This window comes from Nocardia cyriacigeorgica, from assembly GCF_010858045.1.
GTDB classification, from domain to species: Bacteria; Actinomycetota; Actinomycetes; order Mycobacteriales; family Mycobacteriaceae; genus Nocardia; species Nocardia cyriacigeorgica_E.
Window position 1 is genome coordinate 1 of record NZ_JAAGVC010000045.1, and the last position, 41,592, is coordinate 41,592.

Consider the following 41,592-nt stretch of genomic DNA (forward strand, 5'->3'; position numbering starts at 1 on the left):
GTGCAGGACCCGGCGGTGCGGGCGTGTCTCATGCCGTGCGGGCACGCAACCAGGTTTGCCAGGCGGTGATCAGGTCTGCGCCTACCTCGCCGACACTCACGACGACGCCCGCCTCGTCGCCCTCTATCGCCGCCTCGCCACCGGCCCGCAGACCCCCGTCACCGAAGACGCGGCAATGCGCGAGATCCTCGGCGTCGGCCGCGCAGAACTGATCACCGCCTGGCAAACCTGGTTGCGTGCCCGCACGGCATGAGACACGCCCGCACCGCCGGGTCCTGCACCGAGCACCGACGCCAGTCGCGGAGTCCGCCAGCGTCACCGGCTGCACAACGGCGACGCGTGGTCGCCCGCGCTGCTGGACGCAGCGCCGAACAAACACAGTAGGTTGTTGGGTATGGCTCGAACTCTGCTGGTTACCAATGATTTCCCGCCGCGTCCCGGGGGTATCCAGTCGTATCTGCAGGCATTGGCCGGGCAGCTGCCGCCGGATGATCTGGTGGTCTATGCGCCGCGGTGGCGGGGCGATAGTCATGTGAAGTTCGATGCCGAGCAGAAATTCCAGGTGGTGCGCCATCCGACCACGTTGATGCTGCCCACCCCGCTGGTGATGCGGCGCGCGGCGAAACTGTTGCGCAGCGAGAACTGTGACACCGTCTGGTTCGGGGCGGCGGCGCCGCTGGCGTTGATGTCGCCGGTGCTGCGCAAGGCGGGTGCCGAACGCATTCTGGCCAGCACGCACGGGCATGAGGTCGGCTGGTCGATGCTGCCCGCGGCCAGGCAGGCGTTGCGGGTGATCGGTGAGCAGACCGATGTGGTCACCTACGTCAGCAAGTACACCCGGGCCCGGTTCTCGGCGGCGTTCGGCCCGAATGCGGCGCTGGAGTATCTGCCGCCGGGTGTCGACCCGGATGTGTTCCGTCCCGATCCGGCCGCGCGCGCCGAGTTGCGGCAGCGCTACGGGCTCGGTGATCGGCCGACGATCCTGTGCCTGTCGCGGCTGGTGCCACGCAAGGGCCAGGACGCGCTGATCGTGGCGATGCTCCAGATTCGGGAACGGGTGGACGATGCGGTGCTCGTCATCGCGGGTGGTGGCCCGTACGAGGAGAAGCTGCGCGCGCTCGCCGAGGCGCTCGGCGTCGCCGATTCGGTCGTGTTCACCGGACGGGTGCGTTCGGACGAGCTGGCCGCCCACCACACCCTGGCCGATGTGTTCGCCATGCCCGCCCGCACCCGCGGCGCCGGCCTGGACGTGGAGGGCCTCGGCATCGTCTATCTCGAGGCATCGGCCTCCGGTGTCCCCGTCGTGGCCGGACGTTCCGGCGGCGCACCGGAAACCGTCATCGAAGGCAAGACCGGCCGCGTGGTCGACGGCCGCAAGATCGACCAGATCGTCGATGCCCTCGTCGGCATCCTCGCCGATCCCGAGGCCGCGGCCCGCATGGGTGCGGCCGGCCGCCAATGGGTCGAACAGCAATGGCGTTGGGACACCCTCGGCGCACGCCTGCGCCAACTGCTGAGCTAGCGGTCCGCGGCGCGCTGTACGCTCAGGCGCGTGAGCAGTATCCAGGTCGCAGATCAGACGTTCGTCGCCGCCTCCGGCGCGGCGGTCGGTGAGTTGCTCTCGGCGCCGGGCAGATGGCGGCGCTGGTGGCCGGATCTGACGTTGGACGTGCGAGAAGACCGTGGCGACAAGGGAATCCGCTGGACCGTCGGCGGCGCGCTGACCGGCAGCATGGAGGTGTGGCTGGAACCCTCGCTGGACGGGGTGATCCTGCACTATTTCCTGCATGCCGAGCCGACGCGCCCGATCGAACCGCGCAAACTGGCCGCGGCCAACCATGCGCGCCGGGTCGCGGGTAAGAAGATGTCGTTCGAGGTGAAGTCCCGGTTGGAGGCCGATCGCCCGGCCGGGGTCGCCCCGCAGCTCACGTCCTGACGTTTCACCGCCAGCATCGTCGCCGGAAAGGAACCGTTCACCGTCATGGCCGACCGGACCCAGAGATCGATCGTCATCGCGGCCCCGTCGCAGCAGGTGATGTCCGTCATCGCCGATCTGGCCTCCTACCCGGAGTGGGTGTCGGCGGCGAAGTCGGTGGAGGTGCTCGAATCCGGTCCCGACGGTCGCGCCCGCACCGCGCGCTTCGTGCTCGACGCCGGCGTCGTCAAGGACACCTACGTGCTGTCCTACACCTGGCGGCCGGACGGTAAGGCCGTCACCTGGACCCTGCTCAGCGGTGACCTGCAGAAAGCCCAGGACGGCAGCTACGAATTGGTCGATCTGCCCGACGGCGGCACCGAGGTGATCTATCAGCTCACGGTGGACCTGAACATCCCGATGATCGGCATGTTCAAACGCAAAGCCGAGAAGGTGATCACCGATACCGCGTTGAAGGAGCTGAAGAAACGGGTCGAAGGCTGACCGGGCACGGCGCCGGCCGGGGCGGAGGCCACCGCACTCGCGTCGAGCTGTTCATCGGCAAGGGCGGCGTCGGCAAGACCACGCTGGCCTGTGCTACCGCGATGTCCTACGCGCGGGCGGGCGCGCGGGTGCTGGTCGCATCGCTGGATCAGGCCCATTCGCTCGGCGACGCCCTGGGTTTCCGTTTCCCGCACGATCCGGGCACCGTCGCGGGCATCACCACGGTGGTGCCCGGTCTCGAGGTGATCGAGATCGATTCGCTGGCTCTGCTCGAGGACCGGTTCCGTGAGATCACCCGGCTGTTGTCGGCCGATACCGGCCACGATCACGGCATCGATCTCGGTGCGCTGGATCCGGCCGAACTCACCGGATTGCCCGGCGTGCAGGAACTGCTGATGCTGGTGGAGATCACCGAGTACGCCGGCGAGCACGAGTGGGACGTCATCGTGGTGGACTGCCCGCCCTCGGCCGACATGCTCCGCATCGTCACCGCGCCCGACACCCTGCTCGGCTATCTGGACCGGGTGTGGCCACCGCACGCGCGGGCCATGAGCAGTATCGGCACCGATCTGCGGCGGGTGGTGCTGGCGACGACCGTGCAGCGCATCGTCGCGGCGGTGACCGAGGTGCGTGATCTGCTGGCCGATCACGAGCGCACCGGCGCACGCCTGATCACCGTCGCCGAGCGGGTGGCGGTGGCCGAATCGGCGCGGGTGCGTTCGGCGGCGGCGCTGCTGGGCTTGCGCCTGGATGCCGTGGTGGTGAACAAGGTGCTGCCCGCGGTGCCCGAACCGAGCGGCCCGGCCGACGCCGCGCATCCCGCGGTGCACTGGTATCAGAACCGGCGCGCCGAGCAGCACGATGTGATCGCCGGGCTGCGCCGGGCGATGCCCGAGGTCCCGGTGCTGGTGGCCGCGCACACCGGGCCGGAACCGGTGGGTGTCGGTTCGCTGGCGGCGCTGTCGTACGCGGTGGATGCGGCCGCGCCGGCCGCCGCCCCCACCGGCGGCGCGGCGCGCGGCGAGGCCGCGGAACTCGACACGGGCCCGGTCCTGGGCAACAATCCGGCGGAGGGCGGCACACGGTCGGGCGAACCGATGGTTCGGTTGGAATCGGGGGCCGGGCTGCATTCGGTGTACGCGATGCGGATGCATCTGCCGGTCGCCGACCCGGCGACGTTGCGGCTGGGACGAGTGGAGGACGATTTGATCGTGGGAGCGGACGGGGTCAGGCGCCGGGTGCGGCTGGCGCCGGTGTTGCGGCGGTGCACGGTCGCCGCCGCCGAACTCGACGGCGGATATCTCATCGTCCGCTTCCAGCCCGACCCGGAGGTGTGGCCGCTGTGACCGCCACCGCCGAACCCGACGGTCTCGCCGAATTCGCCGCCGAACTCAAACTGCTCGCCGAAGCCGTCCTGGAACGGGTCGAACCGGTACTGCGCCGGGCCGCGGCCGACGGCAAACCCGAATGGGACAACTGCAGCTGGTGCCCGGTGTGCGCGGCGGCGGCCCTGGTGCGCGGCGAACAGCACGATGTGCTCTCGGCCATCGCCGATCACGGCACCGCGATCGTCACGGTGTTGCGGGAGGCGCTGGCGGGTGTGCCGGTGGAGCCGGTGATGCCCGACGGCACGGAACCCGGTGTGCGGCATCGTCATCACGCCGATGCCGTCCGCGACGACATCCGCAGCGGCGGAACGCCCGCGGGCAGTGCACCGAGCACACCCGCCGGCGCCGACGAGACCGGCGGCACCAGCGGCCGTTCCGGCGCACCACAGCCCGCGACCGGTCCGAGTTCTGCCGTATCCGGGTCCGACGCCGATCAGCGCGCGAGCACAGCGGACGCGGGCGGGGGCAAGCGCACTCGATCCCGCTACGTCGGCATCCCAGTGACGATCAAGACATGACCGGACCGGCGGCGGGTTCGCACCCACTGACCGTCGGAATCGACGTCGGCGGCACCAATATTCGTGCCTCGGTGGTCGACAGCGAGGGTTCGGTGCTCGACACCGTGCAGGCCCCCACCCCGCATTCGGCGCGCGCGCTCGAGGAGGCGATCGACCGCGCGGTGCGGGAACTCGCCGGCCGCCATCGCATCGACGCGGTGGGCCTCGCGGTGGCCGGATTCGTCAACGGCGATCACACCACCGTCCGGTTCGCGCCGCATCTGCCCTGGCAGGACGCGCCCGTCGCGCAGCGGCTCACCGACCGGCTCGGTCTGCCGGTGCTGCTGGAGCACGACGCCAATGCCGCGATGTGGGCCGAATACCGGTTCGGTGCGGCGGCGGGCGGACACAACGTGGTGCTCGTCGCGATCGGCACCGGCATCGGCGCCGCTCTGCTGATCGACGGCAAGCTCTATCGCGGGACGCACGGCATCGCGCCCGAACTCGGGCATCTGCAGGTGGTTCCGGCCGGCCGCGCCTGCGCGTGCGGCAAACGCGGCTGCTGGGAGCGCTACTGCAGCGGGACGGCGCTGGCCGATACCGCGATCGAATTGCTCGCCACCGATCCGGGCCCGTCGTTGCTGGCCAGAGAGGTGCTGCGGGATCCGGGTTCGCTCACCGGCCGTCGGGTCGCGGGCGCGGCCCAGGACGGTGATCCGCTCGCACTGCGCGCCATGACCGATTTCGCCCGCTGGCTCGGACTCGGTCTGGCCTTCGTCGCCGACATCTTCGACCCGGACCTGATCGTCATCGCGGGCGGGGTGAGCAGTTCGGCGCCGCTGTTCCTCGACGACGCCCGTGAGGAGTACGCCGCCACGCTCACCGGCCGCGGGCACCGGCCACTCGCCCGTATCCGCACCACCCAGCTCGGGGAAGCCGCGGGCATGATCGGCGTCGCGGAGATGGCTCGCGCCGCCCTCGCCGCACCCGGCGGGGACATCTCCTCGGTCGCGCACATCAGCCGCTGAGCATTCGCCGAGCACCGCGGCGGGCACACCCGCAGCAAACCGCGTCGGTGGCTCCCCGCGCGCACCGCCGGACTCGGCCCGGTGTCACGGAAGGCCCGTCAGCACCCTGCACCAGGCCGCACCGCGCCGACGCGGTGTGGTGAGATTCGCCTCTGCGCTTGGATGTGATCTGCGTCCAGCGGTAAAGTCGGCAACCGAGAGGTGCCCGCCTACGATCCCGCTCCCGGGGGTAAGGACGTCATGTTCTACTGGCTGCTGAAGTACGTGCTGATCGGCCCGCTCATCCACATCTACAACCGGCCAACGGTAGAAGGCGTGGAGAACATTCCCGCCGACGGCGCAGCCATCCTCGCCGGTAACCACCTCTCCTTCGCGGACTGGTTGTTCGCGCCGCTGATGAGCCCGCGCCGGATCAACTACCTGGCCAAGGCCGAATACTTCAACACCCCCGGATTCAAGGGCAGGCTGCAGAAGTTCTTCTTCAGCGGCACCGGCCAGTACCCGATCGACCGCAGCGGGGCCAGCGCCGCCGAGGACGCTCTCAACGCCGCCCGCAAACTCATCGATCAGGGTCGGCTGGTCGGCCTCTACCCGGAGGGCACCCGCTCCCCCGACGGCCGCCTCTACAAGGGCAAGACCGGTATGGCGCGCCTGGCGCTGGAGACCGGTGTCCCCGTCATCCCGGTCGCGGTGATCGGCACCGACGAGGTGAGCCCGCCCGGACCGTTCCGCTGGCGCCGCCGCAAGGTCACCGTCAAGTTCGGTGCCCCCATCGATTTCTCCCGCTACGAAGGCATGGGCGGCAACCGCTTCGTCGAACGCGCCGTCACCGACGAGGTCATGTACGAACTCATGCGGCTGAGCGGCCAGGAGTACGTCGACGTCTACGCCGCCAGCCTGAAGAAGGGCGTCCCGTCCGGCTCGGCGCCCGAAGCCACCCGCATCCCCGAAACCGCCGCGAGCTGAGTCCAACCCGCTACCCCTCGGTGTCGTGCTAGCGCCGAAAAGGCCGACGTGCCCGGCCTTTTCGCCGAATGAGCTCGGTCACAGCCCAGCCGCAGGAACGGCATCGACGTCGTGCTCGAAGCCGATGAACGCGGCAACTTCCATGCGGCCGCCGGGCACCGGCTGAATACGCTTCGCCTTGCGCGGAAGTCGTTGACCCAGCCGACGACGCGCGTTCACATTGCGTTGCCCCGGCTGCGTCATGGTCGACGCCATGGTTGTTCTCCGCCCTGGCAACGGATTCCCTCGGCGCGCACTGCTGCGCACCTCCGCGCTCGGCCTGGTCGCCGCACCGGCGCTGGCGGCCTGTTCGAACGACGCGGGGCCAGGGCTGGTCCGGCAGCGGCCGACGCTCACTCATGGCGTCGCCGTCGGTGATCCGCGCAGCGACGGCGCCCTGATCTGGGCACGGTCGGACCGCCCGGCGACGCTGATCGTGGAAACGGCCGCCACCGAATCGTTCACCGACGCCAGACGATTCACCGGACCGCTGCTCACCCCCGACTCCGACGGCACCGGCCGCCTGCGCGTCTCCGGACTGCCCGCAGGCGAACTCGTGCACTACCGCGTCACCCTGGAAGGCGAGGACGGCGCCACCTCCGAACCACTCACCGGCGTCTTTCGCACCGCCCCGCTCGCACCTGCCGATATCCGGCTGCACTGGTCCGGTGACGTCGCGGGCCAGGGCTACGGCATCAACCCCGATCTCGGCGGCATGCGGATCTTCTCGACCATGGCCGCCCGCGACCCACACCTGTTCCTGCATTCCGGCGACGTCGTCTACGCCGACGGGCCGTTGCAGGAAACCGTGGCCCTGCCCGACGGCCGGACCTGGAAGAACATCGTCACCGAGGCCAAGAGCGCGGTCGCGGAAACGCTCGATCAATTCCGCGGCCAGTACGCCTACAACCTCTCCGACGACAACGTCCGCCGCTTCAACTCCTCGGTCGCCCAACTGGTCCAATGGGACGACCACGAAACCACCAACAACTGGTCACCCGGCGGCACGGTCGCCGCCGACAAGGGTTACACCGATCGCGATATGAACACCCTCGCCGCCCGCGCCTGGCAGGCCTTCCACGAGTGGAACCCGCTCGACCCGCACGAGGCCGCCGACGGCAGGCTCTACCGCTCGATCTCCTACGGCCCACTGCTGGACGTGTTCGTGCTCGATATGCGCACCTACAAAGACGCCAACGGCGCCAACACCGCTCCCGACGGCCGCATCTTCGGCCCGCAACAGACCCGCTGGCTCATCGACGGCCTGCGCGCCTCCACCGCCACCTGGAAGATCATCGCCAACGATCTGCCGCTCGGGGTCGTGGTGCCCGATGGCAAGACCGCGTTCGAAGGCCCGGCCAACGGTAAACCGGGCGCACCCGCCGGGCGCGAATCCGAGATCGCCCAGGTGCTCTCAGCGATCAAACGCGATCGGGTGACCGGCGTGGTGTGGCTGACCGCCGACGTCCACTACACCGCCGCCCACCACTACTCGCCAGACCGGGCGGCGTTCACCGATTTCGACGAGTTCTGGGAATTCGTCTCCGGACCCCTCAACGCGGGTGCGTTCGGACCCAACACCCTCGACCCGACCTTCGGCCCGGAAGCGGTGTTCGTGCACGCCCCGCCGCAGCCCAACACCTCCCCGCTCGACGGCGCCTACCAGCATTTCGGCGAGGTGCTGATCGACGGCCGGTCAAGGGAACTGACGGTGAATTTGTGCGATGCGAGCGGATCGGTGCTGTTCAGTCGGCGGCTGCCGGCGCCGGGCCGATGAAGGGGGTGGATCGGGCGCGCACGAGGGGACGCGCTGTGGTTAGCTTGCGTGCCATGAGCACGCCGCACACTGTCGCCGCCGAAGAACATCTCCCTCGTGACACCGCGGATGTCGTTCGCACCGTGCGCGATTCGCGTCAGCGCGCCGAGCCGCTCACCGTTTGCGGTGGTGAGCTGGCCGATGACGGCGTGTCGGTGCCCGATCAGCGTGCCGTGGTGTCGATGCGCCGGATGAACTCGGTGCTCGATATCAACCTCGGCCGCGGCACGGTCCGGGTGCAGGCCGGTGCCCGCCTGTCCGAGATCGACCGGCGCCTGGGTGCGCACGGACTCGGCCTGCCGATCGTCGGCGACCACCGCGATATCACCGCGGGCGGATTCGCCTCGGTCGGCGGGGTGAGCACGGCCTCGCACAAGTACGGCATGTTCATCGATCAGATCGTCGACCTCGAGTACGTCGACCCGGACGGGCGCATCGGCACCTGCGGGCGCGACCATCACACCGAGCGTTTCCACCGCATCCTGGGCGCAGGCGGGCGCGCGGGCATCATCACCGCGCTGACCCTCGACACCGTCGAGGTCGACAAGGACCACAGCTGGCTCAGCACCACCGCACACCGCTTCCTGGATTTCGATTCCTTCGTCGAGTACGCCCACGGTCAGGTCGCGCGGCCCGGTGAGGCGGTGTTGCAGGTGGGCCGCTGGGTCGATACCGCGCCGCTGAAGGTGTCGCGGCCGGTGGGCACCGGGCACGTGCAGTTGGGCACCGTGCGGTTCGGGCAGTGGTCGAGCCTCTACCCCACCGCCCCCACTCGTTCGCTGCGCGCACGCCGCGAGGTGGGCACCAGGGCCCGCAAATCGCTCGGTGTGATCGCCTCGGCCGCCGGCGGGCGCGCGGGCATGCCGGTGCGCAACGCCGCCGCAGGCGCGGTCATGCTCACCCCGAAGGTGCTCACCCTGCGTGACGCCGAATACCTCGCCGACACCGTCATCAGCTCCTCCGAACGCGGCCCCGCCTACCGGGTCGGCGTGTTCGCCCCGCTGTCGAGCTACACCTCGGTCTTCTACCGCCTGCACGACCTGTTCGCCGGCCACCGTGAACGCACCGGCTGCTTCACCGTCATCTCCGCCATGACCTACGGCGTGCGCTCGGCGTTCCTGCGCGCCGAATCGGCCGCCCGCGGCCTGTCTCCCGAAGACCACGGCCTCATCACCTTCACCTGCCGGCTGCGCCCCGCGTCCCTGCCCTCCGAACAACTCCGCGACATCCTCACCACCATCGACGAAATCTGCCGCTCCGAACACGCGTTGCGCTACGAATCGGCGGAGTAGCCCGGACGACCTCGCGGCGACAGCCGAGACGGTCCCGCCCCGGATATGCCTATCGTGGCGGGGTGGATGTGTTCGACGAACTGCTGCGCAATGTCCGGGGTAACGGGTCGGTGTTCGGACAGCCACAGGTGGCGCCGATGGGGTCGTTGCGGCTGGGGGAATCGGCGTACCTGACGTTGTGCGCGCCGATGCGTGGCAGCGGGGTGCTGGACGCCGGTGCGGGGCAGCCGCGGCGAATCGTGGCCGGGCAGACGGCGATCGTGTGCGGGCCCGAACCGTTCACCTTCACCGACGCACCCGAACCCGGCGCGGACAGCTCCGAGCCGACCGTGCTGATGGTCGGCTCCTACGACATCCGGGCCGAGGTGCCGCACCGGCTGTTGCGGGTGCTGCCGCGGGTCGCCGTCGTCACCGACGCCGAGGACTGTGGGCCACTACGCGACTACCTGCAGGCGCAGCTGTCGCTGTCGGGGCCGGGCAGGCAGATCGTGCTCGACCGCCTGCTGGACTGGCTGCTGGTGTGCACCTTGCGCGACTGGTTCGACCGGCCGGAGGCCGAGCCGCCCAGCTGGTACCGGGCGCTCGGCGACGCTGTGGTCGGCCCCGCGCTGGCCGCGATGCACGCCGACCCGGCGCGAGCCTGGTCGACCGCCGAACTCGCGGCGACGGCGGGCGTCGCGCGAACCACGTTCACCTCCCGCTTCACCGCCGCGGTGGGCCAGAGCCCGGCCGCCTACCTCACCGAATGGCGGCTCACGCTGGCCGCCGACCTGCTCGCGCACACCGAGTTGACGGTGGCCGCGATCGCCCGCCGGGTGGGATACGCGGACGCGTTCGGGTTCTCCAGCGCGTTCAAGCGGGTGCGCGGGATCAGCCCGAGCGCCTATCGGCGCAGCACGAGCGGCGCGTCCGATATCCCGGTCGCCCCAGGCGATTACCCGCGCCAGGCGTCGGCCTCCGCCGCGGCGAACGCGGCGAAGGTCCGCGGGTCACGCCCGAGCGCGCGGCGTACACCGTCGGCGACCACCGCGTCCGAGCTGGTGCGAATCGAGCTCAACGCACCCGACCAGAGTTCGATCTCCGCCGCGGAGACGCCCTGCCCGGCCAATTCCCGCTCGAAATCGGCGACCTCCACCGGGAGATAGTTCGCACGCCGCCCCGAGGCGGTCGCGATCTGAGCGAGGGCCTCCTCGATGCTCAGCGGCGCGGGCCCGGTCAGGTCGTAAACCTGACCGTCATGCCCGGTCCCGGTGAGCGCGGCCACGGCGACGTCGGCGATATCGGCGGCATCGACGAAGGCGGACTTCCCGTCGGCCACGGGCAGGGCGAGCTCGCCCGAGAGCACGCCGCCGAGGAATGCCCCCTCGGAGAAGTTCTGCATGAACCAGCTCGGCCGCAGCACCGTCCAGGCCAGGCCGGACTCGCGCAGCGCCTGCTCCCCCTCCAGATGGGACCGCCCACCCGCGTAGTCGGCGCCGAAATATCCGGGTGTGTCGACGCCACGGGCAGACAACAGCACCATCCGTTCGACTCCCGCGGCGGCGGCGGCACGCACGAGCGACGGTGTCGGCGAGGGCGACACATCCAGCGGCACCACGAACACCGCCCGTACCCCGTCGAGCGCGGCTTCCCAGGTCTGCGGATCGGTCCAGTCGAAGCGGGTCGCACCGGATCGGGAGGCGACGCGGACGTCGTCTCCGCGCGCCCGCAGCCGCGCCGCGACGCGCCGCCCCACTTTGCCGGTTCCACCGATGACGAGCACTGTGCTGTTTTCCATGCCCTGATCCTCACCCGCCCCGAGGGACGCGGGCCATGTCCGAGGCGCCGGAACAGATAGGCGCGTGACCGCGATCGACATTCCCCGGAAATGGCGAACGCCCCACCGGCCGGAACCTGGTGGGGCGTTCGCTACGAGGCAGTGTCAGTGCTTCTCGGGACCCATGTGGTACTCGAACACCAGCCCGCCCGCGGCGATGAGGATGCAGACGACGCCGATGCCGATCAGCCAGAACTGGAAGAAGGCCAGTCCGAGGGCGGTGATGGAGCCCGCGGCCGCCAGGGTGATGGGCCAGAAGCTGCCGGGCGAGAAGAAGCCGAGGTCGCCGGCGCCGTCGACGATCTCGGCGTCCTCGTAGTCCTCCGGGCGCAGGTCGAGGCGCCGGGCGACGAAGCGGAAGTAGGTGCCGATGATCAGCGACAGACCCGCGGTCAGCACGATGGCGGTGGTGCCCGCCCATTCGACGCCGGTGCGCGACTGTGCCGTGAAGAAGCCGTAGACGATACCGACGATGACGAAGAACACCGTCAGCAGTTCGAAAATCCGCGCTTCGATCTTCATGTCAGATCAGTCCTCAGTTGCTCTCGGCCGCGCTCTTGACGGTGCGGTCGGTGTTGAACGGCCGGGTGGAGGTGGCCACCGGCGATTCACCGATGGACTCGAGCGCTTGGGCGTTGGTCATGCCCTTGTCGCGCGCTTCGATGTAGGCCTGGAACTTCTCCGGCGAGACCGCGCGGACCTCGAAGTTCATCATCGAGTGGTAGGTACCGCACATCTCGGCGCAGCGGCCGACGAACGCGCCTTCCTTCTCGATCTCGGTGATCTGGAAGACGTTGTCGGAGTGGTTTTCCTTCGGGTTCGGCATCACGTCGCGCTTGAACAGGAACTCCGGCACCCAGAAGGCGTGGATGACGTCGGCGGCGGCGAGCTGGAACTCGATAGTCTTGCCGGTCGGCAGCACGAGCACCGGGATCTCGTTGCTGGAGCCGATGGTCTCGATCTTGTCGTAGTGCAGGTAGGACAGGATGTCGTTCTCGGGCTTACCGTGCACCGGGCCCGGCTGCGGGTGGCCGTGCTCGGGGTCGATGCGCTCCTCGTAGGCCTTCAGCTGCTCCTCGTTGAGGGCCTCACGCTCGGTGTCGATGCCGTTGTAGGTGAAACCGTTCTTCAGATCCACGGTGCGGTAGCCGAACTTCCAGTTCCACTGGAAGGCGGTCACGTCCACGACGACGTCGGGGTTGTCGACCTTCTCGTGCACGTAGTTCTGCACGACGACGGTGAAGTAGAACAGCACCGCGATGATGACGAACGGGATCGCCGTGTAGGTCAGCTCCAGCGGCACGTTGTAGCCGGTCTGGCGCGGGAACTCCGGCGAGTCCTTCTTCTTGCGGTGGAAGGCGATGGTCCAGAAGGTCAGGCCCCACACCAGCACACCCATCAGCAGGGCGGCGACGACCGACCAGGTCCACAGCTCGCGCATGCGGGTGGCCTGCGGCGTGATGCCCGATGGCCAGCCGAACCGCAGCCAGACATTGTCGATCGAGCAGCCCGAGACGAGCATCGCGGTGATCCCCAAGGACACCGCCAGCCCGGCCCGCCGAAGGACACGGCCCTGCCGCCCCCGGGCGGGGTGTGCCCCGATCTCGTCGCTCGCCTTGTGCGCCACGCTCACGCCTTCCTGGTCGCCACACATTCCGACACTGCACCGTCCGCTGGGGACGGCACGTCAACAGCTTGTCCGAACCTCACCGCGGATACCGGCGCTTTCGCGCACGGAGCACCACGGGACGGCCCGAGTACTACGCAGCGTAGACCAAACCTGGTCTTGGTTCCGCGTCGGGTCGGCTTCGACACTCCGTGGTGCGGTGCGCATCCGCGCCCGTACGCGCATCTGCCCAGCACGCGGGCGTTCGGCGACACCGCGACCCGTTGCGCACCCGCCACATCGCCGTGTTCGTCACCGGCGACATCACCGGACGCGCCGCCGGTCCGGCGCCGGAGTCGCACCGCGGCGCGGCGGCCGATTCCCGGGGTCGGCGCCGTCCGCGTCCGAGCCCTGAACAACGCGATCGGCGGCCGAGTGGGGCATACTCGGTCACTAGATTTTCGCCAGGGAATCCCCCGCCGCGCGCGAACCGAATCGGCGCGGTCCCGACCACAGGAAAGAGGTTGCCGGCACCGTGTGTGGACTGCTCGGATTTCTGACGTCTGACAAAGCAGCGCCCGACACGGTGGAGCAGGTGTACGACGCCCTGCACTGCGGCCGCCACCGCGGCCCGGACGAGCGCGGGACCTGGCACGACGAGCACGTGATCTTCGGTTTCAACCGGCTGTCGATCATCGATATCGAGCATTCGCATCAGCCGCTGCGCTGGGGCCCGGCCGACAACCCGCAGCGTTATGCCCTCACCTTCAACGGTGAGATCTACAACTACCTGGAGTTGCGCGAGGAGCTGGCGCGCGAGCACGCCGCCGAGTTCCCCGACGGCGCCATGTTCGCCACCGAGGGCGACAGCGAATCCATCGTCGCGGCCTTCCACTATTGGGGCCCGGACGCGGTGCGCAGGCTGCGCGGCATGTTCGCGTTCGCGATCTGGGATACCGAGACCGAGCAGCTGTTCCTGGCCCGCGACCCGTTCGGCATCAAGCCGCTGTTCCTGGCCACCGGCCCCGGCGGCACCGCGTTCAGCAGCGAGAAGAAGAGCCTGCTGGAGCTGCTGCCTGCGATCGGCGCGGGCGATGAGCTGGATCCGCGCGCGCTCGAGCACTACACGGTGCTGCAATACGTGCCCGAGCCGGAGACGCTGCACGCGGCCGTCCGCAGGCTGGAGTCCGGTAGTTACGCGATGGTCCAGCCCGGCGAGGAGCCGAAGACGGTCCGCTACTTCGAGCCGAAGTTCCGGGTGAAGCCGTTCGCGGCCGGCTCCGAGCAAGCGCGGTACCGGGAGATCGCCGCGGCGCTGGAGGACTCGGTCGCCAAGCACATGCGTGCCGACGTGACCGTCGGTTCGTTCCTGTCCGGCGGCATCGACTCCACCGCCATCGCCGCGCTGGCCATGCGGCACAACCCGAATCTGATCACCTTCACCACCGGGTTCGAGCGGGAGGGCTATTCGGAGGTCGATGTCGCCGCCGAGAGCGCCGCAGCGATCGGGGCCCGCCATATCGTCAAGGTGGTCTCCCCCGCCGAGTTCGCCGCCGCCATCCCCGAGATCGTCTGGTATCTCGACGATCCGGTGGCCGACCCAGCGCTGGTGCCGCTGTATTTCGTGGCCAAGGAGGCCCGCAAGCACGTCAAGGTGGTGCTCTCCGGCGAGGGCGCCGACGAGCTGTTCGGCGGCTACACCATCTACCGGGAACCGTTGTCGCTGAAGCCGTTCGAGCGACTGCCGCGCGGGCTGCGCAAGCTCGCCGGCAAGCTGTCGGACCGGATTCCGGAAGGCACCCGCGGCAAGAGCCTGCTGCACCGCGGATCGCTGACGCTGGAAGAGCGCTACTACGGCAATGCCCGCAGCTTCAACGACGCCCAATTGCGTGCGGTGCTGCGCGAGTTCCGGCCCGAATGGACCCATCAGGACGTCACCGCGCCGATCTACGCGAAATCGCGCGGCTGGGATCCGGTGGCCCGGATGCAGCATCTGGACCTGTTCACCTGGCTGCGCGGCGACATCCTGGTCAAGGCCGACAAGATGACGATGGCGAACTCGCTGGAGCTGCGCGTGCCGTTCCTGGATTCGGAGGTCTTCGCGGTCGCCGAGCGGATTCCGTTCGAGCAGAAGATCACCAAGGACACCACCAAGTACGCGCTGCGCCAGGCCCTCGAAGGCATCGTGCCCGCGCACGTGCTGCACCGCGCGAAGCTGGGTTTCCCTGTGCCACTGCGGCATTGGCTGCGCGGCACCGAACTCTACGACTGGGCCCAGCAGCAGATCGCCGAATCGCAGACCGATCACCTGCTGGACAAGGCCGCGATCACGAAGATGCTCGAGGCGCACCGGGCAGGCACCTCCGACCACAGCCGCAGGCTCTGGACGCTGCTGGTGTTCATGGTGTGGCACGGGATCTTCGTCGAGGACCGGATCAAGCCGGAGATCCAGGAGCCGACGTATCCGGTGTCGTTGTAGTCGCCGACCGCTGAAATCGCCGAATGCCCCGCTCTGTTCGAGCGGGGCATTCGTGTGTCAGAAGTTCCGGTGGGACCGAATCCCGCCGCCACAGCGGGGCGATTTCGATCCCTCGATCGCGCCGACGCGGCGATCGCGCGAACCGCGTTGCGAGCTGGTGCGGACATCCACGACACGCTCATGCGAGAGTCGGCGTCTCGAGCTGGCGTGGCGGGAGCCGTCTCTCAGCGCAGCAGCGGTTCCAGTTCGGCGGCCGATTCGGGGCCGTAGGCCTGGGTCAGGCGCTTGAGGGCGTCATCGGGGTCGAGGCTCCATTCCTGGGTGCCGACGGTCTCCAGCACCAGGACCGCCACCAGCGAGCCCAGCTGGGCGGCGCGTTCCAGGCTCAGGCCTGCGGTGTGGCCGGTCAGGAAGCCGGCGCGGAAGGCGTCACCGACGCCGGTCGGGTCGACCTTGGCGTTCTCCGGCACCACACCGACACGAACCTCGGTGCCGTCGCGGTCGACCACGAGCACCCCGTTCTTGCCGAGGGTGGTGACCCGGATGCCGACGCGCGCGGCCACTTCCTCCTCGGTGAGCCCGGACTTCTGCTTCAGCAGACCCCACTCGTATTCGTTGGTGAACAGGTAGGCGGCGCCGTCGATGAGCTGAACGGTCTGATCGCCGTCGAGGCGGGCCAGCTGCTGGGAGGGGTCCGCGGCGAAGGGAATGTCGAGCTCACGGCATTCGGCGGTGTGCCGCAGCATCGCCTCGGGGTCGTTCGCGCCGACCAGCACCAGGTCGAGGGTGCGGTCCTCGACCAGACCCGCGATGGAGATGTCCCGGGCCTCGCTCATCGCGCCCGGGTAGAAGGAGGCGATCTGGGCCATGTCCTCGTCGGTGGTGCAGACGAAGCGCGCGGTGTGCGCGGAATCGGAGATGCGCACGGCCGAGCAGTCGACACCGTGGGATTCCAGCCACTGCCGGTACTCGCTGAAATCGGCACCGACGGCGCCGAGCAGCAGCGGGTTCCGGCCGAGCAGGCCCATGGCATAGGCGATGTTGCCGCCGACCCCGCCGCGACGGATCACCAGATCGTCGACGAGGAAGCTCAGCGACACATGGTCGAGCTGATCGGCCAGCAGGACGTCGGCGAACCGCCCGGGAAAGCGCATGAGATGGTCGGTCGCAATGGACGCGGATACGGCAATGGACACGTAGCTGAACCCCTCTGGAGGCGGCAAAAGGCGAAGACCTGGACCGGAGTCCGGGTCTTCACCGTATCAACTACGTGTCCGTTGAAGGAACAACTGAGATCAGTTGAACGAATCGCCGCAGGCGCAGGAACCGGTGGCGTTGGGGTTGTCGATGGTGAAACCCTGCTTCTCGATGGTGTCGACGAAGTCGATCGAGGCACCCTGCACGTACGGGGCACTCATCCGGTCGACCGCGAGGGTGACGCCACCGAAATCGACGGTCAGATCGCCGTCGAGCGAACGGTCGTCGAAGAACAGCTGGTAGCGCAGGCCCGCGCAACCACCCGGCTGCACGGCGATCCGCAGTGCCAGGTCGTCACGACCCTCCTGGTCCAGCAGCGCCTTCGCCTTCGCGGCGGCTGCGTCGGTGAGCGTCACACCGTGGACTTCGGTCTCGTTCTGCACTGTCATGAACTCTCCTAAGGACAGCTGTGGTCATCCCGTGAACAGCGCACGGCTCGTCGGGAGTCAACACCACCGGGCGGGCTGCTATTCCCATCTTGCCACCTTCTCCGCCTGCGCTGGACCCGACCCGGGTGACCCCGCCCACGTGTGTCGAGCAGACCGCATTTCCGGCCGTGGCATATATCGAATAGCCTGGTTGCTGTGAAATTGTTCCGCCGCGGCGACTCCAGCACCACCGACGAGCCCGCCGACCGCACGACCGCGGACGGCGATCCCGCCGCGAGTTCCGCGCGGCAGGCCGCCACCGCCACCGCGGGTAAGGGCCGTCCCACCCCGAAACGTCGTGATGCCGAAGGCAGGCGTCGCGGCCCGGTCGCACCCGCCCCGCTCACCGCGAAAGAGGCCCGTGCCCGGCGCAAAGCCACCAGGGGCAACAAGGCCGAGCGCAAAACGGCCGCCGCCGAGCGCCGCGCCGCCGCCCAGGACCGGCGCGCCCGCATGCTGGCCGGCGAGGACAAGTACCTGCTGCCGCGCGATCAGGGCCCGGTGCGCGCGTTCGTCCGCGATATCGTCGACGCCCGCCGCAACCTCGTCGGCCTGTTCATGCCGATGGCGCTGGTGCTGATCCTGTCGATGTTCGCCGCACCTGCGCTGCAATCGATCGTGACCTTGGCCATGCTGGTCATGATGCTGTTCATGGCCATCGAGGGCGTGATGCTCGGCCGTATCGTCAACAACCGGGTCCGCGAGCGGTTCCCCGATTCCACCGACACCGGGTTCCGGCTCGGGTGGTACGCGTTCGTGCGCGCCTCACAGATCCGCAAGATGCGGGCACCGAAGCCGCGGGTGGGTCCGGGCGACGCGGTCTGAGGATTCGCCATACCGTCAGCGGTGCGGCGCTCGTGATCGCATTGCCGCGAGTTCCTCGCGTGCCCGTTGGACGTCGCGATCGATGACGTCCGTCGAGCCCACTCGCCCGAAGCCGAGCCATCCGATCGCCGCTACGAACGCTGCCAATGCCACCAGGGTTATCACCAATCCAGCCATGGCAGTAATTGTTCGCCCGCCGATATACGGCCGAAAGTGGCAGTACTGACATCCTTCATCAATATTCGGCCAGATAAACTGACGGCATGCTGTCGAAGGTCGCCGTCGTGCTCTCCGAACGGCTGGCCATGTTCGAGTTCGGGGTGATCTGCGAGGTCTTCGGCCTCGACCGCACCGCCGACGGCCTGCCCGGATTCGACTTCCGGGTGTGCGGGCGGGATCCCGGTACACCGCTGCCCGCCACCTCGCCGGGCATCACCGTCACGCCGGAATACGGACTCGGCGAACTCGCCGCCGCCGATCTGGTGGCGATTCCGGCCTTCCCCGCCACCACCCACCACGACCCCGTCGTCGTCGACGCCGTGCGCGCGGCCGCCGACGCCGGCGCCATCGTGCTCACCGTCTGCTCCGGCGCCTTCCTGGCGGGTGCCGCGGGTTTGCTCGACGGACGCAAATGCACCACCCACTGGCGCTACGTCGACCAACTCGCCGCGCAATTCCCGGAAGCGACCGTCGACCCGGACGTACTGTTCGTCGACGAAGGCAACCTCATCACCAGCGCGGGCACCGCCGCCGGCATCGACGCCTGCCTGCACCTGGTGCGCCGCGAAATCGGCAGCGCCGCGGCCAATGGCATCGCCCGCCGCATGGTCGTGCCGCCCCAGCGCGACGGCGGCCAACGCCAATTCATCGAACGCCCCGTCCCCGAATGCGCCTCCGACAGCCTGCGCGAGACGCTGGAATGGATGCAGCACAACCTCGACCTCCCGCACACCGTGGAGTCCCTCGCTGCTCGCGCGACCATGTCCACCCGCACCTTCGCCCGCCGCTTCGCCGCCGAAACCGGCACCACACCGGTCAAATGGCTGACGACGCAGCGCGTCCAGCTCGCCGAACATCTCCTCGAGGACACCGACCTCGGGCTCGAGCAGATCGCCACCCGCGCCGGATTCGGTTCGGCCGCCTTGCTGCGTCACCACTTCCAGCGCGTGGTCGGGATCGCGCCGACGGAGTACCGGCGCCGCTTCGGTGGTGGGACGCGGTAGTGCTGCGGTTCACGCCGCGTCGGCAGGCGCGCCGGACCGCACCCGTGATCACGAAGTGTCCGGGACCACGACATCGGCGCGCCGAATCGACGCTGTTGCTGAACTGAGCCCCTGTCGAGCAGGAGGCTTCCGAGCGGCGTCCACGCCCTCGTGCGAGTTGGTAGCGTGCACGGGTGTCAGCCACGCCGCAATCGTCTCCCGCGCGGCGCACCCTCGTACTCGGGGGCGCGCGATCGGGGAAATCGGCACACGCGGAATCGCTGGTTGCGGGTGGTCCGGTGCGCTATATCGCGACAGCGATCCCTGACCCCTCGGATGCCGACTTCGCCGAGCGCATCGCCAAGCATCGCGAGCGACGCCCCGCCGACTGGCTGACCGTCGAAAATGCCGACGCCGCAACAGTTCTCGCAGATCCCTACCCCGGCGCCACGCTGATCGACGACATCGGCACCTGGCTCACCGCGCGCCTCGACGCCCGCAGCGCCTGGGAGCAGCCGCGCGGTACGGTCTCCCCCGACACCGACGCCCTCGTCGCCGCCGTCGCCGCGTACCGGGACCGGCTCGTCATAGTCAGCCCGGAAGTCGGCATGGGCGTCATTCCGGCCACGCGTTCCGGGCGCCTGTTCCGCGATGAGATCGGCACCCTCAACCAGCGCCTCGCCCAGGTGTGTGACGAAGCGGTCCTCATCGTCGCGGGGCTGCCGCTGCGTTTGGGATGAGCCGCCTCGTCGCCGCCGGCCTGGTGGCGCCGCATGTTCGGCGATTACCAGCACCCACCGGCTAGTGGCTCAGGTGTGCGACGACGTAGTTCCCACCGTCTCGGAGCTGCCACTGCCATTGGGGCGAGGGAGAGCCGTCCCGGTAGCCGCTCCGGTCAGGCTCGGCCAGATGGGATCGGCGCTCTCGATCAGCAGTCGGCAAGGCCTGCGACGAGGCCGTAGTCGACGCCGCTGGGCGCGACCCCCGCACCGCAACGGGCGGTGGGTGACAGATGATCACCGCCGGGCAAGATGGTGCGCAGTGATGGATGCGCGACCGGAGGAGCTCGGCACAGTGGAACAGGGATTCGGAGTGGTTGCGGCGCCGGACGCACAGGTTCGGGCGGCGGCGCAGCTGCGGCAGACCCGGCTCACCAAACCCGGTGGGGCGCTGGGACGGTTGGAAACCCTGGGCAACTGGGTCGCCGCATGCCAGGGCGTCTGCCCGCCGAAGCAGTTCGAGCGCGCGCGGGTCGTGGTGTTCGCCGGGGATCACGGGATCGCACGGCACGGCGTTTCGGCGTACCCGAGCGAGGTGACCGCGCAGATGGTCGCCAACTTCCTCGGCGGCGGGGCCGCGGTGAACGCGGTGGCGCGGGTGGCCGACGCGACGGTGCGGGTGGTCGATATGGCGGTGGACGCCGACACCGATCCGGGCATCTCCCAGCACAAGGTGCGCCGGTCCAGCGGCAGCATCGACCGCGAGGACGCCCTCACTGCCGACGAGGTCACCGCCGCCCTGGCCGCGGGGCGCGCCATCGCCGACGAGGAGATCGATGCGGGCGCCGACCTGCTCATCGCCGGCGATATGGGCATCGGCAACACCACCCCGGCGACCGTGCTGATCGCCACCCTCACCACGACCGAGCCGGTGGCGGCGGTCGGGCGCGGCACCGGCGTCGACGACGCGGGCTGGATCCGCAAGGTCGCCGCCATCCGCGATGCCATGCGCCGAGCGCGGCCGGTCGCCAAGGATCCGGTCGATCTGCTGCGGGTCGCGGCGGGAGCCGATATCGCGGCCATGGCGGGTTTCCTGGCGCAGGCCGCCGCCCGCCGCACCCCCGTCATCCTCGACGGACTCGTCGTCACCGCCGCCGCGCTGGTCGCCGAAGACCTCGCCGCCGGCGCACGCGAGTGGTGGCTGGCCGGGCACCGCTCCACCGAACCCGCCCACGCCCTCGCCCTCACCAACCTGCGCCTGGAGCCGCTGATCGATCTCGAGATGCGCCTCGGCGAAGGTTCCGGCGCCCTCACCGCCCTGCCGATCCTGCGCGCCGCAGTGGCCGCTCTCGCCGACATGGCCACCTTCGACGAGGCCGGGGTAAGCACCTCGGATGCCGCATCCACCGTCGACCTGCATAAATGACGAGCCGAACGCGCCCACACACGCTGAAACGGCTGCCGCGCCGATGGGCCGCCACCGCCAACCTTCTTCGCGTGGGCTCGCCTCATCCCCCGGCGGCAACCTTGTCGGGCACCGGTGATCACCGACCATTCCGCAGTCACCTGAGCACCCGGCTCTCGACGGAGCCGACCCCATGATCGGGCCGCGCCTGGCGTTCTCCTGGCTGACGGTTCTCCCGGTGCGCGGACCCGACACCGTCGACCGGAAGGCCGCCGGTATCGCCATCGCCTGGGCCCCGGTCGTCGGGGTCGTGCTCGGTTCGCTGGCGTGCGCGGTGCTGTGGCTGGGCACGACCGCCGGCGCGAGCGCGCCGGTCGCCGGACTGCTCGCCGTCGGAGTGCTCGCGCTGAGTACCCGGGGCATGCATCTGGACGGGCTCGCCGACACCGCCGACGGACTCGGCAGCTACGGCCCGCCCGAGCGGGCCCGCGAGATCATGAAGAGCGGCAGTGCCGGACCGTTCGGCGTCACCGCCATCGTGTTCGCCATTGGCCTGCAAGCCTTCTCCTTCGCCGCGCTCGCCGACGCGCAGCGCTGGTTCGCGGTGGTCCTGGCCGTCGCGCTCGGCCGGGTCGCGGTGGTCGCCGCCTGCCGCACGGGAATCACCGCCGCGCCGGGCACCGGGTTCGGTGCACTGGTCGCGGGCACCCAATCACCGATCACCGTGGGGCTCTGGGCGCTGGTCGCGGTGCTCGCCACCTACTCCGCCGTCCCCGATCACCGCTGGCTCGGCCCGCTCGTCGTGCTGCTCATCGCGCCGGCGGTACTGCTCCTCGTCCATCACTCCCTGCGCCGTTTCGGCGGGCTCTCCGGCGACGTCCTCGGCACCGCCATCGAAACCACCACCGCCCTCACCGCCCTCGGCTTCTCGCTGGGAACCTGACACGGTGCCGGATCGCCGTCCGGCGGCCGACGAGCGTGCACCACCCGCACGCACCTCTTCGATGAAGAGACCCGCACGCGGTGCACAGGGTCAGGGCCGCCAGGTCACCGTTCGACCCGCGACACGCTCGGCTCAATACCACCGATATCGCGTGCCCACCGGCCGCTTGTGGAAGTGGGCGGCGCCGGCGGTCAAGTCGGTCACGAGGTCGGCCGCGAGCTGTCTGACCTCGGGGTCCGCGTCGTCTTCGGCTCGTTCGGTCAGGTACGTGACGGCGGGCGCGCGATCGTCGGCGTACTGCGCATCGTCGGCGAGGTCGACCAGCAACTGTGCGCGCACGTCGGAGTCGGGATCATCCATGGCACGGCGGAGCAGGAGCGCCCCCACCTGGGGGAGATCGGTGTGGCCGGCGAGGCGTTCCCAGGCCGCACCGCGCACGATGGCTGCCGAGTCGGCGACGGCGACCTCGCGAAGGATCTCGATATCGCGCAACAACTCGGTACCGCGGATCGCTTCGGCGTCGTCGAACTCCGCTCCCCAGCAGCCGAGCGCCCCGACGGCGCAAGCCCGGACCTCATCCGCCTGATCGGTGTGCGCGAGGCGGCGCAGCACTGCTTTCGTATCGTCGTGCCCGGCCAGCCCCAAGCGGGTGACGACGGTTCGTCGCACCGAGTCGTCGGGATGCTGCTCGGCGATCTCACCCAGCAGCGCACGGACCTCGGCGATCTCGGGGAAATCGTCGAGCAGCATCAGCGCGTATCGCCGGCTGTCGGCGCAGGGATCGGCGGCGACGTACTCGTGCAGCCAGGCGATCGCCTCGGGGTCGTCGGGCCATGGCCGGAAGCCCTCGTGAGTGGCTGCCACCAGCGCCCGGAAGGCTGTCCGACGCAGCTGCGGGCCCTCGTCGGTGGCGATCAACGTGTACAGCGCCCGGGTCGTCGCGGCATCTCGGGCGCAGCGGCGCTCCGACAGCACATCGACCGCGGCGGCGCGGACACTCGCGGCCGGATCCGCGAGAGCATCGCGTAAGAGGTCGATGCCGGCACACTCGTGAACCACGTCCCACGAGCCGTCAGCGTTTCTGCCCAGCGCTCCGAGTTCCCGCAGCGCCGTCGCCCGCAGCTCCGGGTGTTGTTCGGTGGTGATCACCTCACGCAATGCGGCAAGTGTGTGATGATCGTCCTCGGCTGGGTGCGGCACAGCGCGATCCTAGTCACGACCGGTGACACGATGCGGCTCACCAACCCCCGGCGCACAACCGTCCCAGCCACCGCCGGCCGCCTCACCTGGGTGGATCTCCAATTCGGCCGATCGTACGGTGTCGAATAGGCCAGTTGGCCTGACACCGCCGATGGCCTTGGCCCTACAGTGACGGGTATGTCAGCCGAGCGCCTGTACTTTCGTCAGCTGTTGTCCGGACGGGATTTCGCCGTTGGTGATCCCATCGCGACACAGATGCGCAATTTCGCCTATCTGATCGGCGACCGGGAGACCGGTGAGTGCGTGGTGGTCGATCCGGCGTATGCCGCCGGTGAGCTGGCCGATATCGCCGAGAACGACGGACTGCGGCTGACCGGGGTACTCGCCACCCACCATCATCCCGATCACGTCGGCGGCACCATGCTCGGCTTCACCCTGCGGGGGGTGCGTGAGTTACTCGAAAAGACCAGCGTCGCAGTGCATGTCAACAACCAGGAACTTCCGTGGGTCGCCAATGTCACCGGGATCGCGCCCAGTGAGCTCACCGGTCACGACCACGGCGACAAGGTGAGCGTCGGCGCGTTCGACATCGAGTTGCTGCACACCCCCGGCCACACGCCCGGCAGCCAGTGCTTCCTGTTCGACAACCGCTTGATCGCCGGCGACACGCTGTTCGTGGACGGGTGCGGGCGCACCGACTTCCCGGGCGGTGATTCCGAGGCGATGTTCCGCAGCCTGCGCTACCTGTCCGAGCTGGACGGCAATCCCACGGTCTATCCCGGCCACTGGTACAGCCAGGACCCGAGCGCCGCACTCGACACGATCCGCGCGAACAATTACGTGCTGCGGCCGACGTCGCTGGCCGAGTGGCAGGCGCTCATGCCCGGCTGAGCAGCGCTCCGGCCGGTGCCGCACGCAGCGCTCCGGCCGGATTCGGCCGCACCGTCACAGACGGCGCATCCACTGGTGGATATCGGCGAAGGTACCGCGCTGGATTCCGGTGAGGGTCTCGCGCAGCGTCATGGTGACCTCGCCCGGCTCACCGCCGCCGATGGCGAACTCCTCGTCACCGGAACGCACCCAGCCGACCGGCGTGATGACGGCGGCCGTGCCACAGGCGAAAACCTCGGTGATTTCACCGGATTCGGCGCCCTTACGCCATTCCTCCACCGAGATCTTGCGCTCTTCGACCTGATAGCCGGAGTCGGCGGCGAGGGTCAGCAGCGAGTCGCGGGTGATGCCCGGCAGCAGCGAACCGGACAGTTCCGGCGTCACCAGACGGGCCTCCGAGCCGGACCCGAAGACGAAGAACAGATTGTTGGTGCCCATCTCCTCGACGTAGCGGCGCTCGCAGGCATCCAGCCACACCACCTGGTCGCAGCCCTTCTCGGTGGCCTCGGCCTGGGCCAGCAGCGAGGCCGCGTAGTTGCCCGCCACCTTCGCCTCGCCGGTGCCACCGGGCGCGGCGCGCACGTATTCGGTGGACAGCCACACCCGCACCGGCTTCACACCGCGCGGGAAGTAGGCGCCGGCGGGCGAGCCGAGCAGCAGGTACTTGTAGGCCGCGGCGGGCTTCACGCCGAGGCCGGACTCGGTGGCGAACATGAACGGCCGCAGATACAGCGACTCCTCGCCGCCTGCCGCGGGCACCCAGCGCTCGTCGACCTCGAGCAGCTGGCGCACCGATTCGATGAACAGCTCCTCCGGCAGTTCCGCCATCGCCATCCGGCGCGCGGAGCGACGGAAGCGGGCGGCGTTGGCGTCGATCCGGAAGCAGGAGACGCCGCCGTCGGGCTGCCGGTAGGCCTTCAACCCTTCGAAGATGGCCTGCCCGTAGTGGAACACCATGGTCGCCGGATCCATCGACAGTGGGCCGTAGGGCTCGACGCGGGCGTTGGTCCAGCCCTCGGCCTCGGTGTAGTCGATGGAGACCATGTGATCGGTGAAGTACCGGCCGAACCCCGGTGCCGTCAGTATCTCCTGTACCCGCTGCTCCGGAAGCGGCGCCGGATGCGGAATACGGGTGAACTGTGCAGCAGCGGTCATACCGCGATCTTATCGGTCGAGGTTTCGCCGCTTTTCGGCGCGTTTGTTTGCGCCTTGCGGCAGTCGGTCGGAGCCGGCTATTTCGCCTTGACTTCGACGAACGGCGGCCGGACCACCTCGCACCGCAGCCTGCGCCCGCGCACGTCCACCTCGACCTCGGCGCCCGGTTCGAGCGCGGCCTCGGTATCGAGCAGGGCGAGCGCGATACCCACCTTCAGCGACGGCGAGAACGTTCCCGAGGTGGTCTCGCCCACGACCGCGTCCCCGAGCAGCACCTGCTGGCCCTGCCGGAGCACCCCACGATCGAGTGCCTTCAGCCCCAACAGGATTCGCTTCGGCCCGGCCGCCTTCTCCTGCTCCAGCGCGGCCTTGCCCCAGAACTGCGGTTTCTTCCAGCCGACCGCCCAGCCGACGCGCGCCTGCACCGGGGTGATCTCGGTGGACAGCTCGTGCCCGTGCAGCGGGTAGCCCATCTCGGTGCGCAGGGTGTCGCGGGCGCCGAGCCCGGCGACCTGACCGCCGGCGGCCTGGACCTCGCGCACCAGAACGCGGAACAGCGGTTCGGCGTCGGCCCAGCGCGGCAGCAGCTCGTAGCCGTGTTCGCCGGTGTAGCCGGTGCGGCAGACCCGTACCGGCCGCCCGTCCCACTCGGCGTCGGCGTAGGCCATGTATTCGAGGTCGGTCGGCAGGCCGAGCGCGGTGAGCACCTCGGTGGAGCGCGGGCCCTGCACCGCGAACACCGCGTAGTCGCGGTGCTCGTCGGTCACCGTGATGGCGTCGGGAGCCACCTTCCGCATCTCGGCGACCACCGTCGCGGTGTTGGCGGCATTGGGGACCAGGAAGATCTCGTCGTCGCCGACGTAGTAAGCGATCAGATCGTCGATGACGCCGCCGTCCTCGGTGCAGCACAGGGTGTACTGCGCCTTACCCGGCTGGATCCGACCCAGATCGTTGGTCAGGGTCGCGTTGACGAACTCCGCGGCGCCCGGCCCGCGCACCGTCGCCTTGCCCAGATGGCTGACGTCGAACAGCCCGACCGTGGTCCGCACCGCCTGATGCTCGGCCACCGTCCCCGCATACGACACCGGCATCTGCCACCCACCGAACGGCGCGAAACTCGCCCCGAGTTCGACGTGGAGATCATGGATCGGCCCTTGCAACAGGTCAGCGTCGCTCACCCGGCGAGCTTAACCCGCGCGAGATGCCCGCCCGCCCGGTGCATCGGCACGGCCGTTCGGACACCCCATCCGTTCGACAAGAGCAAGGCCGCAGTCCGCCAGATCGCCCACCGCACGCTCGGTGCGGCCATCGTGATGATCGAGGCGCTGCCGTGACCGACGCCCGCGCGGGCAGAGCGGGCAGAACAGCGACCGGCAGGCACCGGCCGAGCCGCAGCCCCCGGCCGTCCGGCTGCGCGATCAGGGGCGGAACCACATCGGGATCAGCGTCGGCCCGTTCTCCGGCAGCGGATGGGTGGTGCCGGTGGCCTCGAATCCGCAGCGCTTGTACAGCCGCGACGAGCGTTCGGTGCTGGCCTCCAGGAACGCGGGCATCTGCTCGGCCGAATACACCGTCAACCGATCGCCGATGATCGCGGCGCCTGCACCTTTACCGCGATGTTCGGGCACGGTGACGATCACCTGGAGGTACCGATGCGGGAATTCCCGCGGGTGTTCTTCGGCGAGCAGCGCCGTCAGCGTTTCCAACCGGCGCGCGATGCTGAGGTCCGGCGCCTGCTGCCGCATCGCCCGCGCCTCCTCCGCATCGGCCAGGAACCGCTCCGGCGAGGTGACGTGCTGCCAGATCGACACCGCCCAGATGTCGTCGCCGGAGCCCGCGATCCAGATCTCGTCCTCTTTCAGGCCGCGGTCGATGATCATCGGCACGTGCTGGTCGATGAACGGTTCGATCGGATGCCCCTCCAACACCCACGCGGTCACCGCCTCGTCCGAGCACTTGCCGAACGCCTCGATCACCGGATCCCGATCCGCTTCGGTCGCCCGACGCACCGTCAGCGTGTCACCCATGACTAATTCCTCCCGCTGTGAACAGTGTCTTCGGTTGCCAAAGTAGAACGACACCAACGCCCTTGCCATCATTTCGTCACACTGCCTACTGTGTGGAAATGGCGGCTTCGACGACATCCGACGCCAGCACGCACCTAACGCGCAGGCCCGGCCGCGCACCATCCGCGCGCGGCCGAACCGATCGGACGACGGCAAGCGGCCCGCTCCCGAGGGCATCGGGCGGCGTTGCCGGGGCGATCACGGAACACGCCGACCGTGCGCCCTCGGACGCGTGCGTGACCTGCGGAGCTGCCCTCGCCCATCCGGCCCGCGGTCGCCGTCGCCGCTATTGCTCGCGCGCCTGCCAAGCCCGCGCCTACCGGGCGCGACGTGACGCGCTCACGTCGGCGCATCGGGCCGCACCCACCCGCCGCCGCGCCTCGGGCACACCGCTGACCGCCGTCACCATCGCCCGGACCGCGGTCGATCTGGCCGACCGGTTCGGCCTCGACGGCCTGTCCACTCGCCGGCTGGCCGGCGAACTCGGCGTTGCCACCGCCGCGCTGTACCGCCACTACGCCGACCGCGAGGCCCTCCTGGCCGCGATGACCGAACTGGTCTTGGCCGAGGTACCGCCCCCGCCACCGGAGCTGACCGGATGGCGCGAGCTCGTCGCTCATGAAGCACACCAGGAATGGCAGCTCTACCAGCGTCATCCATGGTTGCTTCCGGTACTGGCGCGCACCAGGCCACCGGTCGGTCCCGCCCTGTTCGACATGCTGGAGCGCACGTTCAGCGCGCTGGACCAGCCGTCCATGACGCCGCACGAGATCCTGTCGATCTACCTCGCCCTATCCGGCGTGGTGCAGGGCATCGCGCTGATGTGGAGTGCGGAGTACGTCGAACGCGCGCTGGACCCGGATGCCCATCCCGCTGAGCAGGTGCACGCCGACGTGGCCGAGCTGCTCGATCCGGCCGCACGCCCGGTGATGCACAAGCTGTTCGGCGACACGGGTCCCCCCGATATCGATTTCGACGGCGTGATCGAGGCGGGCATCGACCTGCTGCTCGATGGTGTCGCCGCCCGGTACCGGCGAAACTCCGCGCCCTGACCCGCGCCGCTGCCGTGGATTCGCCCGAGGTCGCGCTCGCCGATCGAGGCGCCGCCGCTAGCCTGAGGCCATGACCGCTGTCGCTGATCGCCCGCTGGGCCCCGAACTGCATCGCACCGAATCCATCGGCCCCGACACCGATGTCCTCGTCATCGGGCTGACGTCCTCCGAGGATGGTCCGGCCATCGTGCCCGAGGTCCTGTTCAGTGACGTGCTCGGTCCCGAGGTGCGCGCGGAACTGCTCGACCAGCTCGGCGCCGTCGGCGCCAAGGGCAAGGCCGAGGAGCTCACCCGCATTCCCGCGCCCGCCGCGCTCGACAACGTCACCAGCGTGCTCGCCGTCGGTCTCGGCAGCCCCGACAAGCTCGACGCCGAGCAGATCCGCCGCTCGGCCGGTGTCGCCGCGCGTTCGCTGTCGGGCACCGAACTGGTGTCGACCACCCTGTCCGGGCTCGACCTCGCCGCCGCGGCGGAGGGCTTCTACCTGGGCGCCTACTCGTTCACCCCGTTCCGCTCGGACAAGACGGCACCCAAGCCCGACGAACGTCCGGTGGTGCGCGTCGAATTGCTGGTGCCCGACCCGGGTTTCGGCATCACCGAGTTGTTGCGCGCGCAGCTGGTGGCCGAAGCGGTCGCCACCGCACGCGATTTCGTCAACACCCCGCCCAGCCACCTCTACCCCGCCGAGTTCGCCGCGCGCGCCCAGGTGCTGGCCGAAGCCGCCGGGCTCGAGGTCGAGGTGCTCGACGAGAAGGCTTTGGAGGCAGGCGGTTACGGCGGCATCATCGGCGTCGGCAAGGGCTCCTCGCGCCCGCCGCGCCTGGTGCGGCTCACCTACGAGGGCGGCCCGAAGAAGGTCGCGCTGGTCGGTAAGGGCATCACCTTCGACACCGGCGGTATCTCTATCAAGCCGGCGCAGAACATGGAGAACATGACCTCGGACATGGCCGGCGCGGCCGCGGTCGTGGCCACCGCGCTGCTCGCGGCGCGGCTGAGCCTGCCGATCACCGTCACCGCGACCGTGCCGATGGCCGAGAACATGCCATCGGCCACCGCCCAGCGTCCCGGCGATGTGCTCACCCAGTACGGCGGCACCACGGTCGAGGTGATCAATACCGACGCCGAGGGCAGGCTCATCCTGGCCGACGCCATCGTCCGCGCCGGCGAGGACGAGCCGGACTACCTCATCGACGTCGCCACCCTCACCGGTGCGCAAATGGTCGCCCTCGGAACCCGCACCCCCGGCGTGATGGGCACCGACGATTTCCGCGATCGCGTCGCCCGCATCTCCCGCGAGGTCGGCGAGAACGGCTGGGCCATGCCGTTGCCCGCCGAACTGCGCTCGGACCTCAACTCCAAGGTCGCCGATCTGGCCAACGTCACCCCGCATCGGTGGGGCGGCATGCTCGCGGCCGGGCTGTACCTGAAGGAGTTCGTGCCGGAGGGGGTGCAGTGGGCGCACGTCGATATCGCGGGCCCGGCCTACAACACCGGCGGCCCGTTCGGCTACATCGGTAAGGGCGGCACCGGCGTTCCGGTCCGCACGCTCATCGCGGTGCTCGAGGACATCGCCGCGGAGTAGTGGGCACGACCTGCTGGGGCGGCGTCCCAGACGCACACGCCGCCCCGGTGGGTATGCCTTTCGCCCGCATTGGAGCGACAATTCAGCGACTTCGAGCGACAGTCACACGAGTTGTCGCTCAGATGCGGGCGAAACGTACTTCCTGCCCCAGCCGCGCGCAGCTCCCGGGCCGCCGATTAGGCGATCCTACTGGGACAGCACGGGAATCCTGGTCGCTTCGGTCCCCGGGAGCTACGTGGATCGACGGCCCCGCGCCCTGCCGGCACCCGGGCGACAGCCGGCCCCGCGACCAGTCGGCCCCTCGGACAACAGCCGATCCCACACCCTCCCGGCCCCTCGGACAACAGCCGATCCCACACCGTATCGGCCCCTCGGACACCGGCCGGTCCCCTGACCCACGCCCGTCAGCCGTGCACTCCGCTAGAGATCCTCGAGATCCCGTTCGATCTGACGTTTCCGCTCGATCCGCCGCCGCGCGTCGTAATCGCGCATCCGCTGCGGGTAACCGGTCTTGTGCACGTCGTAAACGGGAATACGCAGGTCGCGGGCGAGATTCCGGGCGCCGCGCTCACCGATGGCCCGGCGCGTCCATTCGCCGTCGGCGGCCACCAGCACCACGGTCACGTCGGTGATCGTCGTCTTCGGTTCGATGAAGCCCTCGACGCCGGTGTGAGTGCGTACCCACTCGGCCAGATAGCGGGCGTCATTTCCGTACCCGCGAGTAGCTTTCACCTGCTTGCGCGCACCCCGGCGGAAACGATCGAGCAAACCCACGCGCGCTGACCTCCTCGTCCCCCGCCGGAACCGTCGTTGTTACCGGTAAGTCCATATTGCCAGTTCCCGGCTGAGGGACGCCCTCTGCGACGTCGCGAGCCCATAAGTGCAAGGATGGTTCCCGGTACAAGAACCACACGGACCCCCGGAGCCACGCGCTGATCGATGAGCGCGGCACACAATGCCTGTGTCACGCACAATGATCGGTGGCCGGTAATTCGCCACGACCCGCGGCGAGCTACCACCGGGGTACGAACTGTTGTAGACCCGTCGAGCAGTCAGAGGAGTCAACGGACATGGCCTTCTCCGTCCAGATGCCCGCTCTTGGTGAGAGCGTCACCGAGGGAACGGTGACCAGGTGGCTGAAGCAGGAAGGAGACACGGTCGAGGTCGACGAGCCGCTGCTCGAAGTCTCCACCGATAAGGTCGACACCGAGATCCCGTCCCCCACGGCGGGTGTGCTGTCGAAGATCGTCGCCCAGGAAGATGATGTCGTCGAGGTCGGTGGCGAACTCGGCATCATCAGCGATGCGGGCGAGGCCGCCGCTCCGGCACCGGCCGAGGCCCCTGAGCCCGCCGCCGCCCCGGAACCGGCCCCCGAACCCGAGCCCGCCGCGCAGGCGCCGGCCGAGCAGGCTCCGGCCGAAGAGGCCCCGGCTCCCGCCGAACAGGCTCCCGCCGCGCAGACATCCGGCGACGCCGCCTCCGGCACCCCGGTGAACATGCCCGAACTCGGCGAATCCGTCACCGAGGGCACCGTCACCCGCTGGCTCAAGGCCGTCGGTGACGAGGTCGCCGTCGACGAGCCGCTGCTCGAGGTCTCCACCGACAAGGTCGACACCGAGATCCCGTCCCCGGTCGCGGGCACGCTGCTGGAGATCACCGCGCAGGAAGACGACACCGTCTCCGTCGGCGGACAGCTCGGCGTCATCGGCAGCGGTTCGCCCGCCGCCGCGCCGGCTCCGGCACCTGAGCCCAAGCCCGAACCCAAGCCCGAGCCTGCTCCGGCGGCTGCCGCCCCGCAGCCCGCACCGGCCCCGGCCCCGGCTCCCGAACCCAAGCCCGCACCGGCCCCGCAGCCCGCGCCGGCTCCGCAGCCCGCACCCGCCGCACAGCCCGCGCCCGCCCAGGCTCCCGCCGCCACGGCACCCGCCCCCGCCGGCAACGGCGCCACGCCGTACGTCACTCCGCTGGTGCGCAAGCTGGCCGAGGAGAACGGCGTGGACCTGTCCACGCTCACCGGTTCCGGTGTCGGTGGCCGCATCCGCAAGCAGGACGTGCTCGCCGCCGCCGAGGCGAAGAAGGCTCCGGCTCCGGCCGCCGCCGCACCCGCCAAGGCCGCTCCGGCCGCGAAGGCGCCCGCCGCCGCGAAGCCGGAACTGGCGCATCTGCGTGGCACCACTCAGAAGGCCAACCGGATCCGGCAGATCACCGCGACCAAGACGCGGGAATCGTTGCAGACCACCGCGCAGCTGACCCAGGTGCACGAGGCCGACGTCACCAAGATCGCGGCCCTGCGGGCGCAGGCCAAGGCCGCGTTCAAGGAGCGCGAGGGCGTCAACCTGACGTTCCTGCCGTTCTTCGCCAAGGCCGTGGTCGAGGCGCTCGGTGTGCACCCGAACGTCAACGCCAGCTATGACGAGGGCACCAAGGAGATCACCTACCACGCCGCGGTGCACCTGGGCATCGCCGTGGACACCGAGCAGGGCCTGCTCTCCCCGGTGATCCACAACGCCAGCGACCTCTCGCTGGCGGGCCTCGCGCGCGCGATCGCCGATATCGCCGATCGTGCCCGCAACGGTGGTCTCAAGCCCGATGAGCTGGCCGGCGGCACCTTCACCATCACCAACATCGGCAGCCAGGGCGCGCTGTTCGACACCCCGATCCTGGTTCCGCCGCAGGCGGCCATGCTCGGCACGGGTGCGATCGTCAAGCGTCCGGTCGTGGTCACCGACGAGACCGGCAACGAGTCGATCGGCGTGCGCTCCATGTGCTACCTGCCGCTGACCTACGATCACCGCCTCATCGACGGTGCCGACGCGGGCCGATTCCTCACCACGATCCGGCATCGGCTCGAAGAGGCGGCGTTCGAGGCTGACCTCGGCCTGTAACCGGGAAGGTCACGCATGAAGGTCGTGATCGCCGGTTCGTCCGGATTGATCGGGACGGCGCTCGTCGCGGCATTGCGCCGCGACGGGCACCAGGTCGTCCGCTTGGTGCGCCGTCCGGCCGCCGCGGCGGACGAGTACGTGTGGGATCCAGCCCGCGCCGATCTGGACGAGCAGGCGTTACGCGGCGCCGATGCCGTGGTGAACCTGTGCGGGGCGAGCATCGGCACCCGCCGCTGGACCGGCAGCTACAAACAGGAGCTGCGCGACAGCCGGATCACCCCGACCGACGTGCTGGCCGCCGCCATCGCCTCCGCCGGGGTGCCGGTGCTGATCAACGCCAGCGGCGTGCACATCTACGGCGGCGAGACCGGCGACCGCGTGGTGGAGGAATCCACCCCGCCGGGCACCGGTTTCCTGGCCACCCTGTGCCGGGATTGGGAAGCCGCGACGCTGCCGGCCAGCGCCGCGGGCACCCGCACCGTGCTGTTGCGCAGCGCGGTGGTGCTGGCCCGCAACGGCGGCATGCTCGGCATGCTGAAACCGCTGTACCAGCTCGGGCTGGGTGGGCGGCTCGGCAACGGGCGCCAGTACACGCCGTGGATCTCGCTGGACGACGAGATCGGCGCGATCCTGTTCGCACTGACCAACGACGCGATCTCGGGGCCGATCAACTCCGTGGGCCCCGCGCCGGTGACCAATGCCGAGTTCAATCGCGCGTTCGGCCGCGCGGTGCACCGGCCCACACCGCTGGTGGTCCCCGCGTTCGCGCTGCGCGCGGTCCTCGGCGAATTCGCGCAAGAGGGAATCCTGCACGGCCCGCGCGCGATTCCCACCGTGTTGGAGGCGGCGGGATATCAGTTCCAGCACCCCACCATCGGTGCGGCGCTCGCGGCGGCGGTAGGCGGTAACCACCGATGACGCTGGACACGCGCTCTGCCACCGTCATCCGCGACGCCACCGACGGTGACCTGCTGGCGATCCTCGATATCCACAATCGCGCCATCGCCGAAACCACCGCGATCTGGGACGAGGAACTGGTCGGCCTCGACAACCGGCGGGCCTGGCTGCGCGAGCGCACCGAGGCCGGGCGTCCGGTGCTGATCGCCGAGGTCGACGGCGAACTGGCCGGTTACGCCAGTTACGGAACGTGGCGGCCGAAGTCCGGATACCGGCACACCGTGGAGAATTCGGTGTACGTCGCCGACCGTTTTCATCGCCGCGGTATCGCTTCGGCGCTGCTCACCGAGCTGATCGCGCGAGCGCGCGCCGCGGGCGACGTACACGTCATGGTGGCGGCCATCGAGGCGGGCAACACCGGTTCGATCGCGCTGCACGAGCGTTTCGGCTTCCGCACCGTCGGCGTGCTGCCACAGGTCGGCATCAAGTTCGGCCGCTGGCTGGACCTCACCCTCATGCAACTGACGATCGGTCTCGGCGATCCCGCGTCGTGGCCCGCCGGCAGCGACGACACGCCCGCGTCCGACCCACAGCGACTGGCGTAACGTCGTGACCGTGAACCACACGCGCTCCGTCACCCGGTCGGCTCGCTTCGACACCACACCCGTCGTCGTCGAGAACCTGGGACTCATCGACTACCACCAGGCCTGGGATCGCCAACGCGAGATCGCCGCCCAGCGCGCCGAGGGAATCGGCGCCGATCATCTGCTGCTGCTGGAACACCCGTCGGTGTTCACCGCGGGCCGCCGCACCGAAGCCGAGGACCTGCCCATCGACGGCAGCCCGGTGGTCGAGGTGGACCGCGGCGGCAAGATCACCTGGCACGGGCCCGGACAGCTGGTCGGTTATCCGATCATCCGGCTCGCCGAGCCCGTCGACGTCGTCGACTACGTGCGTCGCCTGGAAGAAGCGCTCATTACCGTGTGCACCGGTCTCGGCGTCACCTGCGGCCGCGTCGAGGGCCGCTCCGGGGTCTGGTTGCCGGCCGCGGGCCCGCTCGCCGAACGCAAGATCGCCGCCATCGGTGTGCGCGTGCAGCGGGGCGTGGCCCTGCACGGCATCTCGCTCAACTGCAATTCCGGGATGGAAGGGTTCAGCGCGATCATCCCGTGCGGCATCCGCGACGCCGGCGTCACCACCCTCTCGCGCGAGCTCGGCCGCGACGTCACGGTCGACGAGGTGCGCCCGCTGGTGGCCGAGGCGATTGTTGCCGCGTTGAACGGAGAAATTCCCGTTCAGTCGCACGATATCGAACATCTCACACCCGGGGATACGGCAGGCGCATCCGCCGATCCCACCGGCGTAAGGTCGAACTCGTGACCTCAGCACAAGCACCGGCAGGCCGAAAGCTGCTGCGCATCGAGGCGCGCAACGCGGAGACCCCGATCGAGCGCAAGCCCAAATGGATCCGCACCCGCGCCACCATGGGCCCCGAATACTCCGAGCTCAAGGGCTTGGTGAAACGCGAAGGCCTGCACACCGTCTGCGAAGAAGCCGGCTGTCCGAACATCTTCGAATGCTGGGAAGATCGCGAAGCCACCTTCCTCATCGGCGGTGAACAGTGCACCCGCCGCTGCGATTTCTGCCAGATCGATACCGGCAAGCCGGCCGCACTGGACCGCGACGAGCCCCGCCGCGTCGCCGAGAGCGTGCAGGCCATGGGGCTGCGCTACTCCACCATCACCGGCGTCGCCCGCGACGACCTCGATGACGGCGGGGCCTGGCTCTACGCCGAAACCGTGCGCGCCATCAAGGCGTTGAACCCCAACACCGGCGTCGAACTGCTGATCCCCGATTTCAACGCCAAGCCCGATCAGCTCGCCGAGGTCTTCTCCTCGCGCCCGGAGGTGCTGGCGCACAACCTGGAAACCGTGCCACGCGTGTTCAAGCGCATCCGCCCGGCCTTCCGCTACGAGCGTTCGCTGGAAGTGCTCACCGCTGCCCGCGAGGCCGGCCTGGTCACCAAGTCCAACCTGATCCTCGGCATGGGCGAGACCCCTGACGAGGTCACCCAGGCCATGCGCGACCTGCACGAAGCCGGCTGCGACATCCTCACCATCACCCAGTACCTGCGCCCCTCCCCTCGGCACCATCCCGTCGACCGGTGGGTGAAGCCGGAAGAGTTCGTGGAGCACTCGAAGGTGGCCGAGGAGATCGGTTTCGCCGGCGTGATGGCGGGGCCGCTGGTGCGCTCGTCGTACCGGGCCGGGCGCCTGTACGCGCAGGCCATGGCGCATCACGGACGCGACATCGCGCCCGCGATGGCCCATCTCGCCGACGAAGGTACGGCCTCGCAGGAAGCCAGCTCCGTACTGGCGCGCTTCGGCAGCTGACCAGCTCCGCGAACTGCGAAAACTCCGTCGAGCGCGGGTGCCCTGTGATGGGATGTCCCCATGAAGACACTCGCAGCGGGTATGGCAATCGTCTCGGCCGCGATGTTCTCCACTCTCGCGGCAGGGAGCGCGCAGGCGGCGCCGATCTGTCCCGGCGCCGGGCAACCGACGTCGGTAGCGGCCTCGGTGCCTGGCGCGCTGGAGGGCTTGACGGTCGACGATCGCGGCCGTGCGTTCACCACAGACCTCAACACCGGGCGCGTCTACCGGATCGACGCTCCGGGCGCCCCGGCCGTCCCGATCGCGACCGTGCCCAGCGGCGGAGCGGGCGCCTTGGCCTGGACCCCGCGCGGCACCCTGCTCGTGGGCTACGGCGCTGACGCTCGAGTCGCGCTCGGCGATACCCTCCGCAACGCAGGCATCGTCGAAATGGACCCGAACACCGGCGCATTCACCCCGTTCGCCGCGGGCCTCAGCGCCGCCAACGGCATGGCCACCGCACGCGACGGCAGCGTCTACGCCACCAACGACTTCGGTTCGCTGATCGGCAAAGTCCATCCGAACCGCGCGGTCCAACCCGACTGGGCCTCCTTCCCGAGCGCGAACGGCGCCGTCCTCGGCCGCAACGACGAATTCCTCTACGTCGGTCGCACTTTCGCCAACCCCGGCGTCAGCCGGATCCCGGTCGCCAACCCCGCGGCCCCGCAATCCCTGCTCGACCTCACCGGCGCGGACGCGCTCTCCGCTCCCGACGGACTGACCCTGGATTCGGCCGACCGTCCGGTCGTCCCGCTGAACACCGCGGGCCAGGTCATCCGCATCGATGCCCCGAACCAGTACTGCATCCTGAGCACCGGCAACCCCCTCACCAGCGTCGTCACCTACGGCCGCGGCAGCCAAGGCTTCTCCACCGGCCGCCTCTTCGCCGCAACCTTCACCGGCGTGATCTACGAAATCCCCGGCGGCTTCGACCCGAATGCCCGCACCGCGGCTCCCTAACGGGCGTGGCCAGACTTCCAGCGCCGGGTACACCAGATCCACCCAGTACTCTCGAATTCGGAGTTCGTAGCGCCACAACCGGACGACGAAGTGGGGATCCCAGATGCTGGAAGTCGCACACCTGGTGCGCAGATTCGGCGACAACACCGCCGTAGACGACGTCTCCTTCGCCGTCGCCCCGGGAACGATGACCGGCTTCGTCGGCGCCAACGGCGCGGGCAAAACGACCACGATGCGGATGATCATGGGCGTCCTCGCGGCGCATGGCGGCGAGATCACCTGGAACGGCCGCCCGGTCACCGCCGATGATCGCCGTACGTTCGGCTACATGCCGGAGGAACGCGGCCTCTACCCGAAACAGCCGGTGCGCGATCAACTCGTCTACCTGGCCCGACTGCGCGGCCTTTCCCCCTCCGAAGCCAGACACCAGGCCGCCGACCTGCTGGAACGGTTCTCCCTCCAGGATCGCGGCACCGACAAACTCGAATCGCTGTCACTCGGCAACCAGCAGCGCGTCCAGATCGCGGCCGCCCTCATCGCCCATCCCACCGCGCTGATCCTCGACGAACCGTTCTCCGGTTTGGATCCGGTCGCCGTCGACGCCATGGCCGACCTGCTGGGACAGTACGCCGCACGCGGCGTGCCGGTGCTGTTCTCCTCACACCAACTCGACCTGGTGGAGCGGCTCTGCGACCACCTGGTCATCCTCGCGAACGGCCGCGTCGTCGCCGACGGTTCGGCCGAGCAGCTGCGCGCCGCCGGTCCGGTCCGGCATCGGCTGCGGATCAGCGGTGACACCGGCTGGCTGCACGAACTCGGCGGCGTCCGAGTGGTGGAGAGCAACGCCTCGACCGCCCTGCTGGAGCTGGACGGCATCAGCACCGACGCGCTGCTCACCGAAGCCCTCACCCGCGGCTCGGTGCACGAACTGGCCGAGGTCCGACCGTCCGTTGCCGAGATCTTCCGCGAGGTGACCGCATGAGCACCGCACCCCGACGCGCCTGGCTGATCGTCGCGCAGCGCGAGATCGCGGTGAAACTGCGCGACCGGAACTTCCTGATCTCCACCGTCATCACCATCGTGGCGATCGTCGCATCGCTGGCCGTCAGCGGTTTCCTGTCCAGCCGCACCGACAAGATCGATGTGGCGATCCTCGATCCCGCTGCCGGCCAGGTGATCAGCACCGCCGATGTCATCGCCGAACACGCCGACGCCGACGTCGATTTCACCGCGCACCGCGTCGCCGACGAGGCCGCGCTCGAACAGCAGGTGCGCGACGGCACTGTCGACGCGGGCCTGGTGGCCGATCCCGGCGGCTGGCGACTGATCGGCGACACCTCCGAAAACGACGACGTCAAGACCTACGTCACGGCCGCCGCCCAGCAGATCGCGTTGGAGCACAACGCCACCGCCGCCGGGGTCACGCTCGAACAACTCGCCCGCGGCAGCGCCGTCAGCTACGACCTACTCGACGAGGCGGCCGTCGATGCCGGGCTCGCCACCATCGTCGCGATCGTGTTCGCGTTCCTGTTCTATCTGTCGTCGATCCTGTTCGGCATGTCCATCGCGCAGAGTGTGGTGGAGGAGAAGCAGAATCGCATCGTCGAGATCCTCGCCAGCGCTATCCCGGTCCGCCAGTTGCTGATCGGCAAGGTCGCGGGCAACACCGTGCTGGCGTTTGCCCAGCTCACCCTGTTCGTCGTCGCCGGCCTGATCGGTTTGGCCGCCACCGGCCGCGCCGGTCAGGTGGGGCAGATCGCCGGTGCCGCGGGCTGGTTCGTCGTCTTCTTCGTCGTCGGATTCCTCGCACTGGCCGGGCTGTGGGCGGTGGCCGGCTCGTTGGCCACCCGCAGTGAGGATCTCCAGTCCACGGCCACGCCGATGACCATGTTCGTCATGATCGTGTTGTTTGCTGGAATTTTCCTGTCTGGTACAGCGCGTGTCGTGGCGTCCTATGTGCCCATCGTGTCGATCGTCGCGATGCCCGCCCGGCTCGCCGAGGGCACCGCCTCGTGGTGGGAACCCATGGTCGCTTTGGCCCTGATGGCAGTCGCCACCTACGGCATCGTGCTCGTCGCCGAGAAGGTCTACCGACGCTCCCTGATGCAGACCCAGCGCCGCCTCACCTTCCGTCAGGCCCTCGCCGTCGAGGACTGATCCCCTTCGCCGCCCCCAATTCCAGGGGCGTGACCTGCGTTTCAGCTGGCTGAGCGGCCTTTACATCCCATGACCCGACAAAGTGTGAAACAACCCCTTGTCAACACAAACGGTCGCTTGCTATGTTGCCCACGTCACAGTAGAGACCCTTACGTGACCTACCTCTCGGTTCCGTTCGTCCTGCCCGAGAGGTTTCGCACCAAGTCTCAAAGAAGGAGATTCGCTATGGGTTCGCTCAGCGACCTGCTCGGCGCATTGATTCCCGCACTCGGCTCGGCCGTGGCCGGCGACGGCCTGCTCGACGTCTTCCTCGGTTCGCTCGAGGGCCTCAAGACCTTCATCGCCTGACAACCGGGCATTTCACCCCCCGGGTCCATTGGACTCGATCTTTACGAACGCTAGGAGAAGACCATGGGATCGCTCATCGACATTCTGGGCATGGGTACCGCGAGCCTCGGCGAGCACGGCACCAATATCGTGAACGCGCTGATCACCCTGAGCGGTGGCACGCCCGCCCCCGGCAAGTAATCCCCAGGCAACGATCCGGGGGCGCCCGCATACGCGGGTGCCCCCGATCTTCATGTGATCGGTAGTTGACGATGAATCTTGGCAGGTTGCGCGGAATCACCTCGGCCGCTTGCGCTTTCGCATTGATGTCGATGACCGTCGGTGCGACGACGGCGTCCGCCGATCCGGGCGCGGTGGTGGTGAGTCAATCCGCCGGCGTCGGTCAGCTGGTCGAGATCAAGGTCTTCGCACCGTCCATGCAGCGCTCGATCGCGTTGAAAGTGCTGCGCCCCCGCGACACTCACACTCCCGCGCCGACCCTCTACCTGCTCAACGGCGCGGGCGGCGGCGAGGACGCGGCGAACTGGTTCGGCCAAACCGACGCCGTCGAATTCTTCGCCGACAAGCACGTCAACGTCGTCATCCCGATGGAAGGCGCGTTCAGCTACTACACCGATTGGCTGAACCCCGACGAGGGCCTCGCCGAAACCCTGGAGAACAACGGCCGCAACATGTGGGCCACCTTCCTCACCGAAGAGCTTCCCCCCGTGATCGATTCGACCTTCGGCACCACCGGCGTCAACGCCCTCGCCGGCATCTCCATGGCAGGCACCTCGGTCCTCGACCTCACCATCCAATCGCCCACCCTCTACCGCAGCGCCGCGGCCTACAGCGGCTGCGCGATGACCAGCGACCCCATCGGCCAGGCCTTCGTCAAAACCGTGATCGACATGGGCGGCGGCGAGGCCGAGAACATGTGGGGCCCCTTCGACAGCGACCAGTGGCGCGAGCACGACCCCTACCTGCAAGCCCACCGCCTGCCGAACATCCCCATGTACATCTCCAGCGGCAGCGGCTTCCCCGGCATCCACGACACCCTCGCCAACGCCCGCCTCGACAACGACACCCGCAAACTCCTCAACCAAACCCTCGTCGGCGGCACCATCGAAGCCGCAACCAACTTCTGCACCACCCGCCTGGCCCAGCGGACTGCCGAACTGGGCCGCACCAACATCACCTACAACATCCGGCCGATGGGCACGCACTCCTGGGGTTACTGGCAGGACGACCTGCACGATTCTTGGCCGATGATCGCGGGGTCGCTCGGAATATGAGGCATCTGGTTCGAAACGCGCTCACCGGCTCGCCGCAGTCGGAGAGCGCCGAATTGCGCTTGGGCCCCGAGCAATTAGCCCCCCGCGATGCCGTTTTCGTCTATGACGAAACCGACCGCCACCTATCCAACATCATCGCCGTCTACGCCTTCACCGCCGCGGCGCCACTGACCTATGACCAGGTCACCGAATGGATGCGTGCCCGGCTCGGCCTGTCGAAGCTCTTCCACCGTCGGCTGCAACGTCTGCCCATGGATCTCGACCTGCCCTACTGGGTGCCCGACCCGATCCTCGACCTGAACGACCACGTCTTCCTCAGCACCCTGGAGACCTGGGCCGATGCCCGTCGCGCCATCGCCGACCTGACCTCCACCCGCATGGATCTCGCTCGCCCTCCGTGGGAGCTCCATGTCCTGGATCAAGTCCGCGACGTTCCCGGCCTATCCGGCGCGACCACCTTCGTCGTCCTGAAGTTCCACCACAGCGTCGGCGATGGCGTCGCCACCCGGGAACTCGAACTGAAACTCTTCGGCACCACACCCCCACCCCAGCCCGTCACTCTCAACCC

General features: G+C 69.1%; 41 protein-coding genes and 1 pseudogene. 31 read left to right on the top strand and 11 right to left on the bottom strand.

The genetic code is table 11. The features are described 5' to 3' along the window. Window positions 1–55: 55 nt before the first annotated feature. The 8 genes from GV790_RS25055 to GV790_RS25090 all read left to right on the top strand — a co-directional run bounded on the left by GV790_RS25055 (window position 56) and on the right by GV790_RS25090 (window position 6,298). Entirely contained in the window at window positions 56–253 is a 198-nt protein-coding gene (locus tag GV790_RS25055; protein WP_175586004.1) for a hypothetical protein, read from the top strand. 141 nt (window positions 254–394) lie between these two features. Continuing rightward, window positions 395–1,522 carry a glycosyltransferase family 4 protein gene (locus GV790_RS25060; protein ID WP_163816733.1) on the top strand — a complete coding sequence of 376 codons (1,128 nt, stop codon included), beginning with the start codon at window positions 395–397 and terminating at the stop codon, window positions 1,520–1,522. Window positions 1,523–1,552: 30 nt separating this feature from the next. Next, window positions 1,553–1,936, top strand: coding sequence for a polyketide cyclase / dehydrase and lipid transport (locus GV790_RS25065; RefSeq protein WP_163816735.1), 384 nt, complete (start codon window positions 1,553–1,555; stop codon window positions 1,934–1,936). A 45-nt stretch (window positions 1,937–1,981) separates the two neighbouring features. Then, window positions 1,982–2,419, top strand: coding sequence for an SRPBCC family protein (locus tag GV790_RS25070; RefSeq protein ID WP_138446629.1), 438 nt, complete (start codon window positions 1,982–1,984; stop codon window positions 2,417–2,419). Between the two features lie 47 nt (window positions 2,420–2,466). Beyond that, complete coding sequence (locus tag GV790_RS25075) at window positions 2,467–3,765, top strand: ArsA family ATPase (protein WP_163816792.1); 1,299 nt, start codon at window positions 2,467–2,469, stop codon at window positions 3,763–3,765. After that, window positions 3,762–4,325 carry a hypothetical protein gene (locus GV790_RS31355; RefSeq protein ID WP_256673517.1) on the top strand — a complete coding sequence of 188 codons (564 nt, stop codon included), beginning with the start codon at window positions 3,762–3,764 and terminating at the stop codon, window positions 4,323–4,325. The genes GV790_RS25075 and GV790_RS31355 overlap by 4 nt, the downstream gene beginning before the upstream one ends. Further along, window positions 4,322–5,332: an ROK family protein gene (locus GV790_RS25085; protein WP_163816737.1), complete on the top strand. Its 1,011-nt coding sequence runs from the start codon at window positions 4,322–4,324 to the stop codon at window positions 5,330–5,332. The genes GV790_RS31355 and GV790_RS25085 overlap by 4 nt, the downstream gene beginning before the upstream one ends. Window positions 5,333–5,572: 240 nt before the next feature. Then, complete coding sequence (locus GV790_RS25090) at window positions 5,573–6,298, top strand: lysophospholipid acyltransferase family protein (protein ID WP_163816794.1); 726 nt, start codon at window positions 5,573–5,575, stop codon at window positions 6,296–6,298. 78 nt (window positions 6,299–6,376) lie between these two features. Here the strand turns inward: GV790_RS25090 and GV790_RS25095 are convergent, their stop codons facing one another. Further along, on the bottom strand, window positions 6,377–6,553 hold the full coding sequence (locus GV790_RS25095; protein ID WP_163816739.1) for a hypothetical protein: 177 nt from the start codon (window positions 6,551–6,553) through the stop codon (window positions 6,377–6,379). Between GV790_RS25095 and GV790_RS25100 the strand changes: the two genes are divergently transcribed. The 3 genes from GV790_RS25100 (at window position 6,552) to GV790_RS25110 (ending at window position 10,590) form a co-directional block, all read left to right on the top strand. After that, complete coding sequence (locus GV790_RS25100) at window positions 6,552–8,114, top strand: alkaline phosphatase D family protein (RefSeq protein ID WP_163816741.1); 1,563 nt, start codon at window positions 6,552–6,554, stop codon at window positions 8,112–8,114. The genes GV790_RS25095 and GV790_RS25100 overlap by 2 nt on opposite strands. Window positions 8,115–8,167: 53 nt before the next feature. After that, window positions 8,168–9,445, top strand: a complete 1,278-nt coding sequence (locus tag GV790_RS25105; protein ID WP_163816743.1) for an FAD-binding oxidoreductase — start codon at window positions 8,168–8,170, stop codon at window positions 9,443–9,445. A 62-nt stretch (window positions 9,446–9,507) separates the two neighbouring features. After that, window positions 9,508–10,590: an AraC family transcriptional regulator gene (locus GV790_RS25110; RefSeq protein WP_175586005.1), complete on the top strand. Its 1,083-nt coding sequence runs from the start codon at window positions 9,508–9,510 to the stop codon at window positions 10,588–10,590. 26 nt (window positions 10,591–10,616) lie between these two features. Here the strand turns inward: GV790_RS25110 and GV790_RS31810 are convergent. The 3 genes and pseudogenes from GV790_RS31810 to ctaC form a co-directional block, all read right to left on the bottom strand. Further along, window positions 10,617–11,303: pseudogene (locus GV790_RS31810) on the bottom strand (SDR family oxidoreductase); the annotation flags it as partial. Window positions 11,304–11,366: 63 nt separating this feature from the next. Next, window positions 11,367–11,783, bottom strand: a complete 417-nt coding sequence (locus GV790_RS25120; protein ID WP_163816748.1) for a cytochrome c oxidase subunit 4 — start codon at window positions 11,781–11,783, stop codon at window positions 11,367–11,369. A gap of 13 nt (window positions 11,784–11,796) precedes the next feature. Next, on the bottom strand, window positions 11,797–12,888 hold the full coding sequence (gene ctaC / locus GV790_RS25125) for an aa3-type cytochrome oxidase subunit II (RefSeq protein ID WP_130915759.1): 1,092 nt from the start codon (window positions 12,886–12,888) through the stop codon (window positions 11,797–11,799). A gap of 514 nt (window positions 12,889–13,402) precedes the next feature. On the opposite strand from ctaC, the gene asnB reads away from it, so the two are divergent. Beyond that, window positions 13,403–15,346 carry an asparagine synthase (glutamine-hydrolyzing) gene (gene asnB, locus GV790_RS25130; protein ID WP_163816749.1) on the top strand — a complete coding sequence of 648 codons (1,944 nt, stop codon included), beginning with the start codon at window positions 13,403–13,405 and terminating at the stop codon, window positions 15,344–15,346. Window positions 15,347–15,570: 224 nt separating this feature from the next. Here asnB and GV790_RS25135 read toward each other — a convergent pair whose 3' ends face one another. Both GV790_RS25135 and GV790_RS25140 read right to left on the bottom strand, forming a co-directional pair. Further along, a complete protein-coding gene (locus GV790_RS25135; protein ID WP_163816751.1) occupies window positions 15,571–16,542 on the bottom strand; it encodes a carbohydrate kinase family protein in 972 nt (323 codons plus the stop codon). Window positions 16,543–16,641: 99 nt separating this feature from the next. Further along, window positions 16,642–16,992, bottom strand: coding sequence for a HesB/IscA family protein (locus tag GV790_RS25140; RefSeq protein WP_014350070.1), 351 nt, complete (start codon window positions 16,990–16,992; stop codon window positions 16,642–16,644). A gap of 195 nt (window positions 16,993–17,187) precedes the next feature. On the opposite strand from GV790_RS25140, the gene GV790_RS25145 reads away from it, so the two are divergent. The 5 genes from GV790_RS25145 (at window position 17,188) to GV790_RS25165 (ending at window position 22,125) form a co-directional block, all read left to right on the top strand. Continuing rightward, the gene (locus tag GV790_RS25145; protein ID WP_036535178.1) at window positions 17,188–17,856 is read left to right on the top strand and encodes a DUF3043 domain-containing protein; all 669 of its coding nucleotides are present in this window, start codon (window positions 17,188–17,190) and stop codon (window positions 17,854–17,856) included. A 263-nt stretch (window positions 17,857–18,119) separates the two neighbouring features. After that, on the top strand, window positions 18,120–19,079 hold the full coding sequence (locus tag GV790_RS25150) for a helix-turn-helix domain-containing protein (protein WP_163816753.1): 960 nt from the start codon (window positions 18,120–18,122) through the stop codon (window positions 19,077–19,079). 173 nt (window positions 19,080–19,252) lie between these two features. Next, window positions 19,253–19,798, top strand: coding sequence for a bifunctional adenosylcobinamide kinase/adenosylcobinamide-phosphate guanylyltransferase (locus GV790_RS25155; protein WP_163816755.1), 546 nt, complete (start codon window positions 19,253–19,255; stop codon window positions 19,796–19,798). A 304-nt stretch (window positions 19,799–20,102) separates the two neighbouring features. After that, window positions 20,103–21,203, top strand: a complete 1,101-nt coding sequence (gene cobT / locus GV790_RS25160; RefSeq protein ID WP_163816757.1) for a nicotinate-nucleotide--dimethylbenzimidazole phosphoribosyltransferase — start codon at window positions 20,103–20,105, stop codon at window positions 21,201–21,203. Window positions 21,204–21,375: 172 nt separating this feature from the next. Further along, complete coding sequence (locus GV790_RS25165) at window positions 21,376–22,125, top strand: adenosylcobinamide-GDP ribazoletransferase (RefSeq protein ID WP_163816760.1); 750 nt, start codon at window positions 21,376–21,378, stop codon at window positions 22,123–22,125. 132 nt (window positions 22,126–22,257) lie between these two features. On the opposite strand, the gene GV790_RS25170 is transcribed toward GV790_RS25165, so the two are convergent. After that, window positions 22,258–23,325 (bottom strand): HEAT repeat domain-containing protein, encoded by a 1,068-nt coding sequence (locus GV790_RS25170; RefSeq protein WP_163816762.1) that lies wholly within the window; start codon window positions 23,323–23,325, stop codon window positions 22,258–22,260. 177 nt (window positions 23,326–23,502) lie between these two features. Here GV790_RS25170 and GV790_RS25175 point away from each other — a divergent pair, with 177 nt between their 5' ends. After that, a complete protein-coding gene (locus GV790_RS25175; RefSeq protein ID WP_163816764.1) occupies window positions 23,503–24,216 on the top strand; it encodes an MBL fold metallo-hydrolase in 714 nt (237 codons plus the stop codon). Window positions 24,217–24,270: 54 nt separating this feature from the next. On the opposite strand, the gene GV790_RS25180 is transcribed toward GV790_RS25175, so the two are convergent. The 3 genes from GV790_RS25180 to GV790_RS25190 all read right to left on the bottom strand — a co-directional run bounded on the left by GV790_RS25180 (window position 24,271) and on the right by GV790_RS25190 (window position 27,398). After that, window positions 24,271–25,371, bottom strand: coding sequence for a branched-chain amino acid aminotransferase (locus GV790_RS25180; protein WP_163816765.1), 1,101 nt, complete (start codon window positions 25,369–25,371; stop codon window positions 24,271–24,273). Window positions 25,372–25,448: 77 nt separating this feature from the next. Continuing rightward, entirely contained in the window at window positions 25,449–26,549 is a 1,101-nt protein-coding gene (gcvT, locus tag GV790_RS25185) for a glycine cleavage system aminomethyltransferase GcvT (RefSeq protein WP_163816767.1), read from the bottom strand. A gap of 240 nt (window positions 26,550–26,789) precedes the next feature. Then, window positions 26,790–27,398 (bottom strand): GNAT family N-acetyltransferase, encoded by a 609-nt coding sequence (locus GV790_RS25190; protein WP_163816769.1) that lies wholly within the window; start codon window positions 27,396–27,398, stop codon window positions 26,790–26,792. A 275-nt stretch (window positions 27,399–27,673) separates the two neighbouring features. Here GV790_RS25190 and GV790_RS25195 point away from each other — a divergent pair, with 275 nt between their 5' ends. Together GV790_RS25195 and GV790_RS25200 are read left to right on the top strand one after the other, a co-directional pair. Then, window positions 27,674–28,489, top strand: a complete 816-nt coding sequence (locus tag GV790_RS25195) for a TetR/AcrR family transcriptional regulator (RefSeq protein WP_280211419.1) — start codon at window positions 27,674–27,676, stop codon at window positions 28,487–28,489. A gap of 70 nt (window positions 28,490–28,559) precedes the next feature. After that, entirely contained in the window at window positions 28,560–30,071 is a 1,512-nt protein-coding gene (locus GV790_RS25200; protein WP_163816773.1) for a leucyl aminopeptidase, read from the top strand. A gap of 420 nt (window positions 30,072–30,491) precedes the next feature. Here the strand turns inward: GV790_RS25200 and GV790_RS25205 are convergent, their stop codons facing one another. Then, complete coding sequence (locus GV790_RS25205; protein WP_375139424.1) at window positions 30,492–30,845, bottom strand: oxidoreductase; 354 nt, start codon at window positions 30,843–30,845, stop codon at window positions 30,492–30,494. 296 nt (window positions 30,846–31,141) lie between these two features. Here GV790_RS25205 and sucB point away from each other — a divergent pair, with 296 nt between their 5' ends. The 11 genes from sucB to GV790_RS25255 form a co-directional block, all read left to right on the top strand. Continuing rightward, a complete protein-coding gene (gene sucB / locus GV790_RS25210; protein ID WP_163816775.1) occupies window positions 31,142–32,956 on the top strand; it encodes a 2-oxoglutarate dehydrogenase, E2 component, dihydrolipoamide succinyltransferase in 1,815 nt (604 codons plus the stop codon). A gap of 15 nt (window positions 32,957–32,971) precedes the next feature. Further along, complete coding sequence (locus GV790_RS25215; protein ID WP_163816777.1) at window positions 32,972–33,874, top strand: TIGR01777 family oxidoreductase; 903 nt, start codon at window positions 32,972–32,974, stop codon at window positions 33,872–33,874. After that, window positions 33,871–34,458 carry a GNAT family N-acetyltransferase gene (locus tag GV790_RS25220; RefSeq protein ID WP_163816779.1) on the top strand — a complete coding sequence of 196 codons (588 nt, stop codon included), beginning with the start codon at window positions 33,871–33,873 and terminating at the stop codon, window positions 34,456–34,458. The genes GV790_RS25215 and GV790_RS25220 overlap by 4 nt, the downstream gene beginning before the upstream one ends. Window positions 34,459–34,468: 10 nt before the next feature. Then, entirely contained in the window at window positions 34,469–35,233 is a 765-nt protein-coding gene (gene lipB / locus GV790_RS25225; protein ID WP_163816781.1) for a lipoyl(octanoyl) transferase LipB, read from the top strand. Continuing rightward, a complete protein-coding gene (gene lipA / locus GV790_RS25230) occupies window positions 35,230–36,246 on the top strand; it encodes a lipoyl synthase (protein WP_163816783.1) in 1,017 nt (338 codons plus the stop codon). Before lipB ends, lipA begins: the two co-directional genes overlap by 4 nt. A 60-nt stretch (window positions 36,247–36,306) precedes the next feature. Then, window positions 36,307–37,245 (top strand): SMP-30/gluconolactonase/LRE family protein, encoded by a 939-nt coding sequence (locus tag GV790_RS25235; RefSeq protein WP_163816785.1) that lies wholly within the window; start codon window positions 36,307–36,309, stop codon window positions 37,243–37,245. Between the two features lie 103 nt (window positions 37,246–37,348). After that, on the top strand, window positions 37,349–38,227 hold the full coding sequence (locus tag GV790_RS25240) for an ABC transporter ATP-binding protein (protein WP_163816787.1): 879 nt from the start codon (window positions 37,349–37,351) through the stop codon (window positions 38,225–38,227). Then, complete coding sequence (locus GV790_RS25245; protein WP_163816790.1) at window positions 38,224–39,402, top strand: ABC transporter permease; 1,179 nt, start codon at window positions 38,224–38,226, stop codon at window positions 39,400–39,402. The genes GV790_RS25240 and GV790_RS25245 overlap by 4 nt, the downstream gene beginning before the upstream one ends. A gap of 225 nt (window positions 39,403–39,627) precedes the next feature. Then, window positions 39,628–39,750 carry a hypothetical protein gene (locus GV790_RS31365; RefSeq protein ID WP_014350045.1) on the top strand — a complete coding sequence of 41 codons (123 nt, stop codon included), beginning with the start codon at window positions 39,628–39,630 and terminating at the stop codon, window positions 39,748–39,750. Between the two features lie 311 nt (window positions 39,751–40,061). Continuing rightward, a complete protein-coding gene (locus GV790_RS25250; protein WP_256673520.1) occupies window positions 40,062–41,024 on the top strand; it encodes an alpha/beta hydrolase in 963 nt (320 codons plus the stop codon). Further along, window positions 41,021–41,592, top strand: a 572-nt coding sequence (locus tag GV790_RS25255) for a wax ester/triacylglycerol synthase domain-containing protein (RefSeq protein ID WP_306043356.1), incomplete at its 3' end; no start/stop codon positions are given. The genes GV790_RS25250 and GV790_RS25255, both read left to right, overlap by 4 nt.

Bases quoted from the DNA above. Each gene is read 5' to 3' on its own strand.
- GV790_RS25150 (WP_163816753.1), top strand. From the start codon at position 18,120: ATGCTGTCGAAGGTCGCCGTCGTGCTCTCCGAACGGCTGGCCATGTTC.
- GV790_RS25165 (WP_163816760.1), top strand. From the start codon at position 21,376: ATGATCGGGCCGCGCCTGGCGTTCTCCTGGCTGACGGTTCTCCCGGTG.
- GV790_RS25240 (WP_163816787.1), top strand. From the start codon at position 37,349: ATGCTGGAAGTCGCACACCTGGTGCGCAGATTCGGCGACAACACCGCC.
- GV790_RS25215 (WP_163816777.1), top strand. From the start codon at position 32,972: ATGAAGGTCGTGATCGCCGGTTCGTCCGGATTGATCGGGACGGCGCTC.
- GV790_RS31365 (WP_014350045.1), top strand. From the start codon at position 39,628: ATGGGTTCGCTCAGCGACCTGCTCGGCGCATTGATTCCCGCACTCGGC.
- GV790_RS25095 (WP_163816739.1), bottom strand. From the start codon at position 6,553: ATGGCGTCGACCATGACGCAGCCGGGGCAACGCAATGTGAACGCGCGT.
- GV790_RS25180 (WP_163816765.1), bottom strand. From the start codon at position 25,371: ATGACCGCTGCTGCACAGTTCACCCGTATTCCGCATCCGGCGCCGCTT.
- GV790_RS25220 (WP_163816779.1), top strand. From the start codon at position 33,871: ATGACGCTGGACACGCGCTCTGCCACCGTCATCCGCGACGCCACCGAC.
- sucB (WP_163816775.1), top strand. From the start codon at position 31,142: ATGGCCTTCTCCGTCCAGATGCCCGCTCTTGGTGAGAGCGTCACCGAG.
- GV790_RS25060 (WP_163816733.1), top strand. From the start codon at position 395: ATGGCTCGAACTCTGCTGGTTACCAATGATTTCCCGCCGCGTCCCGGG.
- GV790_RS25200 (WP_163816773.1), top strand. From the start codon at position 28,560: ATGACCGCTGTCGCTGATCGCCCGCTGGGCCCCGAACTGCATCGCACC.
- GV790_RS25175 (WP_163816764.1), top strand. From the start codon at position 23,503: ATGTCAGCCGAGCGCCTGTACTTTCGTCAGCTGTTGTCCGGACGGGAT.
- GV790_RS25100 (WP_163816741.1), top strand. From the start codon at position 6,552: ATGGTTGTTCTCCGCCCTGGCAACGGATTCCCTCGGCGCGCACTGCTG.
- GV790_RS25235 (WP_163816785.1), top strand. From the start codon at position 36,307: ATGAAGACACTCGCAGCGGGTATGGCAATCGTCTCGGCCGCGATGTTC.
- GV790_RS25245 (WP_163816790.1), top strand. From the start codon at position 38,224: ATGAGCACCGCACCCCGACGCGCCTGGCTGATCGTCGCGCAGCGCGAG.
- GV790_RS25190 (WP_163816769.1), bottom strand. From the start codon at position 27,398: ATGGGTGACACGCTGACGGTGCGTCGGGCGACCGAAGCGGATCGGGAT.
- GV790_RS25090 (WP_163816794.1), top strand. From the start codon at position 5,573: ATGTTCTACTGGCTGCTGAAGTACGTGCTGATCGGCCCGCTCATCCAC.
- cobT (WP_163816757.1), top strand. From the start codon at position 20,103: ATGGATGCGCGACCGGAGGAGCTCGGCACAGTGGAACAGGGATTCGGA.
- GV790_RS25070 (WP_138446629.1), top strand. From the start codon at position 1,982: ATGGCCGACCGGACCCAGAGATCGATCGTCATCGCGGCCCCGTCGCAG.
- GV790_RS25105 (WP_163816743.1), top strand. From the start codon at position 8,168: ATGAGCACGCCGCACACTGTCGCCGCCGAAGAACATCTCCCTCGTGAC.
- GV790_RS25140 (WP_014350070.1), bottom strand. From the start codon at position 16,992: ATGACAGTGCAGAACGAGACCGAAGTCCACGGTGTGACGCTCACCGAC.
- GV790_RS25250 (WP_256673520.1), top strand. From the start codon at position 40,062: ATGACCGTCGGTGCGACGACGGCGTCCGCCGATCCGGGCGCGGTGGTG.
- GV790_RS25085 (WP_163816737.1), top strand. From the start codon at position 4,322: ATGACCGGACCGGCGGCGGGTTCGCACCCACTGACCGTCGGAATCGAC.
- GV790_RS25120 (WP_163816748.1), bottom strand. From the start codon at position 11,783: ATGAAGATCGAAGCGCGGATTTTCGAACTGCTGACGGTGTTCTTCGTC.